The sequence below is a fragment of the Stenotrophomonas bentonitica genome (assembly GCF_002887735.1).
GTDB lineage: Bacteria > Pseudomonadota > Gammaproteobacteria > Xanthomonadales > Xanthomonadaceae > Stenotrophomonas > Stenotrophomonas bentonitica_A.
In genome coordinates this window covers 1-54,957 of sequence record NZ_PKQP01000012.1, presented here as the reverse complement: position 1 = coordinate 54,957, position 54,957 = coordinate 1, and the positions used below count along the sequence as shown (strand labels likewise).

The 54,957-nt window shown below is 68.1% G+C and carries 58 protein-coding genes (1 of these 58 only partly in view); 33 read left to right on the top strand and 25 right to left on the bottom strand.

Translation table 11 applies throughout. From position 1 onward, the window contains the following. Window positions 1–9, top strand: the final stretch of a protein-coding gene (locus tag C0R07_RS17650; RefSeq protein WP_019182404.1) for an NUDIX hydrolase. 543 nt of this gene lie to the left of the window's left edge; the window shows 9 of its 552 coding nt (coding positions 544–552); its start codon lies off the left edge, out of view; the stop codon is at window positions 7–9. Next, window positions 2–811, top strand: a complete 810-nt coding sequence (locus C0R07_RS17645) for an N-formylglutamate amidohydrolase (RefSeq protein ID WP_174704367.1) — start codon at window positions 2–4, stop codon at window positions 809–811. Before C0R07_RS17650 ends, C0R07_RS17645 begins: the two co-directional genes overlap by 8 nt. Before the next feature lie 15 nt (window positions 812–826). Here the strand turns inward: C0R07_RS17645 and C0R07_RS17640 are convergent, their stop codons facing one another. Then, window positions 827–2,272, bottom strand: a complete 1,446-nt coding sequence (locus tag C0R07_RS17640) for an MFS transporter (RefSeq protein ID WP_046271988.1) — start codon at window positions 2,270–2,272, stop codon at window positions 827–829. A gap of 110 nt (window positions 2,273–2,382) precedes the next feature. Here C0R07_RS17640 and C0R07_RS17635 point away from each other — a divergent pair, with 110 nt between their 5' ends. Further along, window positions 2,383–3,270, top strand: a complete 888-nt coding sequence (locus C0R07_RS17635; RefSeq protein WP_070471486.1) for a LysR family transcriptional regulator — start codon at window positions 2,383–2,385, stop codon at window positions 3,268–3,270. A 138-nt stretch (window positions 3,271–3,408) separates the two neighbouring features. Here C0R07_RS17635 and pip read toward each other — a convergent pair whose 3' ends face one another. Together pip and prmC are read right to left on the bottom strand one after the other, a co-directional pair. Continuing rightward, a complete protein-coding gene (pip, locus tag C0R07_RS17630) occupies window positions 3,409–4,353 on the bottom strand; it encodes a prolyl aminopeptidase (protein WP_019182408.1) in 945 nt (314 codons plus the stop codon). Between the two features lie 100 nt (window positions 4,354–4,453). Beyond that, window positions 4,454–5,302 carry a peptide chain release factor N(5)-glutamine methyltransferase gene (gene prmC, locus C0R07_RS17625; RefSeq protein ID WP_102789562.1) on the bottom strand — a complete coding sequence of 283 codons (849 nt, stop codon included), beginning with the start codon at window positions 5,300–5,302 and terminating at the stop codon, window positions 4,454–4,456. Between the two features lie 429 nt (window positions 5,303–5,731). Between prmC and ahpC the strand changes: the two genes are divergently transcribed. The 5 genes from ahpC to C0R07_RS17600 all read left to right on the top strand — a co-directional run bounded on the left by ahpC (window position 5,732) and on the right by C0R07_RS17600 (window position 10,649). Further along, on the top strand, window positions 5,732–6,295 hold the full coding sequence (ahpC, locus tag C0R07_RS17620) for an alkyl hydroperoxide reductase subunit C (protein ID WP_019182410.1): 564 nt from the start codon (window positions 5,732–5,734) through the stop codon (window positions 6,293–6,295). A 151-nt stretch (window positions 6,296–6,446) separates the two neighbouring features. Next, the gene (gene ahpF / locus C0R07_RS17615) at window positions 6,447–8,039 is read left to right on the top strand and encodes an alkyl hydroperoxide reductase subunit F (protein ID WP_102789561.1); all 1,593 of its coding nucleotides are present in this window, start codon (window positions 6,447–6,449) and stop codon (window positions 8,037–8,039) included. Between the two features lie 91 nt (window positions 8,040–8,130). Beyond that, window positions 8,131–9,087: a DNA-binding transcriptional regulator OxyR gene (gene oxyR, locus C0R07_RS17610; protein ID WP_019182412.1), complete on the top strand. Its 957-nt coding sequence runs from the start codon at window positions 8,131–8,133 to the stop codon at window positions 9,085–9,087. Between the two features lie 138 nt (window positions 9,088–9,225). After that, entirely contained in the window at window positions 9,226–9,633 is a 408-nt protein-coding gene (gene rnk, locus C0R07_RS17605) for a nucleoside diphosphate kinase regulator (protein ID WP_019182413.1), read from the top strand. Between the two features lie 53 nt (window positions 9,634–9,686). Then, the gene (locus C0R07_RS17600; protein WP_046271992.1) at window positions 9,687–10,649 is read left to right on the top strand and encodes a transaldolase; all 963 of its coding nucleotides are present in this window, start codon (window positions 9,687–9,689) and stop codon (window positions 10,647–10,649) included. Window positions 10,650–10,885: 236 nt separating this feature from the next. Here the strand turns inward: C0R07_RS17600 and msrA are convergent, their stop codons facing one another. Both msrA and C0R07_RS17590 read right to left on the bottom strand, forming a co-directional pair. Continuing rightward, on the bottom strand, window positions 10,886–11,539 hold the full coding sequence (gene msrA / locus C0R07_RS17595) for a peptide-methionine (S)-S-oxide reductase MsrA (RefSeq protein ID WP_102789578.1): 654 nt from the start codon (window positions 11,537–11,539) through the stop codon (window positions 10,886–10,888). Window positions 11,540–11,569: 30 nt separating this feature from the next. Next, entirely contained in the window at window positions 11,570–11,836 is a 267-nt protein-coding gene (locus C0R07_RS17590; RefSeq protein ID WP_102789560.1) for a DUF2007 domain-containing protein, read from the bottom strand. Window positions 11,837–11,981: 145 nt separating this feature from the next. On the opposite strand from C0R07_RS17590, the gene C0R07_RS17585 reads away from it, so the two are divergent. From C0R07_RS17585 to C0R07_RS17570, 4 genes are all read left to right on the top strand, one after another. After that, window positions 11,982–13,730 carry a glutamine--tRNA ligase/YqeY domain fusion protein gene (locus tag C0R07_RS17585; RefSeq protein ID WP_102789559.1) on the top strand — a complete coding sequence of 583 codons (1,749 nt, stop codon included), beginning with the start codon at window positions 11,982–11,984 and terminating at the stop codon, window positions 13,728–13,730. A gap of 202 nt (window positions 13,731–13,932) precedes the next feature. Further along, window positions 13,933–14,493 (top strand): nucleoside deaminase, encoded by a 561-nt coding sequence (locus C0R07_RS17580; protein WP_019182418.1) that lies wholly within the window; start codon window positions 13,933–13,935, stop codon window positions 14,491–14,493. Between the two features lie 24 nt (window positions 14,494–14,517). Next, window positions 14,518–15,564, top strand: coding sequence for a 23S rRNA (cytidine(2498)-2'-O)-methyltransferase RlmM (gene rlmM, locus C0R07_RS17575; protein WP_102789558.1), 1,047 nt, complete (start codon window positions 14,518–14,520; stop codon window positions 15,562–15,564). A 113-nt stretch (window positions 15,565–15,677) separates the two neighbouring features. Continuing rightward, window positions 15,678–16,073, top strand: coding sequence for a hypothetical protein (locus C0R07_RS17570; protein WP_070426659.1), 396 nt, complete (start codon window positions 15,678–15,680; stop codon window positions 16,071–16,073). 9 nt (window positions 16,074–16,082) lie between these two features. Here the strand turns inward: C0R07_RS17570 and C0R07_RS17565 are convergent, their stop codons facing one another. Together C0R07_RS17565 and ubiH are read right to left on the bottom strand one after the other, a co-directional pair. Beyond that, window positions 16,083–17,258, bottom strand: coding sequence for a UbiH/UbiF family hydroxylase (locus C0R07_RS17565; protein WP_102789557.1), 1,176 nt, complete (start codon window positions 17,256–17,258; stop codon window positions 16,083–16,085). Next, the gene (gene ubiH / locus C0R07_RS17560; protein WP_070471479.1) at window positions 17,255–18,460 is read right to left on the bottom strand and encodes a 2-octaprenyl-6-methoxyphenyl hydroxylase; all 1,206 of its coding nucleotides are present in this window, start codon (window positions 18,458–18,460) and stop codon (window positions 17,255–17,257) included. The genes C0R07_RS17565 and ubiH overlap by 4 nt, the downstream gene beginning before the upstream one ends. Before the next feature lie 94 nt (window positions 18,461–18,554). Between ubiH and C0R07_RS17555 the strand changes: the two genes are divergently transcribed. From C0R07_RS17555 to C0R07_RS17515, 9 genes are all read left to right on the top strand, one after another. Next, window positions 18,555–19,139, top strand: a complete 585-nt coding sequence (locus C0R07_RS17555; protein WP_070426657.1) for a hypothetical protein — start codon at window positions 18,555–18,557, stop codon at window positions 19,137–19,139. An 18-nt stretch (window positions 19,140–19,157) separates the two neighbouring features. Continuing rightward, window positions 19,158–19,712: a cob(I)yrinic acid a,c-diamide adenosyltransferase gene (locus tag C0R07_RS17550; RefSeq protein ID WP_070426656.1), complete on the top strand. Its 555-nt coding sequence runs from the start codon at window positions 19,158–19,160 to the stop codon at window positions 19,710–19,712. Between the two features lie 34 nt (window positions 19,713–19,746). Next, window positions 19,747–20,658 carry a histone deacetylase family protein gene (locus C0R07_RS17545; protein ID WP_070471478.1) on the top strand — a complete coding sequence of 304 codons (912 nt, stop codon included), beginning with the start codon at window positions 19,747–19,749 and terminating at the stop codon, window positions 20,656–20,658. Window positions 20,659–20,774: 116 nt separating this feature from the next. Then, a complete protein-coding gene (gene lptD / locus C0R07_RS17540; RefSeq protein WP_019182426.1) occupies window positions 20,775–23,228 on the top strand; it encodes an LPS-assembly protein LptD in 2,454 nt (817 codons plus the stop codon). Next, window positions 23,225–24,571 (top strand): peptidylprolyl isomerase, encoded by a 1,347-nt coding sequence (locus tag C0R07_RS17535; protein WP_019182427.1) that lies wholly within the window; start codon window positions 23,225–23,227, stop codon window positions 24,569–24,571. The genes lptD and C0R07_RS17535 overlap by 4 nt, the downstream gene beginning before the upstream one ends. A gap of 3 nt (window positions 24,572–24,574) precedes the next feature. Beyond that, the gene (gene pdxA, locus C0R07_RS17530) at window positions 24,575–25,555 is read left to right on the top strand and encodes a 4-hydroxythreonine-4-phosphate dehydrogenase PdxA (protein WP_070471477.1); all 981 of its coding nucleotides are present in this window, start codon (window positions 24,575–24,577) and stop codon (window positions 25,553–25,555) included. Next, the gene (gene rsmA, locus C0R07_RS17525) at window positions 25,552–26,388 is read left to right on the top strand and encodes a 16S rRNA (adenine(1518)-N(6)/adenine(1519)-N(6))-dimethyltransferase RsmA (protein ID WP_019182429.1); all 837 of its coding nucleotides are present in this window, start codon (window positions 25,552–25,554) and stop codon (window positions 26,386–26,388) included. Before pdxA ends, rsmA begins: the two co-directional genes overlap by 4 nt. A 120-nt stretch (window positions 26,389–26,508) precedes the next feature. Then, window positions 26,509–26,892, top strand: coding sequence for a Co2+/Mg2+ efflux protein ApaG (gene apaG, locus C0R07_RS17520; protein WP_046272001.1), 384 nt, complete (start codon window positions 26,509–26,511; stop codon window positions 26,890–26,892). A gap of 13 nt (window positions 26,893–26,905) precedes the next feature. Next, complete coding sequence (locus C0R07_RS17515; protein WP_102789556.1) at window positions 26,906–27,949, top strand: symmetrical bis(5'-nucleosyl)-tetraphosphatase; 1,044 nt, start codon at window positions 26,906–26,908, stop codon at window positions 27,947–27,949. Between the two features lie 43 nt (window positions 27,950–27,992). Here the strand turns inward: C0R07_RS17515 and C0R07_RS17510 are convergent, their stop codons facing one another. The 8 genes from C0R07_RS17510 to C0R07_RS17475 form a co-directional block, all read right to left on the bottom strand. Further along, window positions 27,993–28,484: a dihydrofolate reductase gene (locus C0R07_RS17510; protein ID WP_102789555.1), complete on the bottom strand. Its 492-nt coding sequence runs from the start codon at window positions 28,482–28,484 to the stop codon at window positions 27,993–27,995. 11 nt (window positions 28,485–28,495) lie between these two features. Continuing rightward, window positions 28,496–29,290, bottom strand: coding sequence for a thymidylate synthase (locus tag C0R07_RS17505; RefSeq protein ID WP_102789554.1), 795 nt, complete (start codon window positions 29,288–29,290; stop codon window positions 28,496–28,498). Then, the gene (gene lgt / locus C0R07_RS17500; protein ID WP_019182434.1) at window positions 29,287–30,177 is read right to left on the bottom strand and encodes a prolipoprotein diacylglyceryl transferase; all 891 of its coding nucleotides are present in this window, start codon (window positions 30,175–30,177) and stop codon (window positions 29,287–29,289) included. The genes C0R07_RS17505 and lgt overlap by 4 nt, the downstream gene beginning before the upstream one ends. A gap of 84 nt (window positions 30,178–30,261) precedes the next feature. Continuing rightward, a complete protein-coding gene (locus tag C0R07_RS17495; RefSeq protein ID WP_070426651.1) occupies window positions 30,262–30,750 on the bottom strand; it encodes a TPM domain-containing protein in 489 nt (162 codons plus the stop codon). Continuing rightward, window positions 30,750–31,598, bottom strand: a complete 849-nt coding sequence (locus C0R07_RS17490; RefSeq protein WP_102789553.1) for a TPM domain-containing protein — start codon at window positions 31,596–31,598, stop codon at window positions 30,750–30,752. The genes C0R07_RS17495 and C0R07_RS17490 overlap by 1 nt, the downstream gene beginning before the upstream one ends. Window positions 31,599–31,608: 10 nt before the next feature. After that, complete coding sequence (locus C0R07_RS17485) at window positions 31,609–32,259, bottom strand: LemA family protein (RefSeq protein WP_019182437.1); 651 nt, start codon at window positions 32,257–32,259, stop codon at window positions 31,609–31,611. Between the two features lie 94 nt (window positions 32,260–32,353). Continuing rightward, window positions 32,354–33,103, bottom strand: coding sequence for a TerC family protein (locus tag C0R07_RS17480; protein ID WP_046273668.1), 750 nt, complete (start codon window positions 33,101–33,103; stop codon window positions 32,354–32,356). Between the two features lie 54 nt (window positions 33,104–33,157). After that, the gene (locus tag C0R07_RS17475; protein WP_070471748.1) at window positions 33,158–33,538 is read right to left on the bottom strand and encodes a diacylglycerol kinase; all 381 of its coding nucleotides are present in this window, start codon (window positions 33,536–33,538) and stop codon (window positions 33,158–33,160) included. 231 nt (window positions 33,539–33,769) lie between these two features. Between C0R07_RS17475 and C0R07_RS17470 the strand changes: the two genes are divergently transcribed. Further along, window positions 33,770–34,477 (top strand): SGNH/GDSL hydrolase family protein, encoded by a 708-nt coding sequence (locus C0R07_RS17470; protein ID WP_102789552.1) that lies wholly within the window; start codon window positions 33,770–33,772, stop codon window positions 34,475–34,477. Window positions 34,478–34,508: 31 nt separating this feature from the next. Here the strand turns inward: C0R07_RS17470 and C0R07_RS17465 are convergent, their stop codons facing one another. The 3 genes from C0R07_RS17465 to C0R07_RS17455 all read right to left on the bottom strand — a co-directional run bounded on the left by C0R07_RS17465 (window position 34,509) and on the right by C0R07_RS17455 (window position 37,388). Continuing rightward, a complete protein-coding gene (locus tag C0R07_RS17465; RefSeq protein WP_102789551.1) occupies window positions 34,509–35,780 on the bottom strand; it encodes a sensor histidine kinase in 1,272 nt (423 codons plus the stop codon). 166 nt (window positions 35,781–35,946) lie between these two features. Further along, window positions 35,947–36,660 carry a response regulator transcription factor gene (locus C0R07_RS17460; RefSeq protein WP_019182442.1) on the bottom strand — a complete coding sequence of 238 codons (714 nt, stop codon included), beginning with the start codon at window positions 36,658–36,660 and terminating at the stop codon, window positions 35,947–35,949. A gap of 77 nt (window positions 36,661–36,737) precedes the next feature. Further along, window positions 36,738–37,388 carry an arylesterase gene (locus C0R07_RS17455; protein WP_102789550.1) on the bottom strand — a complete coding sequence of 217 codons (651 nt, stop codon included), beginning with the start codon at window positions 37,386–37,388 and terminating at the stop codon, window positions 36,738–36,740. Window positions 37,389–37,436: 48 nt separating this feature from the next. Between C0R07_RS17455 and C0R07_RS17450 the strand changes: the two genes are divergently transcribed. The 3 genes from C0R07_RS17450 (at window position 37,437) to C0R07_RS17440 (ending at window position 41,021) form a co-directional block, all read left to right on the top strand. After that, complete coding sequence (locus tag C0R07_RS17450; RefSeq protein ID WP_399619003.1) at window positions 37,437–38,111, top strand: ABC transporter ATP-binding protein; 675 nt, start codon at window positions 37,437–37,439, stop codon at window positions 38,109–38,111. After that, window positions 38,108–40,594, top strand: coding sequence for an ABC transporter permease (locus C0R07_RS17445; RefSeq protein ID WP_046273666.1), 2,487 nt, complete (start codon window positions 38,108–38,110; stop codon window positions 40,592–40,594). The genes C0R07_RS17450 and C0R07_RS17445 overlap by 4 nt, the downstream gene beginning before the upstream one ends. A gap of 73 nt (window positions 40,595–40,667) precedes the next feature. Further along, a complete protein-coding gene (locus tag C0R07_RS17440) occupies window positions 40,668–41,021 on the top strand; it encodes a DMT family protein (protein WP_019182446.1) in 354 nt (117 codons plus the stop codon). Between the two features lie 92 nt (window positions 41,022–41,113). On the opposite strand, the gene C0R07_RS17435 is transcribed toward C0R07_RS17440, so the two are convergent. The 3 genes from C0R07_RS17435 to C0R07_RS17425 form a co-directional block, all read right to left on the bottom strand. Next, window positions 41,114–41,704, bottom strand: coding sequence for a hypothetical protein (locus C0R07_RS17435; RefSeq protein WP_019182447.1), 591 nt, complete (start codon window positions 41,702–41,704; stop codon window positions 41,114–41,116). A gap of 172 nt (window positions 41,705–41,876) precedes the next feature. Beyond that, a complete protein-coding gene (hemP, locus tag C0R07_RS17430) occupies window positions 41,877–42,074 on the bottom strand; it encodes a hemin uptake protein HemP (RefSeq protein ID WP_019182448.1) in 198 nt (65 codons plus the stop codon). Between the two features lie 275 nt (window positions 42,075–42,349). Next, window positions 42,350–43,318 carry a potassium channel beta subunit family protein gene (locus C0R07_RS17425; RefSeq protein WP_019182449.1) on the bottom strand — a complete coding sequence of 323 codons (969 nt, stop codon included), beginning with the start codon at window positions 43,316–43,318 and terminating at the stop codon, window positions 42,350–42,352. 248 nt (window positions 43,319–43,566) lie between these two features. On the opposite strand from C0R07_RS17425, the gene C0R07_RS17420 reads away from it, so the two are divergent. Further along, complete coding sequence (locus C0R07_RS17420) at window positions 43,567–44,865, top strand: NupC/NupG family nucleoside CNT transporter (protein ID WP_019182450.1); 1,299 nt, start codon at window positions 43,567–43,569, stop codon at window positions 44,863–44,865. Window positions 44,866–44,891: 26 nt separating this feature from the next. Further along, window positions 44,892–45,857, top strand: coding sequence for a ribokinase (locus C0R07_RS17415; RefSeq protein ID WP_019182451.1), 966 nt, complete (start codon window positions 44,892–44,894; stop codon window positions 45,855–45,857). Window positions 45,858–46,237: 380 nt separating this feature from the next. Here C0R07_RS17415 and C0R07_RS17410 read toward each other — a convergent pair whose 3' ends face one another. Continuing rightward, window positions 46,238–46,822, bottom strand: a complete 585-nt coding sequence (locus tag C0R07_RS17410; RefSeq protein ID WP_102789549.1) for a phosphatase PAP2 family protein — start codon at window positions 46,820–46,822, stop codon at window positions 46,238–46,240. A 145-nt stretch (window positions 46,823–46,967) separates the two neighbouring features. On the opposite strand from C0R07_RS17410, the gene C0R07_RS17405 reads away from it, so the two are divergent. The 6 genes from C0R07_RS17405 to C0R07_RS17380 all read left to right on the top strand — a co-directional run bounded on the left by C0R07_RS17405 (window position 46,968) and on the right by C0R07_RS17380 (window position 52,581). Continuing rightward, complete coding sequence (locus tag C0R07_RS17405) at window positions 46,968–47,825, top strand: hypothetical protein (RefSeq protein ID WP_102789548.1); 858 nt, start codon at window positions 46,968–46,970, stop codon at window positions 47,823–47,825. A 51-nt stretch (window positions 47,826–47,876) separates the two neighbouring features. Next, window positions 47,877–48,455, top strand: a complete 579-nt coding sequence (locus C0R07_RS17400; protein ID WP_102789547.1) for a hypothetical protein — start codon at window positions 47,877–47,879, stop codon at window positions 48,453–48,455. Next, window positions 48,452–49,786, top strand: coding sequence for a YcaO-like family protein (locus tag C0R07_RS17395; RefSeq protein ID WP_102789546.1), 1,335 nt, complete (start codon window positions 48,452–48,454; stop codon window positions 49,784–49,786). Before C0R07_RS17400 ends, C0R07_RS17395 begins: the two co-directional genes overlap by 4 nt. A 14-nt stretch (window positions 49,787–49,800) precedes the next feature. After that, on the top strand, window positions 49,801–50,547 hold the full coding sequence (locus C0R07_RS17390) for a SagB/ThcOx family dehydrogenase (protein ID WP_102789577.1): 747 nt from the start codon (window positions 49,801–49,803) through the stop codon (window positions 50,545–50,547). A 204-nt stretch (window positions 50,548–50,751) separates the two neighbouring features. Continuing rightward, on the top strand, window positions 50,752–51,744 hold the full coding sequence (dusB, locus tag C0R07_RS17385; RefSeq protein WP_102789576.1) for a tRNA dihydrouridine synthase DusB: 993 nt from the start codon (window positions 50,752–50,754) through the stop codon (window positions 51,742–51,744). A 9-nt stretch (window positions 51,745–51,753) separates the two neighbouring features. After that, window positions 51,754–52,581, top strand: coding sequence for a methyltransferase domain-containing protein (locus C0R07_RS17380; protein WP_070471740.1), 828 nt, complete (start codon window positions 51,754–51,756; stop codon window positions 52,579–52,581). 13 nt (window positions 52,582–52,594) lie between these two features. Here the strand turns inward: C0R07_RS17380 and C0R07_RS17375 are convergent, their stop codons facing one another. From C0R07_RS17375 to C0R07_RS17365, 3 genes are read right to left on the bottom strand one after another with little or no spacing between them, the layout of a single operon-like run. Beyond that, window positions 52,595–53,035, bottom strand: coding sequence for a hypothetical protein (locus C0R07_RS17375; RefSeq protein WP_102789545.1), 441 nt, complete (start codon window positions 53,033–53,035; stop codon window positions 52,595–52,597). Then, on the bottom strand, window positions 53,032–54,108 hold the full coding sequence (locus tag C0R07_RS17370; RefSeq protein ID WP_102789544.1) for a metal-dependent hydrolase: 1,077 nt from the start codon (window positions 54,106–54,108) through the stop codon (window positions 53,032–53,034). The genes C0R07_RS17375 and C0R07_RS17370 overlap by 4 nt, the downstream gene beginning before the upstream one ends. A gap of 48 nt (window positions 54,109–54,156) precedes the next feature. Next, window positions 54,157–54,951: a UDP-2,3-diacylglucosamine diphosphatase gene (locus C0R07_RS17365; RefSeq protein ID WP_102789575.1), complete on the bottom strand. Its 795-nt coding sequence runs from the start codon at window positions 54,949–54,951 to the stop codon at window positions 54,157–54,159. Window positions 54,952–54,957 lie beyond the last annotated feature (6 nt).

Below are 54,957 nucleotides of genomic sequence, written 5' to 3'. Positions count from 1 at the left end.
CGTGGCTGATTCGCTGTTCCATCCACATACCGGCGCATCACTGCTCAGGCCGGCCGACCCGGCCGCGTTTACCGTGCATCAGGCGCAGGGCCGTTCGTCCTTCGTGCTGATCGCCGACCACGCCGGCCAGCAGGTGCCGGCCGCATTGGACGATCTCGGCCTGCCGCAGGCCGAGCTGGACCGCCACATCGGCTGGGATATCGGCATCGCCGGGGTCACCGTGGAACTGGCACGGCTGCTGGATGCCTGGGCGATCACGCAGACATATTCGCGGCTGGTGATCGACTGCAACCGGCCGTTGGCTTCGCCCACGCTGATGCCGGCGGTCAGTGACCTTACCGTCGTTCCCGGCAATCAGCGCCTGACAGCGGCGCAGCGACAGCAGCGCATCGACGCGATCCACGCGCCCTACCATGCGCGCATCGATGCCGAGCTCGATACCCGCCACGCGCAGGCCCGGCCGACGGTGCTGGTGATGATGCACAGCTTCACCCCGGTGATGAATGACGCTGCGCGGCCTTGGCATGCCGGCGTGCTGTACCACCGCGACACGCGATTCGCGCTTCCCCTGCTGCAGGCGCTGCGCGATGAAGGCGACCTGGTGGTGGGCGACAACCAGCCCTACGCCGTCAGCAGCACCAGCGACTACGCCGTGCCGGTGCATGGCGAAGGCCGCGGGCTGGTGCACGTGGAGCTGGAGATCCGCCAGGACCTGATTGCCGATGCCGCTGGCCAGCAGGCGTGGGCACAGCGCCTGGCGCGGATCTTCACCGCCCTGCAGCCGCAACTGGACGCACTGCCGCCTGGGTAAGGCTTGGTGATCGATTCACCCTTCGCCCGCGCACACCGGCGTGGGCGCTGCACGGTCCTGCTGCGGCCGCAGCCACAGCGCCACGCCCACGCCCAGCAACGCGAACAGTGCCGCACCGTACTGCGCGTGGATCATGCCCTGCAGGGCCGCGTCGCTGCTGGCACCGGCGCTGCCACGACCGGCGTTGGCCACCATCACCAGCAGCGCCAGGCCCAGCGCACCGCCGATCTGCTGCGCGGTGGCGGCCATGCCCGAGGCCACGCCCTGCTGCGCGGCCGGCACGCCCTGCCCGGCCACGATCCACATCGAGGTCCAGGTGATGCCCTGGCCGAGGCTGAGCACCACGATGCCCGGCAGCAGCGCCCAGTAGGTCGCGCCATACGGCAACGCAACGGCGACCGCGGCGATGCCGATCGCACCGGCCAGCATGCCCACCGCCAGCACCTGGCGCGGCGAACGCTGCGCAAGCATGCGCTCGGCGATGCGGATGCCGAAGGTGCACACCAGGGTGGGTGGCAGAAACGCCAGGCCAGCCTGCAGCGCACTCCAGCCGTAGCCATCCTGGTAATACAGCGCCAGGAAGTAGTACTGCACGCCGTAGCTGCTCATGAACAGCATGGTCAGCAGCATCGCCGCACGCAGGCTGCGCAGGCGCAGCAGCGAGAACTGCATCAGCGGGTCGCGGCTGCGGCGTTCGATCTGCACGAAGGCGGCCAGCATCACCGCCGATACCACCAGACAGATCAGCGTGCGCGGCGCCAGCCAGCCCCACTCCGGGCCCTGCACCAGCGTGGTGACCAGCAGGCTGCCGCCGAGGGTCACCGTGACACAGCCGGCCAGATCGAACGAGCGGCCCGCCAGCGGCGCGGGATCGCGCGGCAGCCACCAGCCGCCCAGCAGCGCGCAGCCACCGGCGAAGGGGACGATCACCAGCAGTACCGAGGCCCACCCGAAGCTCTGGGTGAGCACGCCACCGAGCAGGGTGCCCAAGGCCAGGCCGCCCGCACTGGCCATCGACCAGATCGCCAGCGCGCGGTTGCGCGGCGCGCCTTCGGCGTAGATCGTGTTGATCAGCGCCAGCGTGGCCGGGAACAGCAGCGCCGCGCCGATGCCCTGGACCGCGCGGGCGGCGATCAGCAGCCACGCACTGTTGCTGAACCCACCCACCAGCGAGGCCAGCGCGAACAGCGCCATGCCGAGCCGATAGATACGGCGTCGGCCCAGCAGATCGGCCGCACGGCCGCCAAGCAGCAGGCAGCCGCCGAAGGCCACCGTATAGCCACTGACGATCCACTGCAGCTGCTGGGCATTGATCTGCAGCTGCGTGCCCATCTCGTGCAGGGCGACGAAGATGATCGTGGAATCCAGCGCGATGATCAGCTGGGCCATCGCCAGCAGAGCCAGGGCGAGGCGTGGAAATGCGGGCGCCGGCGCGCCAGCGGGAGACAGGGGGGAGGTCATGCCGACTCGGTACTGCGTAAGAAGGTGGGCAGTCTCATTGATGACGCTTCATAAATAAACCCGGATACTTCGATATCTGTCATGCATATCCGCATGAATCGGAGGACGTCATGGATCTCAACGCCGTGCGCATGCTGGTGCAAGTGGCAGAGGCGCGCAGTTTCACCCTCGCCGCCTGTCAGCTGGGGATCAGTCAATCCGGGTTGTCGCGCGCGATCGGGCGGCTGGAGAGCGCGCTTGGCGTGCGCCTGCTTCACCGCAACACCCGCAACGTCAGCCTGACCCCGGATGGCCGCCAGTTCGTCGAGCACTGCGCGCCGCTGCTGAGCGGGCTGGAGGATGCCGAGCGTCGGCTGGGTGATCGCCCCTCCACGCCGTCGGGCGTGCTGAAACTGACGGCGCCGTCGATGTTCGGGCGCAAGGTGCTGGTGCCGCTGGCCGGGCAGTTGATGGCGGCACACCCGCAACTGCAGTTCGAGCTGGTGCTCAACGACCGGCTGGTCGATCTGGTCGAGGAAGGCTTCGACGCCGCATTGCGCACCGGGCCGATCAGCGATGTGCGCATGGTGGCGCGCCCCCTGCGGCCGTTGAACTGGGTCACCGTCGCCTCCCCCGCCTACCTCGCGCAGCACGGTGAACCGGCCACCGTGGATGCGCTGCACGATCACGCCTGCCTGGCGGTGCGCAATCTGCGCAGCGGGCGGCTGGTGGATTGGCAGTTCCGCGAGGCCGATGGCCAGCTGCGCGAGTTCACCCCGCCGGCGCGGATGGTGTTCGACAGCGGCGACCCGCTGGTCGAGGGCGCCCTGGCCGGGATCGGCATCGTGCAGGTGATGGATTTCGCGGTGGCCGATGCGTTGGCCGACGGCCGGCTGCAGCGGGTGCTGCAGCCCTTCGAAGGCCGCAGCCGGGTGCTGTCGCTGGTCTACCCGCCCTCGCGGCAGGCCTCACCGAAGCTGCAGGTGTTGGCCGAAGCGTTGTTGGGCGGTGATTGGTAACCCGCCGCATCACGACCAACGGTCGTGATCCACCGCATGGTGCACGGGGCGATGGCGATCACGACCAACGGTCGTGATCCACCGCGCGACGTCTGGGGGTGACCCGGTAGGTGCCGACCGTTGGTCGGCACGTCTCCATCAACCCGCGAAGCGATCGGTCGCACGCACCAGCGCGTCGACATTCTCCGCTTCAAACGCGGAATGACCCGAGGCGGGGCTGATCTCCAGCGTCGATTTCGGCCACGCCTTGTGCAGTTCCCACGCGCTTTGCAGTGGGCAGACCACATCGTAGCGGCCGTGCACGATCACGCCCGGAATGTCGGCGATGCGGTGCGCGTCGCGCAGCAGCTGGTCTTCCACCTCGAAGAAACCGCCGTTGACGAAGTAGTGGTTCTCGATGCGGGCGAAGGCCAGCGCGAACTGCGGGTCCTGGTGGCTGTTCACGAAGTCGTCGTCCACGTGCAGGAAGCTGGTTGCCCCTTCCCATACGCTCCACGCCTTGGCCGCCGCCAGGCGGGTGGCCTCGTCATCGCTGGTCAGGCGGCGATGGAAGGCCGAGATCAGGTCGTGGCGCTCCACCGCCGGGATCGGCTTGAGGTAGTGCTCCCACGCATCCGGGAACAGGCGGTTGGCGCCTTCCTGGTAGAACCATTCCAGCTCCCAGCGGCGCAGCATGAAGATGCCGCGCAGGACCAGCTCGGTCACGCGCTGCGGGTGGGTCTGCGCGTAGGCCAGTGCCAGGGTCGAGCCCCAACTGCCGCCGAACACCTGCCAGCGATCCACCTTGAGGTGCTCGCGCAGCGTCTCGATGTCGGCCACCAGATCCCAGGTGGTGTTGTCGACCAGGTCCGCATGCGGCGTGGAACGGCCGGCACCGCGCTGGTCGAACAGGATGATCCGGTACTTGGCCGGGTCGTGGAACTGGCGCATCTTGTCGCTGCAGCCGCCGCCCGGGCCACCGTGCAGCATCACCACCGGCTTGCCATCGGGATTGCCGCACTGCTCGAAATACAGCGTGTGGCGGTCATCGACCTTCAGGGTGCCGACGTCGTAAGGGGTGATGGCGGGATACAGCGTACGCATGACAGGAACTCCATGTGGAATGACAGTCGCCGCATCACGCTGCGCGGCGGCCCGGTGGACAGGTCATTCTAGCCCCGGGGTGGGCGCGGGGCCGGCACGGTCAGGCCGCCAGACAGCCCAGGCTCACCCGGTCGCGCTGCTCCAGGTCGCGCTCGGTGGCGACCGACTGGAAACCGGCCTGCCGCAACAACGCGCGGATCGCCTCACCCTGGTCCCAGCCGTGTTCGATCAGCAGCCAGCCGCCGGGAAGCAGGTGCGCTGCCGCACCGTCGATGATCAGGCGGATGTCGTCCAGCCCATCGGGGCCGGAGGCCAGCGCGGTGGCCGGTTCGAAACGCAGGTCGCCCTGCGCCAGGTGCGGGTCGTCGCTGGCGATGTACGGCGGGTTGGTGGCGATCAGCTCGACGCGCTCGCCCGCCAGGGGCGCGTACCACGCCCCCTGCCGGAAGCTGACATTGTCCAGTGCGTGGCGCTGCGCGTTGCGCGCTGCCACGGCCAGGGCCGCCTCACTGAGGTCGGTCGCGATCACCTGCGCCAACGGCCGCTCGCTGGCCAGGGCCAGCGCGATCGCGCCGCTGCCGGTGCCCAGATCCGCGACCCGCAGCGGGGTATCCGCGGGCAACCGCGCCAGCGCCAGCTCGACCAGCAGTTCGGTCTCCGGGCGCGGGATCAGGGTGGCCGGGCTGACCTCCAGGTCCAGGGTCCAGAAGCCGCGGCGGCCCAGCAGGTAGGCCACCGGTTCGCCGGCGAGGCGCTTGGCGAGCAGGGCCTCGAACGCGGCCACCTGCGCGGGGGCGACCGGATTGGTGGCGTGGGCGAACAACCAGCTGCGCTCACGCTCCAGCACCTGCAGCAGCAGCAGTTCGGCGTCGTGCCTGCCCTCCACACCGGGCAGGCGGGTGGCGGCATCGGCGAGCAGCTGGCGGACGTCTGGCGGGGCGGCAGTCATGGCGGATCGGAGCAACGTCGGGGCGCGCAGTGTAGTGCACCGGCAGCGGTCGGCCAGGCGTGCGCCAGGGGCCTTCGGCGGCAGCAACGCGATTGAAACTACGCATCGCCACTACATATATAGATTCGTAGCCGCTATCGAATTCCGTGGGAAAACCGGGCGTTCCGGCACTGAGGCGCCCCGCGCCGTTCAGGTTCCCACCGCGGCGCATATGCAGAAGCTATTGAAGCGATCACCCGCCACCGCCCGCTGGTCATTGCGCTGCAACGTTTTTGACGGCCATGGCCATCACCATTCATTCGCAGGATCAGACCCTTTTGATAGCCTATGACTATCGCATAGATGCAATCAATGGATTGTCCTTATGGGAACGAAGCCGCTAACCTGTGTTGGTCGCTTCACCCACCCCCTTCACCAAGAGGAACAACGATGTCGCTCATCAACACCCAGATCCAGCCGTTCGAAGCCAACGCCTACCAGAACGGCGAGTTCATCAAGGTCTCCGACAGCACCCTGAAGGGTCACTGGTCCGTGCTGATCTTCATGCCGGCCGCGTTCACCTTCAACTGCCCGACCGAGATTGAAGACGCCGCCGACCATTACGCCGAGTTCCAGAAGGCTGGCGCCGAGGTCTACATCGTCACCACCGACACGCACTTCTCGCACAAGGTGTGGCACGAAACCTCGCCGGCCGTCGGCAAGGCCCAGTTCCCGCTGGTCGGCGATCCGACCCACCAGCTGACCCGCGCCTTCGGCGTGCACATCGAAGAAGAAGGCCTGGCCCTGCGCGGCACCTTCATCATCAACCCGGAAGGCGTGATCAAGACCCTGGAGATCCACTCCAACGAGATCGCCCGTGACGTCTCCGAGACCCTGCGCAAGCTGAAGGCTGCCCAGTTCACCGCCGCCAACCCGAACCAGGTCTGCCCGGCCAAGTGGAAGGAAGGCGAGAAGACCCTGACCCCGTCGCTGGACCTGGTCGGCAAGATCTAAGCCGTATCCCATCCCCATCCCCGCCCGCCGGGGATGGGGGTGAACCCAAGCCGGTGCCCCACGCGCCGGTTTCGGTTCACCCCCATGTCGCGCAGATGCACCCGCGGGGTTCGTCGACGCTGTTCCCTTGCCTGAATCAAGGAGTTTTTCGATGTTGGATGCCAACCTCCAGTCCCAGCTGAAGACCTATCTGGAACGTGTCACCCGTCCGATCCAGATCACGGCGCACGTGGATGACGGCGCCAAGTCGCAGGAGATGCTCGAGCTGCTCAACACGCTGACCACGCTGTCGGCGCAGATCAGCCTGGACGTGCGTCGCGACAGCAGCGAGCGCACGCCCTCTTTCGCGCTGACCACGCCCGGCCAGGACATCCATCTGGTGTTCGCGGGCCTGCCGATGGGCCATGAGTTCACCTCGCTGGTGCTGGCCCTGCTGCAGGTTGGCGGCCACCCGTCCAAGGCCACGGCCGAGCTGATCGAGCAGGTGCGCAACCTGGAAGGCGAGTACCGCTTCGAAACCTACTTCTCGCTGTCCTGCCAGAACTGCCCGGACGTGGTGCAGGCATTGAACCTGGCGGCGGTGCTGAATCCGCGCATCCAGCACGTGGCGATCGATGGCGGCCTGTTCCCGGCCGAGGTGGAAGCGCGCCAGATCATGTCCGTACCGACCGTGTACCTCAACGGCGAAGTGTTCGACCAGGGCCGCATGACGCTGGAACAGATCGTGGCCAAGCTCGATACCGGCGCGGCCAAGCGCGATGCCGAAAAGCTCAGCACCAAGGCACCGTTCGACGTGCTGGTGGTGGGGGGTGGTCCGGCCGGCGCAGCGGCAGCGATCTACGCCGCACGCAAGGGCATCCGCACCGGCGTGGCCGCCGAACGCTTCGGTGGCCAGGTGCTGGACACCATGGCGATCGAGAACTTCATCTCGGTCAAGGAAACTGAAGGTCCAAAGCTGGCCGCCGCGCTGGAACAGCACGTGCGCGAGTACGAGGTGGACATCATGAACCTGCAGCGCGCCACCGCCCTGGTGCCCGCCGGCGATGATGGCCTGGTCGAAATCAAACTGGAAAACGGTGCATCGCTGAAATCGCGTTCGGTGATCCTTTCCACCGGTGCACGGTGGCGCCAGATGAACGTGCCCGGCGAAGATCAGTACCGCAACAAGGGCGTGGCGTACTGCCCGCATTGCGACGGTCCGTTGTTCAAGGGCAAGCACGTGGCGGTGATCGGTGGCGGCAACTCCGGCGTGGAAGCAGCGATCGATCTGGCGGGCCTTGTGACGCATGTGACCCTTCTGGAATTTGATGACAAACTGCGCGCCGATGAAGTACTGCAGAAGAAGCTTCGCAGCCTGGGCAACGTCACCATCATCACCAGCGCCCTCACCCAGGAAGTGCTGGGCGATGGCCAGAAGGTGACGGGCCTGGTCTACCAGGACCGCGTCGGTGGCGATTCGCACCGGGTGGAACTGGAAGGCATCTTCGTGCAGATCGGTCTTCTGCCCAATACCGAATGGTTGAAGGACACGGTGGCGCTGTCACCGCGTGGCGAGATCCTGATCGACGACCGCGGCCAGACCAGCGTGCCGGGTGTCTTCGCCGCAGGCGATTGCACGACCGTTCCGTACAAGCAGATCGTCATCGCGATGGGCGCCGGTTCCACTGCGGCACTGAGCGCCTTTGATCACCTGATCCGCACCTCCGTTCCCAAGAGCAGCGGCGCTGTCGCCGAAGCTGCCTGAAACGTTTCGGTTCCCGGTTCGCCGGGAACCTTGTCTGTCTGCTGGGTAGCCACGCCATCACCCGGTCCATTGCCGCAAGAGGTCCAAGGAAATGAACCTACGTGATTTGAAGTATCTGGTGGCGCTGGCCGACCACCGCCATTTCGGCAAGGCGGCCGCCGCCTGCTTCGTCAGCCAGCCCACCCTGTCCACCCAGATCCGCAAGCTCGAGGATGAGCTGGGGTTGCCGTTGGTGGAACGTGCCCCGCGCAAGGTCATGCTCACCCCCGCCGGGGTGGAAGCGGCCGCGCGCGCGCGCACCATCGTGGCCGAGGTGGAGCAGATGAAGGAAGCCGCGCGGCGCAGCCGCGATCCCGAAGCCGGCACCGTCCGGCTCGGCATCTTCCCGACGCTGGGCCCGTATCTGCTGCCGCATGTGATCCCCAACATCCGCGAGCGTTTCCCGCAGCTGGAACTGCTGCTGGTCGAGGAAAAGAGCGATGAGCTGCTGACCCGGCTGCGCGAGGGCAAGCTCGATGCCGCCCTGCTGGCACTGCCGCTGGACGATGACCAGCTGCACGCCGAGTTCCTGTTCGAAGAGCCCTTCCTGCTGGCGGTTTCCCAGCAGCACCCGCTGGCACGCCGCCAGCATCTGGACGTGCAGGAGCTCTCGTCGCAGAAGCTGCTGCTGCTCGAGGATGGACACTGCCTGCGCGACCAGGCGCTGGCCGTCTGCCGGTTGTTTGGCGCCAACGAGAAATCGGAGTTCCGCGCCACCAGCCTGGAGACGCTGCGGCAGATGGTGGCTGCCGATGTGGGCATCACCCTGCTGCCGACGCTGTCGGTCAAGCCCCCGGTGCCGCGCTCGGACAACATCCGCCTGCTGGACTTCAGCGGCGATGACCGCCCCAGCCGCCGCATCGCGATGGCCTGGCGCCGCAGTTCGGCGATGACCGGGTTCCTGGAACAGCTGGCCCAGCAGTTCAAACGGCTGCCGCAGGGCCTGCTCGCGCTGGAGTCCACCGACGTTCCGGGTGCCACGGCCACGCCGCTGCAACGCGCTGGCTGAGCCTGGCTGAACCGGCCGGCGGGGCCGATACGCCGGACGGGTCGCATCCGTCTACGATTGTCAGCACAATAGGACGAGGCGGTGCCAGCAGGCGCCGCCTTTTTGCATGGGTCTTCCACAAACGCAAGGAGCTACACCATGTCCACTTCCAGCGGACTGCCCCCTTCCATCATTGTTTCAAGCCACGACATGGACCGCCTGGACGCCATGCTCGAGTCTCCCGCTGTCAGCCAGACCCCCGCCGGGATCGCCCTGGCCGAAGAACTCAACCGGGCGACCGTTGTGGCGCCGGACCAGGTTCCCGAGGGCACCGTCATGATGCATTCGCGCGTGGAGTGCGAAGATGAGCTGCAGAACGAAAAACACGTTCTGACGCTGGTCTATCCGCGCGAGGCCGATGTTGAACAGGGCAAGGTATCGATCCTCGCACCGGTGGGCACCGCGCTGCTGGGCCTGTCGATCGGCCAGACCATGGACTGGGTGGCACCGGGCGGCCGCAAGCTGCGCCTGCGGGTGACCGCCGTCCACCACCAGCCCCACGCCTGACCCCGCCTGCTGCGTCGTCGCGCAGGTTCCACCGTTTCGTCCCAGGAGTTGCAATGAGCACCGTTTCGCTGTCCAAACTCTCCCAGCTGCGTGATCTGTCCGTGGTGGTTGCCGATACCGGCGATTACGAGGCGATCAAGCGCTTGAAGCCGGTCGACTGCACGACCAATCCCACCCTGGTGAAGAAAGCGCTGGACCTGCCGGTGTACGCCGATCTCATCGAGAGCGCGCTGGCCTGGGGCCGCGAGCAGGGTGGCGAGCGCGAGGCGGTTGTCCACGCGGTGGCCGATCGCCTGACCGTGGGCGTGGGCACCCTGCTCAGCACCCTGGTGCCGGGCCGGGTCTCGACCGAGGTCGATGCCGACCAGGCGCACGACACCGCAGCGACGGTCGCCAAGGCGCGCCAGTTCATCGCCATGTACGAGGCAGCCGGCGTGCCGCGCAGCAAGGTGCTGATCAAGATCGCAGCCACCTGGGCAGGCGTGGAAGCGGCACGTCAGCTGCAGGCCGAAGGGATCGACTGCAACCTGACGTTGATCTTCAATCCCACCCAGGCGCTGGCCTGCAGTGAGGCCGGTGCATTCCTGATTTCGCCGTTCGTGGGCCGCATCCTGGATTGGTATGTGGCCAACGGGCAGGCGCCGGCAAGCATCGATGAAGACCCGGGCGTGGTGTTCGTGCGCGGCGTGTATGCCGAGTTCAAGCGCCGTGGTTCGCCGACGGTGGTGATGGGTGCCTCGTTCCGTTCGACGGCGCAGATCGAGGCGCTGGCCGGCTGCGATCGCCTGACGATTTCGCCGGACCTGCTGGAGAAGCTGGACGCCGATCATGGCGAGCTGCCGCGCAAGCTGGTGGCCGGTGCGGCGGAGCCGGTGCAGGTGACGCCGATCGATGCGGCGCGCTTCGCGGCGGATCTGGCGGCCGACCCGATGGCGACGGAGAAGCTGGCAAGCGGTATCGATGCGTTCGCCAAGGATCTGGAGGCGTTGCGCCAGACGATCCGCGAGCGCCTGTAAGCGCTGGCGGTTGGCTCGCTATACAAAAGGCCCCGCACTGCGGGGCCTTTCGTTTTTGGCGCTTGCGGCAACCGCAACCGCAACCGCTCACTTTCGTCGGGGTTGGCCCGATGTGGGCGCGATTGCTGGACGCGCCGTCGACACATGGCGGGTGCGTCCGGGTGCGCAGTACAGCAGTGAACCCAAGGCCGTCTATTGGACCGGGTAGAGCCGACCGTTGGTCGGCTCCCACGTGATCAGGCACCCACACCGATCGGGCAACTGACGCCGGTGCCACCGATGCCGCAGTAGCCGTTCGGGTTCTTGGCGAGGTACTGCTGGTGGTAATCCTCGGCGTAGTAGTACTCGGGCGCCGGAAAAACGATATCGGTGGTGATCGCGCCGTAGCCGCTGTCGTTCAGGCGCTGCTGGTAGGCATCACGGCTGGCCAGGGCGGCGTCGAGCTGGGCCTGGGTGGTGGCGTGGAGCGCGGAGCGGTACTGGGTGCCGGTATCGTTGCCCTGGCGCATGCCCTGGGTGGGATCGTGACTTTCCCAGAAGACCTGAAGGAGGCGCTCGAGCGGGACGATGGCCGGGTCGTAGACGACCTCGACGATTTCGGTGTGCCCGGTAAGGCCGGAGCAGACTTCTTCGTAGGTGGGGTTAGGGGTGACGCCGCCGGCGTAGCCGACCGAGGTCGAGTAGACGCCGGGGATCGTCCAGAATTTGCGTTCAGCGCCCCAGAAGCAGCCCATGGCGAAGCGGATACGCTCCAGGCCGGTGAAGCTGTCTTTCAGCGGGTGGCTGTTGACGTAATGCTGGTTGTGCAGCAGCGGCAGGGGCTGGTCGCGGCCCGGCAACGCTTCTTCCGGGCGCGGCAGGCGCTGCTTGAAGGCGCCGATGCCCAACAGACCGTTTCCAATACCCAACATGGCGTTCTCCTAGGCCGGCAACAGGCCGGCGCTTTCGTCTCCGTCGAATATGGGGTCGTCCGGGGCCGCGCCCAAGTCCAGTTGGGCAACGATGTCTTCCGCTTCGGGACGGGCCAGATCGGGGACGCACACGCGCAGGACGCCGAACAGCGGGAGCTCGCCCATGCCCCCCAGCAGCGATTCACCGAAGACGAAGGCGGGGATGCCGGCGTCCTCCAGGGCGTGTTTGACCAGATGGGCGTCGAACAGGTTGTCGGCCTGGTAGATCACGTGCATGGGCGGGCTCCGGAGGGCATGGGGCCAGCATACGCCCAGGGGCTGAAGGCGTGCCGACCTACGGTCGGCACCTACCCGTTTAGCCTGTCGCCTTACGACAGGCTAAACTGTTGGTCTTTCTACCTTTTAACTGCGACCGCGCATCATGTCCGAGTCTACCGCCGCCCCCACCGACGCCCTTCCGGAAACCCAGGAAAAACGGGATTTCATCCGTCAGATCGTCCGCGAGGACCTGGCCGGCGGCAAGCATGCCGCGATCAAGACGCGCTTCCCGCCCGAGCCCAACGGCTACCTGCACATCGGCCACGCCAAGTCGATCTGCCTGAACTTCGGCATCGCCGGCGAGTTCAACGGCGTGTGCAACCTGCGCTTCGACGATACCAACCCGGCCAAGGAAGACCCGGAGTACGTGGCCGCGATCCAGGACGATGTGCGCTGGCTGGGCTTTGAGTGGAACGAGCTGCGCCATGCCTCGGATTATTTCGATGCGTACTACCTGGCCGCCGAAAAGCTGATCACCGATGGCAAGGCGTATGTGTGCGACCTCTCGGCCGAGGAAGTGCGTGCCTACCGCGGCACCCTGACCGAGCCGGGTCGCCCGTCGCCGTTCCGCGACCGCAGCGTCGAGGAAAACCTGGACCTGTTCCGCCGCATGCGCGCGGGCGAGTTCCCGGATGGTGCGCGCACCGTACGGGCCAAGATCGACATGGCCAGCGGCAACATCAACCTGCGCGACCCGGCCCTGTACCGGATCAAGCACGTTGAACATCAGAACACTGGCAATGCATGGCCGATCTACCCGATGTACGACTTCGCGCATGCACTGGGCGATTCCATCGAGGGCATCACCCACTCGCTGTGCACGCTGGAGTTCGAAGACCACCGCCCGCTGTACGACTGGTGCGTGGACAACGTCGATTTCGCCCACAACGACGCGCTGACCCAGCCGCTGGTCGATCGCGGCCTGCCGCGTGAGGCGGCCAAGCCGCGCCAGATCGAGTTCTCGCGGTTGAACATCAACTACACGGTGATGAGCAAGCGCAAGCTGATGGCGCTGGTCACCGAGCAGCTGGTGGATGGCTGGGAAGACCCGCGCATGCCGACCCTGCAGGGCCTGCGTCGCCGTGGCTACACCCCGGCGGCGATGCGCCTGTTCGCCGAGCGCGTGGGCATCAGCAAGCAGAACTCGCTGATCGATTTCAGCGTGCTCGAAGGCGCGCTGCGCGAAGACCTCGACAGCGCCGCCGCGCGCCGCATGGCGGTGGTCGATCCGGTCAAGCTGGTGCTGACCAACCTGCCCGATGGCCACGAAGAAACCCTGACCTTCTCCAACCATCCCAAGGATGAGGCCTTCGGTACCCGCGAGGTGCCGTTCGCCCGCGAGCTGTGGATCGAGCGCGAGGATTTCGCCGAGGTTCCGCCCAAGGGATGGAAGCGCCTGGTGCCGGGCGGCGAAGTGCGCCTGCGCGGTGCCGGCATCATCCGCTGCGATGAGGTGATCAAGGACGCCGACGGCACCATCACCGAACTGCGCGGCTGGCTGGATCCGGAATCGCGCCCGGGCATGGAAGGCGCCAACCGCAAGGTCAAGGGCACCATCCATTGGGTCAGCGCCGTGCATGCGGTGCCGGCCGAGATCCGCCTGTACGACCGTCTGTTCTCGGTGCCGAACCCGGACGACGAAACCGACGGCAGGACCTACCGCGATTACCTCAATCCGGACTCGCGCCGCACCGTCACCGGCTATGTCGAGCCGGCCGCGGCCAGCGCCGCGCCGGAACAGTCGTTCCAGTTCGAGCGTACCGGCTACTTCGTGGCCGACCGCCGCGACCACACCGCCGCCAAGCCGGTGTTCAACCGCAGCGTGACCCTGCGCGATACCTGGTCGGCGTAAGCTGCACCCGGCCGGTGCCAGGCACCGGCCACCGCGTGACCCCGGCGCGGCCCTGCATCGGCAGGGCCTGCGCTCCAGATTCCCTGCGACCGGCGCAGCCCTGCGCCGGCGTGCGCGTGGCCGCGTTCAGCGCGGGCACGGCATCCCCGGGCGCGGCCCGATACACTGCCGCTGCTCCATCTTTGAAGAGGTTCATGTCCCGATGCTGTACGCGCAAGTCCATCTCACCCTGCCCGCCTGGATCCACGACCAGATCGATCTGGGCCGTGTCTATCCCGAGGACGCCGACAAGGTCGCGCTGGCGATTGAACTGTCGCGCCTGAATGTCGAGGCACAGAGCGGCGGCCCGTTCGGCGCCGTGGTGTTTGGGCCGGATCACCGCGTGATCGCCGCCGGCGTGAACCGCGTGGTGCCGCATACCACCTCGCTGGCGCATGCCGAAAACATGGCCTACATGCTGGCCCAGCAGCGCCTGCAGACCCCGCGCCTGAACGATGTGCTGTCACCGATCACCCTGGCCACCTCCTCGCAGCCGTGCTGCCAGTGCTACGGCGCCACCATCTGGGCCGGCATCGATCGGCTGCTGATCGGTGCCAGCGCACAGGACGTGGAAGAACTGACCCCCTTCGATGAAGGCCCGCTGCCGGCGGACTGGATCGGCGAACTCAACAAGCGTGGCATCGAGGTCGTGCGCGACATCGAGCGCGACGCCGCGCGCGCGGTGCTGCGCCAGTACGGAGAGATCAACGGTGCCCATTACTGATATCCGCGCTTCGGGCGCGATGCGATGAGCGGCCTGCTGTGTCTGTGCCGCCAGGGGTTTGAACCGGAACTGGCCGCCGAGCTGTCCGAGCGTGCGGCCTATGCCAACGTGGCCGGCTATGCGCGCACCCAGCGCAATGACGGTTACGTGGTGTTCGTCACCGACGAAGGTGCGGCGCTGTCCAAGGCCCTGTCCTGGCGCTCGCTGATCTTCGCCCGGCAGAAGCTGCAGGTGCTGGCCGAACTGCCGCAGCTGGATGCTGCCGACCGCATCACCCCGATCCTCGCCGCCCTGCAGGGGCAGCAACGCTTCGGCGACATGTGGGTCGAACATCCGGACTCGGACGAAGGCAAGCCGCTGGCCGGCCTGGCCCGCGCGTTCGGCAATGCGCTGCGCCCGGCGCTGCGCAAGGCCGGCCTGCTGACCGACAAGCCTAACACCGGCCTGCCGCGCCTGCACATCGTGTTCGTGGATGGCCGTCATGCCTTCGTGTGCGTGGCCGACACCCGCGACAGCGCGCCCTGGCCGCTGGGCATTCCACGCCTGAAGCTGCTGCCCGACGCGCCCTCGCGCTCGGCGCTGAAGCTCGATGAAGCCCTGCTCACCCTGATGACACCGGAAGAGCGCGAACTGCTGGTCAAGCCGGGCATGCGCGCGGCCGACCTGGGCGCTGCACCGGGCGGCTGGACCTGGGTATTGACCCGCCAGCACCTGAAGGTGATCAGCGTGGACAACGGCCCGCTGCGCGAGCACGTGCTGGAAACCGGGCTGGTTGAGCATCTGCGCGCCGATGGCTTCCATTGGCAGCCGGAGACCCCGCTGGACTGGATGGTCTGCGACATGGTCGAACAGCCCCGCCGCGTGGCCGAACGCATGGCCACCTGGTTCCGCGAGGGCTGGTGCAAGCATGCGATCTTCAACCTCAAGCTGCCGATGAAAAAGCGCTGGGATGAAACCCGCATGTGCCTGGAGCTGTTCCAGGAACAGGCCGGCAGGCCGCTGCATCTACGCGCCAAGCAGCTGTACCACGACCGCGAAGAAATCACGGTGCTGGCCTCGCCGCTGCGCTGACCCACGCGCACCGCCGGTAGAGCCGGGACATGCCCGGCTGGCCGCGCACCGCGCGGCAATGATCGAAGCACGCGCCGGCCCCCCGGCGTCCCCACGTCACGAACGGAGATTCCATGCGACGCCGATCAAACCTCATCCTGCTGCTGACGCTGCTGCCCACGCTCGCCCTGGCCCAGGTCCGCCCGCCGTCACCGGCGGTCAGCGAACCGCTGCGCGAGGTCCCCGCGAGCGTGCGCGCACAGCCGCTCTCGCAGGGCGAGGTGACCCATCAGGTGACGCTGGCCGCGCCGGCTGGAGAAGCTGCGGTAACGGTGCGTTCGGTGCAGCCGGTGAGCGTGGTCGGTCAGTACCGGATCGCGTTCGCGGCGCTGGATGTCGACGGCGACGGCTTCATCAGCCGCGCCGAAGCGCAGGCCAACCCGACCCTGGCCGATGAGTTCAACGCGCTGGACGTGAAGCGGCGCGGCAAGCTGGACCGCGCCGACCTGGCCGGCTGGCTGATCGACTGAGCGCGCGGGTCACAGCCCCGCGGCGCGCTTCCAGAACATCGACACCAGCGGCGGCAGCTTGCCGGCGCAGCCCAGCGCGCGCCCGCGCGCCAGGGTCAGGTGCATTTCATCGTTGGAGAACACCGTATTGATGGCATCGAAGCTGTACGCAGCGACGGTGTTCTCGCTGCGGCGCTCGCGCGCCCAGCGCTGCAGGCGGTGCGGTGACATCCAGTCCTGGCGGCGCTGCTGTGCGGCCAGCACCATTGCCCGCAACGCAGCCACATCACGCAGGCCGAGATTGACGCCCTGCCCGGCCAGCGGATGCACCACGTGGGCCGCATCCCCCAGCGCGAGCACGCGGCCGGCCACGTAACCGGTCGCCAGCTGTCGGCGCAGCGGGAAGGCCGCGCGCCTGGAGGCCAGCGTCATCGCGCCCAGGCGGCCGGCAAAGGCGTTGGTCAGCTCGCGACCGAACGCCGCATCATCCAGCGCCAGCAAGCGCTCGGCCTCGGCGTCGGGCAGGGTCCACACGATCGAGCTGCGGTGCGTGCCGATCGGCAGCACCGCCAGCGGGCCGGTCACCAGGAAGCGCTGCCACGCCGTGGCTTCGTTGGCTTTTTCGGTATCCACATAAGCCACCACGCCACGCTGGCCGTACTCCTGGCGCGTGACCTCCAGCCCGGCCAGCCGGCGCAGGGTGGATTCGGCCCCGTCGGCGGCAATCGCCAGCGACGCGTCGAGCCTGCGGCCGTCATCCAGGCGCAGGCGCACCCCGTTGGCGTCCTGCTCCAGGGCTTCCACCCGCGCCGGGCAGCACAGCTGCACGCCGGCCGCCGGCAGCGCCGCCCACAGGCGGTCCACCAGCAGATCGTTTTCCACGATCCAGCCCAATTGTTCGCGGCCGAGCGTGTCCGCATCGAAGCGCAGTTCATCGCCGCCGGCCGCATCCCAGACCCGCATCCGGCGGTAGGCACACGCCCGCGCCGTGCTCACCGCCGGCCACACGCCGAGCGCAGTCAGCAGCTGCGCATTGTCCGGCGCGAACGCATACACGCGCAGGTCCGGCTGCTGCGGCTGCCACGCGGCGGGCTCGCGGCCTTCGACCAGCGTCACCGTCAATCCGGCATCGGCCAAGGCCAGGGCGCAGGCCGCACCGACCACGCCGCCGCCGACCACCACCACGTCCTGCGGGCGCCGGCTCACAGGCCGGCTCCGCGGCACAGCGCCGGCACCTGACCGCGGAAGCCCATCGCGCCACCCACCAGCATCGACTGCATCGGCGTCGCCTGTGCCGCCAGCAGGCCGAGCGACCGCAGCGGCCGCATCAGCGGCGCCGGGTTGCTGGTCAGGCGCGCCAGCCCACCGGAGAAGGCGATGGTCTGCTCGCGGTCTTCAAGACGTCGTGCCACGTGTTCGCGCAGCAGCGCATCGCTGCCGGCATCGTCGGCGTCGGCCACGAGTTCGGCCAGGGTCAGCGCATCGCGCAGGCCCAGGTTGAAGCCCTGCGCGCCCAGCGGATGGATGGTCTGCGCGGCATTGCCCAGCAGGACCGTGCGCTCGCCGACCAGCGCGCGCGACAGCACCTGGATCAAGGGGTACGCGCTGCGCGGCCCACTTTCCAGCAACCGGCCGGCACGCCAGCCGATGGCCCCCTGCAGCCGGCTCACCCAGGCCGCATCGTCCAGCGCCATCACCGCATCGGCCTGCTCGCGGGCAACGCCGTGCACCGCACCGAAGTGGCGGTCGCCACGCGGCAACAGCGCGGTCGGGCCGGTGTCGGTGAAGCGCTCGTACGCGGTGCCGTCCGGCGCACGTGCGGCGCGCACCCGCGAGACGAACAGGGTCTGCTCGAAATCATGCTCGTCCACCTCGATCCCCAGCGCCTCGCGCACGCCGCTGCGGGTGCCGTCGGCCCCCACCACCAGGCGCGCCAGCAGGCAGCGCTCACCGCTGTCATCGGCGATGAAGACCTGGCGATACCCGTCCACCGTGGCGCCCAGGCGCACGAACCGGGCCGGGCGATAGCGGGTCAGGTGGGCCAGCGTGTCCAGCCGCGCCTCCAGCGCCTGGCCGAAATCGCGGGCGACCACGACCTGGCCGAACCACGGGCGCTGGTACTGCGCGGCCGCCATCTGCACCCGGCCGAAGTCGCCTGCGCGGCTGACATGGATGCGGGTGATCGGGCCGGGCGCAGTGGCCAGCTTCTGCATCACGCCCAGTGCGGTCAGCGCGTTGACCGTGGCGGCCGCGAAGCTGAGGTTGCGCTGGTCGAACACTGCCGGCAGCGTGCCCAGCGGCGAAGCCTCGACCAGGCCGACATCACGGCCGGCACGGTCCAGGGCGATGGCCAGGCTGGCACCGACCAGCCCGCCGCCTACGATCACTACATCATGTCGTTCACTCATGCCCGCCATGATAAGGGTTCGCCCGTTCGGGCGGCGTGCGGCGGGGTGCCGCGGCAGGCGCTAGAATGAATGCCTGCCCCCACCCGTCACCGCCATGACCTCCACTGCCCACCGCGCCTTCGTCCTGTCCGTGCTCGTGCTGCTGATGGCGGCCACGCGGGTCAACCATTTCGCGGCGATTCCGGATGCGTCCTGGGCGGTGTTCTTCATCGGCGGCTTCTACCTGCGCGCGTGGACCCGCGGGGCGTTTCCGCTGCTGATGGCGGTGGCGGTGCTGGTGGACTGGATCGTCATCCGCCGCAGCGGCCTGGACTTCTGGCAGCACTACTGCGTGTCACCGGGCTACTGGATGCTGCTGCCGGCCTATTTTGCCATGTGGGGCGGCGGCATGCTCCTGCGCGCCGGCTATCACGGCGCCAGCTGGGCCGCACTGGGCAAGGGCGCGCTGCTGCTGGTCGCAGCAGTAGCGGTCTGCCACCTGTTCGCCCAGGGCGGTTTCTACTGGACCAGCGACAACGTCGCCACGCCCACCTTCAGCGGCTGGGCGAAGAACTACGGCGACTGGTTCCTGCCCTACCTGCGTACCGCTGCGGTCTACGTCGGTCTGGCCGCCGCCCTGCAGCTGGCGACCGAACAGGTCGGCAAGCTGCTGCAGGCGCGCCGCGACGTTCTGCGCTGACCGCGGCCGGAGGCGACCGTGGGCAACCGCTTGTCCCGCATCTATACGCGCACCGGTGACGACGGCAGCACCGGCCTGGGCGATGGCAGCCGCGTGGCCAAGGACGACGCGCGGGTGGCCGCCTACGGCACCGTCGATGAAGCCAACTCGGCGCTGGGCGTGCTGCTTGCGGTGCCGCTGCCGGCCGATGTGCGCACCCTGCTGACGGTGATCCAGCACCAGTTGTTCGATCTGGGCGGCGAGCTGTGCATCCCCGGCCATGCCGCCATCCACGCGGCCGATATCCAGGCGCTGGAGCAGCAGCTGGATCACTACAACGCCGATCTGCCGGTGCTCAAGGAGTTCATCCTGCCCGCCGGTGGCGAAGCCGCTGCGCGCTGCCACCTGGCCCGCACCATCGTGCGCCGCGCCGAGCGCGAGACCGTCACCCTGGCGCGCCGGGAGACGGTCCGCCCGGAAGCGCTGCATTACCTCAACCGCCTGTCGGACCTGCTGTTCGTGCTCGCGCGCGTACTGGCCCGTGCCGACGGCCACGGCGAGGTGCTCTGGCGCCACGAGCGCCGCCACGCCTGAGCGGCCCCGCCGCCCCACCGGATATCCTGCCCGCATGCTGGTTTTCACCCACCCCGCCTGTCTGCAACACGATCCCGGCCGCGGCCATCCCGAATGCCCGGCGCGCCTGCAGGGGGTACTCGATGCGCTGAAGGCGGCCTATCCGAACCAGTTGGACTGGCGCGAAGCACCGCCCGCCAAGCTCGGCGAGCTGGCCCGGGTCCACGACAGCGAACTGATCGACCTGGTGCTCAAGCCGCAGACCGAGCCGTTGCGCCTGATCGACATGGACACCATGACCTCGCCCGGCTCGGCCAGCGCGGCCCTGCATGCAGCCGGTGCCGGCGTGGCCGCGGTGGATGCGGTGATGCTCGGCGACGACCCGGTCGCCTTCTGCGCGGTGCGCCCGCCCGGCCACCACGCCAGCGCCAGCACCGCCATGGGCTTCTGCCTGTTCAACAACATCGCCATCGCCGCGGCCTACGCGCGCGACCGCTATGGGCTGGAGCGGATCGCCATCGTCGATTTCGACGTGCACCACGGCAACGGCACCCAGGACATCTTCATCGCCGATCCCGGCGTGGCCTACTACAGCACCCACCAGGCCGGGTTGTTCCCCAACTCCGGCCTGCGCCGCGACCGCGGGGCCGGCAACCTGATGAACATCCTGCTGCCGCCGGGCAGCGGCGGCTTCCGGTTCCGCAACACCTGGGCCGATGAGATGCTGCCGGCCATCGATGATTTCCGCCCGCAACTGCTGCTGATCTCGGCCGGCTTCGATGCGCACATGCGCGATCCGCAGGCCGACCTGATGCTGGAAACCGAGGATTTCGCCTGGATCACCACCGAGCTGCGCGGCCTGGCCCGGCGCCACGGGGCCGGCCGGATCGTCTCCATGCTCGAGGGCGGTTACGACCTGCAGGCCCTGGCCGAGTGCAGCGTGGCCCACGTCGGCCAGCTGCGCTGAGCCGCGCGGGGCCGCCCGGCGAATGAACCCGGCCCCCTGCCTGGGCCGGACCTTCATTGCCCCTATGCAAGGGATGGGGCAAGCTACGATCCGTTTTCGTCCGAATCCGATACCGCGTGCGCCGAGCCCTCCGCCTGCTGCCCCTCCCCCTCAGTATCGCCATCTGCCTGCCGGCCCTGGCCGACGACAAGCCGGTGAACTGGGGCCTGTGCCCGGTGACCGACGTGCTGCCCGTGTTCGACGACGCGCCCAAGGCCGACAAAGCCGCGGCCGCGACGCGTGACCAGCAGCCGACGGACATCGAAGGCGACCAACTGACCGGTACCTCCGTGGTGCCCAACTACCAGGGCAATGTCGCGCTCAAGCGCGGCGACCAGTTCCTGGGCACCGACAACCTGAGCTTCGATACCGAAAGCGGCAACTACATCGCCGAGGGCAATGTCCGTTACCAGGACTCCTCGATCCGGATGAAGGCCCGTCGCGCCGAGGGCAACCAGGAAAGCGACACCCACAAGATCAGCGATATCCAGTATCAGCTGGTGTCCCGCCGCGGCAATGGTGGCGCCGAGTCGATCGACCTGCAGGGTGCGGTCGGCCAGATGCACCGGTCCACCTACACCACCTGCGATCCCTCGCAGCCGGTATGGAAGCTGTCGGCACCGCAGATCGAGGTCGATAACGACGCCGGTTTCGGCACCGCACGCAACGCGGTGCTGCGGATCGGCAAGGTGCCGATCCTGTGGGCGCCCTACTTCAAGTTCCCGATCGATGATCGCCGCCAGACCGGCCTCCTCTATCCGCAGGTGGGCCTGTCCGGGCGCAACGGCTTCGATTACACCCAGCCGATCTATCTGAACCTGGCGCCGAACTTCGACGACACCCTGATGCCGCGCTACATGAGCAAGCGCGGCTTCATGCTCGACAACGAATTCCGCTACCTCTACGACGGTGGCCGCGGCGAACTGCTGACCGCCTACCTGCCCAACGACAAGCTGCGCGACAAGGATCGCGGCCGCGTGGAGTTCAGCGGGTACCACAACATCAACGCCAACTGGCAGGCCCGTGCCAGCCTGGCCTGGGTCAGCGATGAGCGCTATCTGGAGGATTTCTCCAACCGGCTGCTCGGCGTGACCACCTCCAACCTGCAGAGCCAGATCGGCATCTACGGCACCGGCGAGAACTGGACCGGCGGCCTGATGGCCGATTACTGGCAGCTCACCGATTACACCCTGACCGAAGCGTCCCTGCCCTACGCCCGCCAGCCGCGCCTGTTCGTCAACTGGGACAAGCCGCTGCTGCCCTGGCTGGAAACCGGCGTGTACGCCGAAGCCGTCAACTTCACGCACCTGGATGTGCATGAGAAGTTCGGCGCCGACCAGGAGTACGAGCGCACCGGCGTGTCACGCAGCATGGACGGCGGTTCGCGCCTGGACGTGAAGCCATATGTCTCCATGCCCTTCAGTGGCGCGGCCTGGTACGTCACCCCGACCCTGGCCTACCGCTACACCGGGTACGACCTGGAGCGCGGCCTGGCCGACGACATCCGCCGGCAGAACCTGATCGCCGCCGGTATCGATCCGGCCACCGCGACCCCCGACCAGCTGCGCGGCAATACTTCGCCAAGCCGCAGCCTGCCGATCGGCACCATCGACGCTGGCCTGTTCTTCGATCGCGAGACCAAAATCGGCGATACCCGCTTCCTGCATACCCTGGAACCGCGCCTGTTCTACCTGCGCACGCCGTACCGCGACCAGAGCGATCTGCCGGTGTTCGATACGCGTGACTTCACCTTCAGCTGGGGCCAGCTGTTCCGCGATTCGCGCTATTCCGGCGCCGATCGGCAGAACGATGCCAACCAGCTGACCATGGCGGTGAGCACCCGTTTCATCGACCAGGACACCGGTAAGGAGCGCTTCTCGGGCAGCATCGGCCAGATCCTGTACTTCGATGATTCGCGGGTCACGCTCAACAGCAGTGAAACCCCGGTCGAGCAGGGCAAGTCGGCCTGGATCGCCGATACGAACTACATGATCAACGACCGCTGGACGCTGGGCGCCACCTACCAGTGGGACCCCAAGTACAAGCGTGAGGACCTGGCCAGCGTGCGCGCGCGCTACCTGATGTCCAACGACGGCATCGTCAATCTGACCTACCGCAGCCGTCTGAATCCGCAGGCCTCGACCACGGCGACCCGCCGTGACCGGACCCTGCTGGAGCAGGCCGACCTGTCCTTCCTGTACCCGCTCAATGAGCGCTGGAGCCTGGTCGGCCGCTATTACTACTCCATCCAGGACCGCGCTCCGCTGGAAATCATCGGCGGTGTGCAGTGGGACAGCTGCTGCCTCGCCGTTCGCGCCATTGCCCGCCGCTACGTGCGCAACCGCGAGGGTGAACTCAACAACTCCTTCCAGATCGAGTTCGTGCTCAAGGGCCTGAGCTCCATCGGCCAGAACACGGACCGCACCTTGCGCCGTGCTATTCTCGGGTACTACCGAGACGACCTCTATCTGGTGCCGCCCAGCAACACCGGTGCAGCCCGCGACGACTACGATCCGAATCAGATCCCATGACCAAGACCCTTCCCGTACTCCTCGCCTCCCTGCTGGCGGTCTCCTCCGCGACGGCCCCGTTGCAGGTGCTGGCCCAGCAGAGTCAGCCGCTGGACCGCATCGCGGCGATCGTCGATGAGGACGTCGTGCTGCAGAGCGAACTGGACCGTGCCGTCCAGAACATCAAGGCGCAGTACGCTGGTCGCGAAAACCAGCTGCCGCCCGATGATGTGCTCAGCCGCCAGGTGCTGGAGCGTCTGGTCCTGGTCAAGCTGCAGGTGGCGCGTGCCGAGAGCAGCGGCATCAAGGTCAGCGACCAGGAACTGAACCAGGCCATCAACGCCATCGCCCAGCAGAACGGCTCCACCCTGGATGCCCTGCGCCAGCGTCTGGCCAGCGACGGTCTGGATTTCAACGATTTCCGCAATTCGGTGCGTGACGAGATCACCGTCCAGCGCCTGCGCCAGAGCTTCGCGCAGAGCCGCATCACCGTCAGCGAGGGCGAAGTGGACGGCGCGCTCAAGCAGCAGGCCACCGTGGGCACCCAGTACCACCTGGCCCACATCCTGATCGGCCTGCCCGAAGGTGCCACCGCCGAGCAGATCACCACCGGCCAGAAGAAGGCCGATGGCGTCAAGGCACTGCTGGACAAGGGTGAGATCGACTTCAACGCCGCGGCTGTCCGTTATTCGGACAGCCCGAACGCGCTGGAAGGCGGCGACCTGGGCTGGCGTTCGCTGGATGAGATCCCCAATGCCTTCGCGCAGATGATGAAGGAAATGAAGACCGGCGACGTGGTCGGTCCGCTGCGTGGCCCCAGCGGCTTCCAGCTGCTGAAGCTGGTGGAGGTGCGTGATGCCAGCGCGGCTGCCGCCGGCGGTCACACCATCACCGAGTACCACGCCCGTCACATCCTGGTCCGCATCACCGACCAGCAGGACAACGCCGCGGCCAAGGCCAAGATCGACACGCTGCGCGCCCGCATCGCCGGTGGCGCCGAGTTCGACGCGGTCGCCAAGGAATCCTCGGAAGACAACAACAGCAAGGGTCAGGGCGGCGATCTGGGCTGGTTCCCGGTCGATGCATTCGGCCCGGACTTCGGCAAGCAGGTCGAAGGCGTGGCCGACGGCGGCGTGAGCCAGCCGTTCCGCACCGATGCCGGCTGGCATATCGTCCAGCGCGTTGCCACGCGCCAGACCGATGCCACCACCGACAACCAGCGTGCCCAGATCCGTGAAACGATCGGCCGCCGCAAGCTGGAGGAAGAGTACAACCGCTTCCTGCAGGAACTGCGTGGCGAAGCCTACGTGGACATGCGCGGCTATGCGCCGGGTGCCGCGGCGACCACGCCGCCGCAGTCCTGATCCATGTTCCCGCAGCTCGCGCTGGTACCGGGCGAGCCGGCGGGGATCGGCCCGGAGCTCTGCCTCCGCCTGATCCAGCAGCCGCGCGCCGATTGCCGGCTGCTGGCCTTCGCCGACCCGGATACCCTGCACGCCGCCGCCGCGGCGCTGTCGCTGCCGCTGCAGCTCCTGCCTGAAGACGCGATCGCCCGCCAGCCGGGCGATCTGCCGTTGCGGGTGGTGCCCAATGCGGTGCCATCCCGTTTCGGCACCCCCGACCCGGCCAATGCCGGCGCGGTGATCGGCGCCCTGCGCCAGGCCGGCCAGGCCTGCCTGACCGGTGAACTGGCCGGCGTGGTCACCGGCCCGGTGCACAAGGCGGTCATCAATGAAGGCGGCATCGCCTACAGCGGCACCACCGAACTGCTGGCCGACCAGGCCCGCACCCCGGTGGTGATGATGCTGGCCAACGAGATCGTGCGGGTCGCCCTGGCGACCACCCACCTGCCGCTGCGCTCGGTCGCCGATGCGATCACTGCCGAGAGCCTGGCCCTGACCCTGCAGATCGTGCACGACGCCCTGCAGCGCGATTTCGGCCTGGCCTCGCCGCGCATCGCCGTGCTCGGGCTCAACCCGCATGCCGGCGAAGACGGCCATCTGGGCCGCGAAGAGCTGGACCTGATCATCCCGCTGCTGGAGCGCCTGCGCGCCCGGGGCATGGACCTGGTCGGCCCGCTGCCGGCCGATACCGCGTTCCTGCCGGCCAAGCTGGCCGGTTTCGACACGGTGCTGGCCATGTACCACGACCAGGGCCTGCCGGTGCTCAAGTACAGCGGCTTCGAGCAGGCCGTCAACATCACCCTGGGCCTGCCCTACCCGCGCGTCGCGGTCGACCACGGCACCGCTCTGGACCTGGCCGGCCGCGGCATCGCCGACCCCTCCAGCCTCCTCGCTGCCACCGCGCTGTGTGCCCGGCTGGCGCGCCAACGTACACTGGTGCCATGACTTCTTCGTATTCCTCCTCCGGCGCGCCCGGTTTCTCCGGCCCCGCCAAGAAGCAGCTCGGCCAGCACTTCCTCGCCGACCGCAGCTATATCGACAAGATCGTCCTGGCGGTCAACCCGAAAGACGGCGACCGCCTGGTCGAAATCGGCCCGGGCCAGGGCGCCATCACCCTGCCGCTGCTGCGCCGCCACCCGAAACTGACCGTGATCGAGTTCGATCGTGACCTGGTCGGGCCGCTGGCCGCCGCCGCCGAACCGCTGGGCGAGATGACCATCATCCACCGCGACGTGCTGCAGGTGGATTTCACCGAACTGGCCGCCGGCAGCCCGATCCGCCTGGTCGGCAACCTGCCCTACAACATCTCCTCGCCGATCCTGTTCCATGCGCTGGACCACGCGGCGGTGATCACCGACATGCACTTCATGCTGCAGAAGGAAGTGGTCGACCGCATGGCCGCCGATCCGGGCAGCAAGGTCTACGGCCGGCTCAGCGTGATGCTGCAGGCGTTCTGCAAGGTCACCTCGCTGTTCGTGGTGCCGCCGGGTGCGTTCCGGCCGCCGCCGAAGGTCGATTCGGCCGTGGTACGGCTGGTCCCGCGCGATCCGGCCACGGTCGGCATCCTGGACCGCAAGCGCTTTGCCCATGTGGTCAAGGCCGCCTTCGGCCAGCGCCGCAAGACCCTGCGCAACGCGCTGCAGAACGTGTGCACGCCCGAACAGTTCGAAGCAGCCGGGGTGCGCAGCGATGCCCGTGCCGAGCAGCTGGACGTGGCGCAGTTCATCGCGCTGGCGAACGTGCCGTACACCGACGGTGACGACGCCGCGCAGGGATGAGCGCCTCGCCCGCGGCCCCCGGGCGCCGCGCGCACGTGGAACCGCCTGACCTTCATGACGGGGCGCTGCCAGCCGGGCAGCACTCATCTCATCGTGCACAACTTTTACTACACTGCCTGCATGAACGACGCTGCAAATTACGCGATCTCCGTCGAGGTCGCCCCCCGCTTCCTCGATGACCAGTCCACGCCGGAGGACGGGCGCTACGCGTTCGCCTACACGATCCGCATCCTCAACCAGGGGCGCGTCGCCGCACGCCTGGTGGCCCGCCACTGGCGGATCACCGATGCCAATGGCCGCACCGAGCGGGTCGACGGCGACGGGGTGATCGGCGAGCAGCCGCGGCTGCGCCCCGGTGAAGACTTCCGTTACACCTCCGGTGTCATGCTGGAGACCGAGCACGGCACGATGCAGGGGCACTACGACATGGTGGCCGATGACGGCACCGAGTTCGCCGCCCCCATCGCACCGTTCGTCCTGACCGTTCCGCGCACACTGCACTGATGGAGGCGCACGCATGAGTGTCTGGGCCATCGGCGACCTGCAGGGCTGCTACGACGTCACCCAGCGGTTGCTGGAAAAGATCAACTTCGACCCCGCGGTCGACAAACTGTGGTTCTGCGGTGACCTGGTCAACCGCGGTGGGCAGTCGCTGGAAACCCTGCGCCTGGTCCATTCGCTGCGCGAGAGCAGCGTGATCGTGCTGGGCAACCATGACCTGTCGCTGCTCGCGGTCGGTGCACGCACCGAGGAAGAGCAGCGCAAGGTCAACCCGGACCTGCTGCGCATCGTGCAGGCCGAGGACCGCGACGAGCTGCTGGAATGGCTGCGCATGCAGAAGCTGGCCCATGTGGACCGTGAGCTGGGCTGGATGATGATCCACGCCGGCCTGGCCCCGAAATGGACCACCCAGCTGGCCGAGAAGCACGCCCGCGAGGTCGAGCAGCAGCTGCATGGCAGCGGCTACCGCAAGCTGTTCCGCAACATGTACGGCGACAAGCCGAGCTGGTCGCCCGGCCTGGCCGGCTACGACCGCTCCCGCGCGATCATCAATCTGTTCACCCGCATGCGCTACTGCACGCCGCGTGGCCGGATCGGGATCGAGGACAAAGGCACGCCGGGTACGCAGGAACAGGGGCTGTATCCCTGGTTCGAAGTGCCGGGCCGCGCCGAGCGCGATCTGAAGATCGTCTGCGGGCACTGGTCCGCCCTGGGCCTGACCATCACCCAGGGCGTGCACGCCATCGATACCGGCGCGGTGTGGGGCGGCAAGCTCACCGCCCTTCAGCTGGATACCGACGAGCTGCGCGTGGTGCAGGTGCCGGGCCGCGACGTGCCCAAGCCGGTCTCCGCGCCGCGTCCGCCGGCACGCCGGCCGGCCGCCGAAGGCACGCCGCCGAACGGGCGCCCTCCGCGCCAGGGCCAAGGCCAGGGGCGCGACCGTGGCCGGGGCGGCCAAGGCCGCCAAGGCGGCGGCGCCAAGCCCGCACAAAGCACACAGCCGCAATCGCAGCCGCAGCCGCAGCCGCAGCACAGCGACGTCACAAGCGACGCGGAGTGATCCGCAGGCCGGTCAACACGACCGGCCTGCCTGCACCGCCGGCTCAGGCGCGGCGGTAATCCACGAAATCGAACGCGAACGCGTGCCGCTCATCGGCCGCGTGGTGCTCGCGCGCCACTTCCACCCATAGCGCCGGATCGACCGGCGGGAAGTGGGTATCGGCCGGGACGGTGGTGTGCACCCAGGTCAGGTGCAGATCGGTGGCCTGGTCCATGGTCAGGCGATAGATTTCGCCGCCACCAATGACGCACAGCTCTTGTGCCCCGGCATCGCCTGCAGCCTGCAGCGCCTGCTCGATCGAAGCCACCGCCTGCATGCCCTCGAACGGCACCTGGCCACTGCGGGTCAGCACCAGGTTCAGGCGGCCCGGCAGGGCGCGACCGAGCGACTGCGCGGTCCTGCGCCCCATCAGGATCGGCTTGCCGACGGTCAGCGCCTTGAAGCGCTTGAGATCGTCCGGCAGCTTCCACGGCAGGTCGTTGTCACGACCGATACCGTGCTCGGTGTCGAGCGCAGCGATCAACGAGAGCTTCATGCGCGGGCCACTCACACGGCCACCGGAGCCTTGATCGCCGGGTGCGGGTCGTAACCGTCGATGCGGATGTCCTCGAACTGGAACCCGAACAGATCGCTCACCTCGGGGTTCAGCCAGAGCGTCGGCAGCGCGCGCGGCTCGCGGGCGAGCTGTTCGCGGGCCTGCTCGACATGGTTCGAGTACAGGTGCGCATCGCCCAGGGTGTGCACGAAATCGCCAACGCCCAGCCCGGTGGCCTGCGCCACCATGTGGGTCAGCAGCGCGTAGCTGGCGATGTTGAACGGCACGCCCAGGAAGATGTCGCCGCTGCGCTGGTAGAGCTGGCAGCTGAGCTTGCCGTCCACCACGTAGAACTGGAACAGGTTGTGGCACGGCATCAACGCCATCTGCGACAGCTCGCCCACGTTCCAGGCACTGACCACCAGCCGGCGCGAATCGGGGTTGCGCTTGATCTCGTCCACCAGCCACTGCATCTGGTCGATCGCGCCGCCATCGGCAGTGCCCCAGCTGCGCCACTGCTTGCCGTAGATCGGGCCGAGGTCGCCGTTGGCATCGGCCCATTCGTCCCAGATCCGCACCTGGTGGTCCTTCAGGTACCCGATGTTGGTATCGCCCTTCAGGAACCACAGCAGCTCATGGATGATCGAGCGCAGGTGCAGTTTCTTGGTGGTGACAAGCGGAAAGCCGTCATTGAGGTTGAAGCGCATCTGCCAGCCGAACACGCTGCGCGTGCCGGTGCCGGTGCGGTCGGATTTTTCCGTGCCGTGCTCCAGCACGTGCTCGAGCAGCGCCAGGTAGGCCTTCATGCCTTGGCTCCTGCCGGGGCGACCGGCAGCACCGGCTGCAGCACCGGCGCGCGACGCGACAGCGCCAGCAGGACCAGGCCGAAGGCCACTAGCGGCAGGCTGAGCAGCTGGCCACGGGTGAACCAGTCGAAGGCGAGGTAGACGCCGTTGTCGGGCATGCGCACGAACTCCACTGCGAAGCGGAAGATGCCGTACATCAGCGCGAACAGGCCGGCGATCACATAGCGGTGGCGCGGCTTGGCGGAGACCGCCCACAGCACCACGAACATCACCAGGCCTTCCAGCAGCGCTTCATACAGCTGCGAAGGATGGCGCGCGTACTGGTTGAGCGCGCCGGTGGCGAACTCGGCCTTGAGCGTGGCCAGGTCCAGACCGTTCAACGGCGCCGGCAGGCCGCTCGGGAACACCACGCCCCAGGTGCCGTCGGTGTACTTGCCCCACAGCTCGGCGCCGATGAAGTTGCCGATGCGGCCGAAGCCCAGGCCCAGCGGCACCAGCGGGGACATGAAATCGAGGGTGTCGAACAGGTGCAGGCGGTGCTTGCGCGACCACCACCACGAGGCGAACAGCACGCCGAGCAGGCCGCCATGGAAGCTCATGCCGCCGTCCCACACTTTGAACAACAGCAGCGGGTTGTGCAGGAATTCGGCGGTCGCGTAGAACAGCATGTAGCCCACGCGGCCACCGACAACCACGCCGAGCATCGCGTAGAACAGCAGGTCGGAGAAGCCGTTGGCATCGACCCCGGGCAGGCGACCGGCGGCGATCCGCTTGCGCCCCAGCCACCAGGCAGCGGTGAAGCCGAGCAGGTACATGATGCCGTACCAATGCACCTTGATCGGCCCGAGCGAGATGGCGATGGGGTCGATGTCGTGGAAATAGATCATGAAGGGCGCCTTGCAGGGATGCCGATATTCTAGCGCCGCCCGGGAGCGGCCTCGCGGCGGCCCCGACCGTGTGATTGCCAGGCTTCAGCCCAGGATCTGCGGCGTGTCCGGCAGGCCGTCATCCTGTGACCCCGGAAGGGGCGGATAGTGCCCGGCCAGCAGGTCCGACACCTCTTCGATCGCCAGCAGCACGCCCGCCTGCAGGGCCCCCTCACGCAGCCGCTGCTGCATGTGCGCGCAGATCGCCTGCCACTGCGCCTCGCCGATGCGCCCGCGCAGGCCGCGGTCAGCGACCAGCTCGATGGCATGGTCGGCCAGCAGCAGGTAGATCAGTACACCGTTGTTGTGTTCGGTATCCCAGGTGCGCAGTTGGGCGAAGGCATGTTCGGCGCGCTGTTGGGGCGTGACGCCCTGCCACAACGCGGCCAGCGGCAGATCCGCTTCCACCGCGAACATCACCTGGCCACCGTGGCGCCGCTCGCCGGCGCTGATCGCATCGGTGATCGCCTGCAGATGTGCCGGTGGGAAGGCGCGCCGCACCGAAGGAGAAAACACGTGCCGGAGCCAGCGCATCACCAGCCTCCCGAGGCGCCACCGCCTCCCGAACGCCCACCACCACCGAACCCGCCGCCACCGCCCCAGCCACCGCCACCCCAGCCGCCACTGCGCGCGAACACGCCGCCGCGACCGGCCGACGTCAGGCCGACCAGCAGGCCCACCACGGCGGCCGCGCCACTGGCGACCACCAGCGAGGTGAACAGGAACGCGGCCACCCCGGCCCCGGCACCGCTGGCCAGCGCGCGCAGCGGTCGCGGCAGCCAGCCCAGGATGCCGCGCAGGAACAGGCCGGCAAACAGGCCGATGCCCAGCGCCATCGTCCAGTTGCCCCCCGCCGGGGCGTCTTGGGCGCGATGCGTGCTGACCGGCGCGGGCAAGGCCTCGCCGTCGATCAGTTTGACCAGTGCAGCGCTGGCATCGGTGAGGCCACCGGCGTAGTCGTTGCTGCGGAACCGCGGGGCCAGGTATTCCTGGATCACCCGGTTGGCGATCGCATCCGGGATCGCGCCTTCCAGGCCGTAGCCCGGCTCGATGCGGACCCGGCGGTCGTCCTTGGCCACCACCAGCAGCACGCCGTCGTCCACGCCCTTGCGGCCGATGGACCACTGCTCGAACACACGCTGGGTGTACTGCTCGATGGTTTCCGGCGCGGTGGTCGGGACCATCAGGATCTGCAGCTGGCTGCCCTTGCGCTGCTGCAACGCCAGCGCCTGCGCCTCCAGCGCCTGGATCTGCGCCGCATCCAATGTGCCGGTGGTATCCACCACCGGCGAGGACATCGCCGGGATCGCCGCCTGGGTCTGCGCCCAGGCAGGCAGCGCCAGCGCCAGGCAGAGCAGCAACAGGCAGCGCAGCAGGCGCATGGTCACGGGCTCAGTTCGCCGGCTGTGGCTGCTGCTGCGGGGCCTGCGGCTGCGGCGCAGGCGCCGGGGCCGGTTGTTGCGAACCGAACTTGACTGCCGGCGGCTGCGAGATCTGCGCTTCGTTCTCCACCGTGAAGTTCGGCTTGGTCGCATAGCCGAACAGCTTGGCAGTGATCACCTGCGGGAACTGGCGGATGTAGGTGTTGTAGTCCTGCACCATCTGGATATAGCGGCCGCGCGCCACGGTGATCCGGTTCTCGGTGCCTTCCAGCTGCGCCTGCAGATCGCGGAAACCCTGGTCGGACTTCAGGTTCGGGTAATTCTCGGTGACCACCAGCAGGCGTGACAGCGCGCCGCTCAGTTCGCCCTGGGCCTGCTGGAACTGCTTGAGGGAGTCGGCATCGTCGGCGTTGACGTTGACCTGCCCCACGCGTGCACGGGCGTTGGTGACGTCGGTCAGGACCTGGCGTTCCTGGTTGGCATAGCCTTCCACGGTCTGCACCAGGTTGGGGATCAGATCGGCGCGGCGCTTGTACTGGTTGAGCACCTCGGCCCAGCCCGCCTTGACCTGCTCATCCTTCTGCTGGATGGCGTTGTAGCCGCAACCGGACAACAGGGAGGCCAGCACGGCCAGGCACAACAAACGGGAGAACGATCGCATGGCCGGCTCCGGATCTCGATGAACGGGATCCGGAGCATGCCATGTTCCGGGTAAAGCGGATGTGGGTATCGACCAAAGGTCGGCACCTACCCCCTTACCAGTTGCCGGCACCCGGCACGTTGTGGGCCACGGCGCGGCGGCGCATCAGCAGGTTCAGCCATTCCACCAGCACCGAGAAGCCCATCGCGGCATAGATGTAGGGCTTGGGCACGTGCACGCCCAGGCCGTCCAGGATCAGCACCACGCCGATCAGCAGGATGAAGGCCAGGGCCAGCATCTTCACGGTCGGGTTGGCGTCGATGAAGCGGCCCAGCGGGTTGGCGGCCAGCAGCATGACGGCCACCGACAGCAGGATCGCGGCGACCATCACCGGGATGTGGTCGGCGATGCCGACGGCGGTGATCACCGAGTCCAGCGAGAACACGATGTCGATCACGGCGATCTGCGCGATCACCATGCCGAACACGGCCGAGGCCTTGGTGGTGGTCGGGTCTTCGTCTTCGCCGCCGGTGATCAGCTCGCGGATCTCCATGGTGCCCTTGATGATCAGGAACAGGCCACCGAGGATCAGCACCAGATCGCGGATGGAGATGCCCATGCCGGCGATGGTGAACAGGTTGGCTTCCATGTGGGCCAGGTAGGCCAGCGAGACCAGCAGCAGGATGCGGGTGATGCAGGCCACCGCGATGCCGAGTTTGCGCGCGAACGGGCGGCGCGCTTCGGGCAGCTTGCTCACCGCGATCGAGATGAAGACCAGGTTGTCGATGCCCAGCACGATTTCCAGCGCGCTCAGCGTGAACAGGGTCAACCAGACATTGGGGTCGGACAACAACTCAAGGAACATGGACTTCCATCCTTACAGGGGGGATGACGCGCGTAACGCGTCAGAGGTGTTACGTCAGAGGATCTGCGGCAGCAGGATCAGGACCCAGCACACCAGTACGTTCATCATCAGCACGAAGACCGCGGCCGAGCCCATGTCCTTGGCGCGACCGGCGAGCTCGTGGAACTCCGCGCCGTAGCGCTCGATCACCGCCTCGATCGCCGAATTGGCCAGTTCCATGGCCAGCACCAGCAGCACCGAGCCGATCATCAGCGCGCGTTCCACCGGGGTCTGGCCGAGCCAGAGTGCCAGCGGCGCGAGCACGATCAGCAGGTAGACCTCCAGCCGGAACGAGGACTCGTGCAGCCAGGCTGCACGCAACCCCTGCCAGGACCACACCGCGGCCTTGAAGATGCGCTTGGGGCCGCGCGGCAGGTGGCCGATTTCATCGGCCATGGGCAGGCACCCCGGTCGGCAACGCACGCCGGAACGGCAGGAACAGCACACGGCAGACAGTCATGGGCATCGCTGAATGGGGCAGGCAATCCCTCATTTTGCCATAAGCGGGTCGGGGCATTGTCGAAGGCGGCCAACGCCCGTCCGTGGTAAAGCGCGGCCGGGCCGCAACTTCTATGATGAACGTCTACCCGTCCGGGCGCCCCAGGCGCCCCACCACAGGAGTTGTCCATGCTGCACCGTCGTGCCCGCCCCCTTCTGCTCGCTCTTGCCCTGGGGGCCGCCCTGCCCGCGCTGGCGCGCTCCCCCGCCCCTGCCGCACCGCAGGTGCCGACCCAGGTCTCCAACGTGGCGTGGGCCGGCGACATGGCGCAGTTCGCGGCGCAGGACGCGGCCAGCCCACCGCCGCGCGGCGGCATCGAGTTCATCGGCAGCTCCTCGGTACGCATGTGGGAGAGCCTGGCCACCGATTTCCCGGGCCAGCCGGTGTTCAACCGCGGCTTCGGCGGCTCGGAAGTGCGCGACAGCACCTGGTATGCCGACCGCATCGTGATCCCGTATGCGCCGTGCAAGGTGTTCTTCTACGCCGGCGACAACGACCTCAACAGCGGCCGCAGCCCGGCCCAGGTCCGCGATGACGTGGTGGCCTTCGTGCAGCGCGTGCACCGCGACCTGCCCAAGACGACGGTGGAGATCATCTCGATCAAGCCCAGCCCGTCGCGCGCGAACCTGCTACCCGCGGTGGTGGAAGCCAACGGCTTGATCCAGAAGGCCCTGGCCTCGCTGCCCAACACCGGCTACACCGATGTCTACACGCCGATGCTCGGTGTCGATGGCCAGCCACGCGCCGCGCTGTTCCGCGAGGACATGCTGCACATGACCCCGGAAGGCTATGCGATCTGGCGCAAGGCGCTGGCGCCCAAGGTGCAGTGCGACTGAACCAGGCGGGGAGGCGCCGCGCCTCCCCGATTCAACGGTAGTGGATCGTGGCCTGGGTGCCCTGCCCGGGCGCACTGCTCAGGCCGATCTTCCAGCCGAAGCGGTCGCACAGCCGGCGCACGATCGACAGCCCCAGCCCGGTGCCCTGCGGGCGGCTGGGTTCAGCACGGTAGAACGGCTCGAACGCGCGGCTGAGCGCTTCGGGCGACATACCGATGCCGGTATCGCGCACGACCACCCGGTCGTCTTCGACATCGACATCGATCCGGCCTTCGTCGGTGTAACTGCAGGCATTGCGCAGCAGGTTGCTGACCACCACCTGCAGTACCCGCGGCGGGGCGTGCAGCATCACCGGGCCGTGGCTGTGCAGGTGGATCTCGACCGGTCGCCCGGCGATCAGCTCGCGGGCGTTGTCGACCTCGTAGCGGACGATCTCATTGACGTCGAACAGTTCGACCTGCGGCTCGACATCGGCCTCGCGGGCCAGGATCAGGAAGGCATCGATCACCGCTTCCATGTCACGCCCGGCGCGCTGGATGCGCTGCAGGCCACGGCGCAGGCGTGGCGTCATGTCCTGGTCGCCCAGTGCCATGTCGCTGGCCACGCGGATCACGGTGAGCGGGGTGCGCAGCTCGTGGCTGGCATCGCGGGTGAAGTTGCGTTCGCGCGCGACGTGCGCGGTGACCTTGGTCGCCAACGAGTGCAGCGCGGCGGCCAGCTGGCGGGTCTCGCCCTGCATGTCGGCCGGCAGTTTGGCCGGCGCCAGATCGGCCGCCTCCGGGTGCCCGGGATCCCAGCGCGACACGCGCCTGGCCAGCCAGTTGACCGGCGAGACCAGCCGTTTGGAGGCGCGGTAGGTGATCCAGGAGGCGCCATAGACGGCCAGCAGGGTCAGCAGCACCGGCACCACGCCGAACCAGAACGCCAGCATCTCCGCGCGCGAGCGCAGGAACACCAGGTACAGGCGGCCTTCCGGACGCACATCGACCAGCACCAGTTGGTCGTCGTCCTTGAGCTCGTGGAAGCCAGGAGGGAGCGTGCGAAGGTTGGCTGGCAGGCTCAGCGGCGACTGCCCGGTCTCGAGCAGATACCCGCGGATGTTCTGGGTGTTGGGCGGCGGCTGCACCGGCGAGGCCTCGTGCAATTGCCAGTAATAGCTGGCCTCTTCCTGCAGCGCGCTGCTGACCAGGCTGTGCTTGATCACCAACGACACCAGCCATGCGCCCAGCAGGATGCCCAGGCTGGCGAGCACGGCTTGGAGGATGAAGACGATGCGGATCTTGCGCGGCAGACCGTGCGGCATTACGGGGTCCAGGGCGGTTCGCGGCGATTATAGGAAAGCTTGCCGTGATTCCATCGTGCAAACCATGACAACGGCCCGGCAAGCGCCGGGCCGTCATGCTCCAGAGGGTGCCGGAGGGTCGCCGCCCAGCTCACCGGCAGGTGGCCGAGCGGCGATGGATCCCCTGTCAGCTCATCGGCTGGGCGATATCGGCAATGCGGTAACCGGCACTCTGCACCGTGTGCAGCAGCGGGCGGTCGAACGGCTTGTCGATGATCTTGCGCAGGTTGTACAGATGGCTGCGCAGGGTGTCCGAGTCGGGCAGGCCATTGCCCCAGATCTCGCGTTCGATTTCCTGGCGGGTCACCACACGCGGCGATTCGCGCATGAGGATCGTCAGCAGGCGCAGGCCGATCGGCGAGAGCTGCAGTTCGGTCCCGGCACGGGTGGCGCGCATGCTGACCGGATCGAGCACGAGGTCGGCGACCTTGAGCACTTCCGAGCCGACCTGGCGACGCTCGCGGCGGATCAGCGCGCGCAGGCGGGCTTCCAGTTCCTGGATCGCGAACGGCTTGGTCAGGTAGTCATCGGCGCCGAACCCCAGGCCGGTGAGCTTGTCGTCCAGCGTGTCGCGCGCGGTCAGCATCAGCACCGGCGTCGACTTGCGGGCGTCGTTGCGCAGGCGGCGACAGACCTCGATGCCGTCCAGACGCGGCAGCATCAGGTCCAGCACGACCACGTCGTAGCTGTTCTCGGCCGCCAGACGATAACCGTCCAGCCCATCCTGGGCGTAGTCGACTTCAAAGCCGCGCCCTTCCAGGTACTCGCCGATCATCTCGGAAATATTACGGTTGTCTTCGACCACCAGCACCAGGCCGGAGGTCTCCTTTGTCTGACGCATGGGATTCCCTCTTTCTTCAGCTTTGTGAAACATGCCGCATCGCCAGTGGACGCGGCGTGAAGTTCCTCACACACCGATCAAAGCAGGGGTTTGAGCAGCGGCCAGACGTTGTCCAGCACCTGCGGCTGCGCAGCTGCGGTGGGGTGCAGCCCGTCGGCCTGCATCAGGTTGGGCTTCAGCGCCACGCCTTCCAGCAGGAACGGCAGCAGCGGTACGTCGTACTGCCGGGCCAGCTCCGCATAGGTCTTGCGCAGGCGCTGGCGGTAGGCCGGGCCGTAGTTGGGCGGCACGTCGATGCCCAGCAGCAGCACCTTGGCGCCGGCCTTCTGGCTGGCCACGATCATCTTTTCCAGGTTGCCGCGCAGCTGGGCCGGAGTGAGCCCGCGCAGCGCATCGTTTCCACCCAGCTCGATCACCACCACCGAAGGGCGGTGCTTCTCCAGCAGGCCCGGCAGGCGGGTCAGCGCGCCGGCGGTGGTTTCGCCACTGATGCTGGCATTGATGATCGCCGGCGGCGGCTTGATCTGTTGTTTGACCCGCTGCTGAAGCAGGTTTACCCAGCCCGACGCGGCCGGGATATTGTGGGCGGCACTGAGGCTGTCGCCGACCACCAGCACCGCTGCACGGGTGTCCGGACCCTTGGCACAGGCCAGCATCGGCATCAGCAGCAACCATGCCAGCAGCCAGCCCATCGGGGCCGCACGGCCCTTTCCACTTGCTTGGTTCATTGGAGAATCCTCATCGACAGCCTGTCCCCCCGCAGCGCGCCCGTCGCCATCGCCGCCCACAACGTGGGCAAGTCCGCACGTGGCCCGGAGGGTGAAGTCCACATACTGGACAACATTGACATGACCGTCCATGAAGGCGAGAGCGTGGCCATCGTCGGCGCTTCAGGTTCGGGCAAGACCACCCTGCTCGGCCTGCTCGCCGGGCTGGACCTGCCGAGCCACGGCAGCATCGCGCTGGCCGGTGCCGATCTCAACACGCTCGATGAGGAAGCCCGCGCGCAGCTGCGCGCGCGCGAAGTGGGTTTCGTCTTCCAGAGTTTCCATCTGCTGCCGGCCCTGACCGCCGAAGAGAACATCGCGCTGCCGCTGGAGCTGGCCGGCCGCGAGGATGCCGCGCGGGTGCGCGAGGTGCTGGAGCAGGTCGGCCTGGGCCACCGTGCGCGTCACTACCCGCGCCAGCTTTCCGGTGGCGAGCAGCAGCGTGTGGCGCTCGCCCGCGCCTTCGTGGCACGGCCGCGCATCCTGTTCGCCGATGAGCCCACCGGCAGCCTGGACCAGGCCACCGGGCAGCAGATCAGCGACCTGCTGTTCGCGCTCAATGCCACCAGTGATACCACCCTGGTGCTGGTCACCCATGACCTGCGCCTGGCCCAGCGCTGCGAGCGCATCTACCAGCTCGACGGTGGCCGCCTGGCCGATACCGTTGCTGGCGTGGGCGCATGAACGTCGTGCGCCACGCGGCGCGTGCGCTGCGCCGCGAGTTCCTGGCGGGGGATCTGCTGACCGTGTTCGCCGCGCTGGTGCTGGGCGTGGCGGTGATGACCGCGGTGGGCACGCTGGTCAACCGGGTGACGCTGGCACTGACCAGCAGCGCGGCGGAAATGCTTGGCGGTGATCTGGGCCTGAGCGGACGCGAGGATGTGCCGCAGAATTTCGCCGAGGCAGCGCGCGAACGCGGCCTGGCCCATACGCGCATGGTCAGTTTCCCAAGCGTGCTGTTCCATGGCGATGACAGCCAGATGGCCAACATCAAGGCAGTTGCCGACGGCTATCCGCTGCGCGGCGAACTGCGGGTCAGCCGCACCCTGCATGACACCGCCAGCGAGACCGCGGGCACGCCGCCGCCCGGCCAGGCCTATGCCGATCCGCGGCTGATGCAGGCGCTTGGCCTGCAGGTGGGCGATGCCCTGGAATTCGGCGCAGGCACGTTGACCGTGACGCGGGTGCTGCAGGCCGAGCCGGATACCTCCGGTGAGCTGATGCAGCTGTCGCCGCCGCTGCTGGTCAATCGCATGGATGTGGACCGTGCCGGCCTGCTCGGCCCGGGCAGCCGCGCCTCGTACCGGATGATGTTCGCCGGCGAGCCGGCGCAGATCGCCGCCTTCCGCGAGTGGCTGACGCCGCAGGCCAAGGGCTATCGGATCGTCGGCATCGACGATACCCAGCGCGGGGTGCGCGGCGCATTCGATCTGGCCGGCCGTTTCCTGTCGCTGGCCGCGTTGCTGGCGGTGCTGCTGGCGGGGGTCGCCACGGCGCTGGCCGCCAACCGCTTCGCGATGCGGCGCATCGACCAGGTCGCGATCCTGCGCTGCCTGGGCGCGCGCCAGCGCGACATTCTCGCGGCGATGGCCCTGCAGCTGGTCATGCTGGCCGTACCCGCCTGCCTGGTCGGCATCGGCCTGGGCATGGCCGCGCAGGCCGGGCTGGTGCAGGCGCTGGGTGGATTGATTCCGAACCGCCTGCCCCTGCCGCAGGCCACGCCGGCGCTGAGTGGTGCCGGCATCGGCCTGGTGCTGCTGCTCGGCTTCGGCCTGCCGCCGCTGCTGCGCCTGCGCAGCGTGCCGCCGATGCGCGTGCTCAACCGCAGCTTCGCGGCGTTGCCGCCGAGTTCCATGCTGGTCTATGCGGCCGCGCTGGCGGCCACCGTCGCGCTCACGGTGCAGGCCACCGGCGACGTCAAGCTGGCTGCGTGGGTGCTGGGCGGGCTGGCCGCGCTGGCGGCACTGGCCGGTGCGCTCGGTGCGCTGCTGCTGTGGCTGCTGCGTGGCGTGCAACCGCGCCTGCGCGGGCGCTGGAAACTGGGCCTGGCCTCGCTGACGCGGCGGCGCGGCCTGGCGGTGATGCAGCTGGTCGGCCTGTCGCTGTCGCTGTGTTCGCTGCTGCTGCTGTCGGTGATCGGCCCGGGGTTGTTGGCGCAGTGGCGCGACCGCCTGCCGACCGATACGCCGAACTACTTCCTGATGAACATCCAGCCGGAGCAGCGCGATGCGGTGCTCTCGACCCTGGCCGGGCTGGGCGTCGTCTCGCCGGGCATCGAGCCGTTCAGTACCGGTCGCCTGCTGGCGGTCAACGCGCGTCCGCCGCAGCGGCAGGCGCGCGAGGACAACAGCAACGAGGACGACGATGCCAACCGCCCGGTCAACTTCTCGTGGCGGCATGATTTCCCGCCGGCCAACACGCTGCTCGGCGGAACCTTCTGGAAGGCCGGCAGTACCGCGGCGGAAGCCTCGATCGAACAGGGCTGGGCCGAGCGTTACGGGATGAAGCTGGGCGACACGGTCACGCTGCAGATGGGCGATCAGGAGCGCAGCTTCACGGTCACCAGCATCCGCAAGGCGGACTGGGATTCGTTCCGGGTCAATTTCTTCCTGCTGCTCAACGAAGGCGCGGTGGCCGATGCCCCCTACAACCTGATCACCGCTTTCCACCTGCCGCGCGCGCAGGCACCGGCGCTGGCCGGGCTGACCCGGGCGTACCCCAATATTTCGCTGCTGGACATCGACGGTATCCTCGAGCGCGTGCGCGAGGTGATCAACCGGGTGACGCAGGCGGTGCAGCTGGTCATGGGCTTCAGTCTGCTGGCCGGCCTACTGGTGCTGCTGGCGGCATTGCAGGCCACGGCCGGCGAGCGCCGCTATGACAGTGCGGTGCTGCGCACGCTGGGGGCCACGCGCCGCCAGCTGCGGGGCGCGGTGCTGGTCGAGTTCGGGGCGCTGGGCCTGTTGTCGGCGTTGCTCGCGGTGGGCACGGCGGCGCTGCTGGGCAGCGTGGTGGCGCGGCAGGTGTTCGAGTTGACGCTGAGTCCGCCCTGGGGGCCGTTGCTGCTTGGCGGTGGGCTGGGCGTGCTGTTGAGCATGCTGGCCGGCTGGTGGGGCACGCGGCGGATCCTGCATACCCCGCCGGCGCTGGCCCTGCGGGAGGCATGAGCACGCGGCGATGACACGGGCACGGGGCGTGCCTCGGTATGCTGCACGCCCCTGCCCCCCTGAGATCGCCCGGATGCCCGGCACCCCGTTCACTGCCTATCTGTATCCCGTACTGCTGCTGCTGGGCAGCAACATTTTCATGACCTTCGCCTGGTACGGGCATCTGAAGTACAAGAGTGCGCCGTTGATGACGGTGATCCTGGTCAGCTGGGGCATCGCGTTTTTCGAGTACTGCCTGCAGGTACCGGGCAACCGCCTGGGCAGTGCGGTGTATTCGGCGCCGCAGCTGAAGGGCATGCAGGAGGTGATCACCCTGGTGGTGTTCGCGGCCTTCTCGGCGTTCTACCTGGATCAGCCGCTGAAGTGGAACCACTGGGCCGCGTTCGGGCTGATCCTGGTAGCGGCATTCCTGATGTTCAAGGAATGAGGGCGACGCCCGCATTCGGGTCGCCACCGGCTGCGCGTCGGTCACAGCTGCGATGCCGCGGCATCGTCGCCGGGCCGGCCCGTCGTTTCAGATTACAGCTGGATCACCGGCATGCCGTCGGCTGCCCACGCACCGCCGCGGCGAGCGGCGGTGGCGCAGCAGCAGTCGTCGACCCAGAGCTCACCTTCGGCCCCTTCGACGTGCCCGATCCGGCGTGCGGTGGTCGCCCCCAGGGCCGACAACGAGGCCAGGCTGGCGGCGAGTTCGCGGCCTTCGCCGACCTGAAGGCGCAGTGCGCACATGCGCCAGGCGTCGTTGCCCAGGCGCACGGCCAGGCGCCGCCACAGGCGCTCGGCGACGCCGGCGTCGTTGACCGGCTCGGGGCGTGCGGGGAAGGCGGAAACCAGGCGGTCCCAGGCGAGGAAATCGCTGTCCGGCAGCAGGTACAGCCGCCAGCAGCAGCGGCCGCGGGCATCGACGAAGCACAGGCTTTCGCGGATGCCTTCGCTGTCCATGCCCTGGCAGGCGTGGGCAGACACGGCGTGCTTCCAACCGCCGAGTTCACTGCTGTCCGGGCGGTACAGGCACAGCACGGTGCCCAGTGAGGCCAGCTGTGCGGCCGATGGCAGGCCGGCGATGGGATGGCGGCCCGGTGGGCGGCCGACGGAAAGGGCGCGGCTCATGGGATCTACCTGCAATCGGCGGTTGCGGGGGAGACCCTCGACCCACGCCGCGGGCCGGAGCCGACGGCGGGGTGTCGAGGGGGAGAGAGCTGGGATAACGGCCTGCCCAGGGAAGGCACGGATCGCGTAGCCACGCGGTCATCGGTGCCTCCCCGCGGGGGAGGCAGCGCCGTTACTTGGTCAGGATCAACTTGTCGTTGCTGGTATGGCGCAAGCGATAGAAGCGGTCGCCGTGCTGGATCAGGATTTCACGGCGGCCCTTGAGCAGGGCTTCGCTGTCGATCACTTCTTCGGGCGGGACCACGCGGACCGGACGGTCGCGGAGGGTCAGCGTTTCGGGGCGCAGCAGTACAGCAGCTTGAGTGTTCATCGTCTGGACTCGTTGCGAGGGGCGAGTCAAATGATAATGATTCTCAGTTGACAATCAACAACCATTCTCAATTTGATAGATGGCATTAATGATCGAAATTCATCTATCAATAGATTTTGTCAATGGCACAGCGGAGAAGTGTGCCGCTCAACGGGATTGCGGAGCCGGCCAGCGGCCGGCACGAGCTTCCACCGGTCGGGTAGCTCTAAGTCCCTGTCGAACAGGGATCGATAGTGCCGGCCGCTGGCCGGCGCCCCTGCTTCCCAACCGATCGATCAACCAAAGACCGCGTCCACCTGCTGCCAGACGCTTTCATCGAGCTGCTCGAACAGCGCCAGTGCGCCCAGGTTCTCTTCCAGCTGGCTGACCCGGCTCGCGCCGAGGATCACGCTGGACACGTTGGGATTGCGCAGGCACCAGGCGATCGCCAGTTGCGCCGGGGAGACCCCCAGCTGCGCGGCCAGCGCGGTATAGCGGCGGACCCGCTCCAGGCGGTCGCTGCCATCCTCGAGCACCTGCGCCTTCAACCAGCCCAGCTGTTCCTGGCCCAGCCGCGACTGCGGGTCGACGCCGGCGTTGTACTTGCCAGTGAGCAGGCCCGAGGCCAGCGGCGACCAGATCGTGGTGCCCAGCCCCGCCTCGGCATACAGCGGCGCGTACTCGCGCTCGACCCGCTCGCGGTGCAGCAGGTTGTACTGCGGCTGCTCCATCGACGGGGCATGCAGATGGCGTGCACGGGCGATATCGACCGCTTCCTGGATCTGCGCGGCCGACCATTCCGACGTGCCCCAATACAGCACCTTGCCCTGGCGGATCAGGGTATCCATGGCCTGTACGGTCTCGGCGATCGGGGTGTCCGGATCCGGACGATGGCAGTAGTACAGGTCCAGATAGTCCACCCGCAGGCGCTTGAGCGCGGCGTGGCAGGCGTCGGTGACGTGTTTGCGCGACAGGCCCTGCTGGGTCGGGCGCGGGTCGTCGACCGCCCCGAAGAACACCTTGCTGGAGACACAGAAGCCATCACGGGGCAGGCGCAGGTCGGCGATCACATCTCCCATCACCTGCTCGGCGCGGCCGCGGGCATAGCCCTCGGCGTTGTCGAAGAAGTTGACCCCGGCATCCCAGGCGGTGGCGATCAGCTTGCGGGCCTCATCGCGGCCGATCTGGTCGCCGAAGGTCACCCAGGCCCCGAAGGACAGGGCCGAAAGCTTCAGGCCGGTGGAGCCAAGACGGCGATAGAGCATGTGATTCTCCTGCTGCGGGCCCGCAACCGGGCCGGATCGATGCCGGTAAGTGTAGAGGGTGGCGCGCAGCGCGCGCAGGCCGGCCGCGGCGATCTCACGGCCCGTGACACACCACGCGCCAAGCCAGCCATGCCTTGTCGATACAGGCCCGATCACGACCGATCGGCTCGCAGACGCTGCTTTTCCTTGCCCCGCCCTTGCCGCTGCTCTAGGCTTCCCGTTTTTCGCGGCGCCCCAAGGGAAGTCTCATGGTCGAAGGTTTGGGCAGGATTGGCTTCGGCCTGTTCGGGTTGGCAGTGCTGATCGGCATTGCCTGGTTGTTCTCGAACAACAAGCGGGCCGTCGACTGGCGCCTGGTAGTCACCGGTATCGCACTGCAGATCGCCTTCGCGGCGGTGGTGCTGCTGGTGCCGGGTGGCCGTGATGTGTTCGATGCGCTGGGCAAGGGCTTCGTCAAGATCCTGAGCTTCGTCAACGAGGGCTCGGGCTTCATCTTCGGCAGCCTGATGAACACCGAGCAGTTCGGTTTCATCTTCGCCTTCCAGGTGTTGCCGACCATCATCTTCTTCTCGGCGCTGATGGGGGTCATGTACCACCTCAACGTGATGCAGACGATCGTGCGTGCGATGGCCTGGGCGATCACCAAGATCATGCGCGTGTCCGGTGCGGAAACCACCAGCGTCTGCGCCAGCGTCTTCATCGGCCAGACCGAAGCACCGCTGACGGTGCGCCCGTACATCGCCAAGATGACCCAGTCCGAGCTGATCACGATGATGATCGGCGGCATGGCGCACATCGCCGGCGGCGTGCTGGCCGCCTACGTGGGCATGCTCGGCGGCAGCGATCCGGCCCAGCAGGCCTTCTACGCCAAGCATCTGCTGGCGGCGAGCATCATGGCCGCCCCGGCGACCCTGGTGGTGGCCAAGCTGCTGGTGCCCGAAACCGGCACCCCGCTGACCCGCGGCACGGTCAAGATGGAAGTGGAGAAGACCTCCAGCAACATCATCGACGCCGCCGCGGCCGGTGCCGGCGACGGCCTGAAGCTGGCGCTGAACATCGGTGCGATGCTGCTGGCCTTCATCGCGCTGATCGCGCTGCTGAACGCCCCGCTGACCTGGCTGGGTGACGTGACCGGCCTGGCCGCGATCATCGGCCGCCCGACCGACCTGTCCACCCTGTTCGGCTACCTGCTGGCCCCGATCGCCTGGGTGATCGGTACCCCGTGGGCCGATGCCACCACGGTCGGCTCGCTGATCGGCCAGAAGGTCGTGATCAACGAGTTCGTGGCGTACTCGGAGCTGTCCAAGATCGTCAACGGCCAGGTGCCGGGCATGGTGCTCTCCGACGAGGGCCGCCTGATCGCCACCTACGCGCTGTGCGGTTTTGCCAACTTCAGCTCCATCGCGATCCAGATCGGTGGTATTGGTGGTCTGGCACCGGAGCGCCGCCACGATCTGGCCAAGTTCGGCCTGCGTGCGGTGCTGGGCGGTACCATTGCCACCTTCATGACGGCGACCATCGCCGGCGTGCTGACGCATTTCAGCTGATATCCGTTCCCTGAGAAACAGTCTTTATGAGTAGCAGTGTCGTCGTAATCGGTTCCTTCAATGTGGATCATGTCTGGCGTTGTGAGTCGCTCCCGGCCCCGGGTGCGACCATTGCCGGCCGCTACAGCACCGGTCCCGGCGGCAAGGGCTTCAACCAGGCCGTGGCCGCCCGCCGTGCCGGCGCGCCGACCACGTTCCTGTGCGCGCTGGGCGATGACGCCGGCGGTGCGATGGCCCGCGGGCTGGCCGAGCAGGACGGTTTCGCGCTGACCGCCGAGGCCAGCAGCGAGCCGACCGGCACCGGCGGCATCTATGTCGACAGCCGCGGCCGCAACACCATCGTGATCGGCCCGGGCGCCAACGCCGCGTTGAGCCTGGGTTTCGTTGACCAGCAGCGTGCGCTGCTGGCCGGTGCCAAGGTGGTGCTGGCGCAGCTGGAATCGCCGGTGGAAACGATCGAGGCGGCCCTGGCCATCGCACGCGAGGCCGGTGCCACCACCGTGCTCAACGTCGCGCCTGCCGATGCGCCGTCCAGCATCGGCCTGCTCAAGCTGGCCGATGTGCTGACCCCGAACGAGACCGAGTTCGCCGCCCTGCTCGGCCGTCATGTCGGCGAGCGCGTGGATGCCAACGATGTCGCCGCGCTGGATGGCGCCAGCCTGCATGCGCTGTGCCGCAAGCTGGTCGGCAACGGCACCGTGGTGGTGACGCTGGGTTCGGTGGGTGTGTTCGTGTCGCACGCCGAAGAGAACCTGCGTGGCGATACCCAGCCGTACTACCGCGTGGGCGCCGAGCAGGTGCAGGTGCTGGACACCACCGGTGCCGGCGATGCGTTCAACGGTGCGCTGGTGGCCTCGATCGCGCAGGACCCGGAGGCGGCCTTCGCCCGTCACGTGCGGTTCGCCAACCAGTTCGCCGGTCGTTCGACCGAGAAGGAAGGCGCCGCTGCGGCGATGCCGCACTTCACCCCGGGTGATGCCGAGAACAAGTAAGCGTCACCGGTGTGGATATCGGAAGGCCAGCGTTCGCGCTGGCCTTTTTTGTTCTGCTCCATCTGGGTGAAATCAAGAAGCGTCCTCTGAGCCTTTCCGGGCGAGGCGTCGAGTAGGTCGAGCGCTGGGGCGCGATGCCCTTGCCGGCGAATGTCCCCCGGCGTCGGCCTGCGGCCGCCCCCTCCTCCTTTATTTCGCCCACAAGGGCATCGCGCCCCACGTGTCCAGACCACTGGCGCTGCATGGAAAGCACGGCTTCTCTTCTGCCTACCGCGAGCCGGAGCGCCGTAGCGGCCGGTAGGCCCCTGGGCAAAATCAAGGAGGAGGTCGTCGCTGTGAGGCGGCGGCCGGGGGACATTTGCCGAGGGGCCTACCGGTCGCTACGGGGCCCTTGAGCTCGCGGTGATCCACAGCGCCAGCGCGCCCACCACGAGGCCGGCAAGCACGTCCAGCAGATCGTGCTGCCAGGTGGTGAGCGTCGAGAGCAGAATCAGCCCACAGGCGCCGTGCCACAGCCAGCGCAGTGCCGTCGCATCGGCCTGCAGCCACTGCCGCCATGCCTGCCAGACCACCACCAATACCGCGGCGTGCAGCGACGGCGCCATGTTGAACGGCGCCTCGAACGCGCGCAGCTGTGCGAACAACAGCCCGCTCACGCCATCCGGCTGGGGCAAAACACGCACGTTGCCGGTCGGCCAACACACGAAGGCGAGCATGCAGGCGGCCTGCACCAGCGCGATGGCCATCGCATGACGGCGCAGCGCCGATCGGGTCGGACAGAGGAAGAACGTCAGCGGGTACAGCAGGTTCAGCGCCAGGTACGGCCAGATCGTCCATGGCCAGAAGGGGATCGCCTCGTCCCAGCGACCGTGCAGGCTGTAGGTATGGACCTGGCTGGCGGCCCATTGATTGGTCCAGCTGTAGCCATGGATGAACATCGCGCCGAGCAGCAGCATCCACAGCATGGCCTCGCGCCAGGGCGGATGCGGGAGCGGAGTGTTGGCATGAGGTGGGGTGGGCACGCGCGCACCGTAGCAGAACGTGGCAAGCGTGTTTGCCGCTATCCTTGCGCTTTCGCGGATACCGGGACTGTACGCAGTGGCAGTGGCAGTGGCAGCAGCAGGCCGTCAGCAACACGCACGTACGCACGCGGACACACCGCGCTGGACGCGCAATCCGGCCTGGGCCCTGTTTTCGCAGACCCATGCGCAGCGCCCGCTGCTGCTGGTGTCCGGTGGCGCCGACGAATTGTATGTGGTCGACGAGGCCGATACCCCGACGGTCATCGAACGCATCCTCGGCCATTGGCAGGACGACACACTGACGCTTCTGCAGGACGATGCCGACTGTGGCCCGGCGGTCCGCCAGTTGATGCGCCTCGGCGTACTGGTGCCGTCGCAGGCGGCGCGCCCTGTGCGCCGCTATGCACTGGATTGGCTCGGGGAACCGCTGCCTGGGCTGGCCGAAGCCTTCGACCAGCATGCTGGTGCGGACCTGCAGCGCGTCGATGCCGCCGCCGATGCCGATCTCCTCGTGCTGGTCCGCCACGGGCTCGGCTGGGAACAGGCCTTGGCCCGCTACGTGTCACATATGCCGGTACAGCCGCATCTGCTGCTGGACCTCAGCTATCACCACACCCTCGCGCTTGGACCCTATGTGGCGCCCGGCCAGACTGCCTGTGTGTATTGCCTGGGCAACCGCGTACTGCGCCGCTGGGGCGAAGCGGTGGTGCCGGCGCTGCCGGAAGTCGCAGCGCAACCGGCACGGATCGCGGCGCTGGTCGCGCCGTTGCTGGATCAGCCGCACCTGTTGCTGGGCTATCTCGAACGCAGCGTCTGGCTCGACCTGCATCGCCTGCATGGGGAACGCGACCGGGTGCTGCGGCTGCCGTGGTGCCCCGCCTGCCAGGGCGGTGAGATGTCGATGCCTGCACCGCTGCCGCTGCCTTGGGACACCGGGCGCCCGTGATAATGTGGGGCGTGCGCCGGGCGTTTCCGCCTCGGTCAACGGAGTGACCCCATGTATCGCCTGCCGACCCAGTTCGATGCCAGTGCCTCGCGCCAGGACCTTGCCGCGGCAGGTGGCGGCTCGACATCGACTACCTGCAGTTCCTGCGTCGTCACCCTGCTCGGCACCTCGGTACTGTCGGCAGTGGTGCTGGGCAAGCTGGAACCCGTCGCGCCCGCCGCCATCAGCAGCGCCGCAGACATCCCCCCCGTCACCGTCGATACCCCCACCGAGCGCCACGGCCAGCCACCTGCGTTGCCGCAGGAACCGCCCAGTGCCGTCACTCCCGATCACCCGGCGGCACCGGCACCGGTGATGCCGGCAACCGGCCTGAGCCGCACCAGCCGGATACTGCTGGGGCTGTTCGCCTTGCCGCTGGCCGCGATCGGCGGCGGCATTTTCATCAGCACCTCCAACCCGATATTCGGGCTGTTCGTCGCCGTCGGGCTGTATCTCGGCATTTATGCCTTGGTCTATGAGCGCGCGGGGCGCTCGCTCGGGCGCGGCATCGGTATCGCCATCGGGCTGCTGCTGGGCCTGTTCGCCGTCGGCGCGCTCGAGATGATGCTCTGGCTGAGCGTGTTGAAATGAGCCGCGCCGCCGTGCAGGCGGCGCTGGAAACGCCCACGCTGTCGTCGCACCTGCTGCATGGCGCGGCGCGTCCGCGCTGCGGTCTGGTGCGCCCGGCCCAACCGATCGAGGCCAACCCCTGCGATGCCACCGGGCCCTTGTTCGAGGGACGGCGCGTACACAATGCCGCCACCCCGGCCGATCCGGCCAATCCCTGGCAGGGCGTCTCTGGCGCGGTCGCGCTGGAGGCCGATGCGGCCGCCGATGGCGCGGTTGCCGAGGCGCTGGAGCGACTGGCGGCGGCGCAGGCGGGCCTGGAGGTGCGTCGCCGCGATGCGCTGACGCCCGCACAACGCCTGGACGAATCGGCCTTCGCGCTGTTCTCGGCCCGACAACGCGCAACGCCGGGTTTTCCATGGCCGATGCCCGAACGCGACGACGATCTGTTCGCCGCGGTGCATGCACTGGATGACAACCGGGTGGCCTGGGTGCCGCAGGAACTGGTCGGACTGGGGCCGCGCAGCGGCCAGGCGCGATTGCCGTCGACGTCCAGTGGTCTGGCGGCCTGGCGGGATGGCCGCGATGGGGCCTGGCTGGCGCTGCTGCGCGCGGCCCAGGAGCTGCTGGAGCGCGATGCGCTGGCGGTGACCTGGCTCAATGGCGTGGCCGGCCGGCGGATCGCCCTGCCGACCCAATGGCAGGCATTCGCGGACGCGCGCGGGGGCGAACTGCAGGCGTTCGACCTGACCCAGCACTGGAACCCGCACCCGGTGATCGCGGTCGCCGGCGGCATTCCGTTCGAAGGCCGCCCCCGCTACGTCCTCGGCATCGCCTGCCGCGCCGATCCGGGCGAGGCGCTGCACAAGGCGCTGCTGGAATGGCAGCAGGCACTGACCTTCGCCGCGCATCTGTGTGGCCGCGAAAGCGCCCGGCTGCCGCGCGATCCCGCCGCCCTGCGCAGCTTCGACGAACATGCCGCCTTCTACACCCTGCGCCCGGCGCTGTGGCCGCAGCTGCCGCTGCTGCGGGCGGCGGAGGACAGCACCTTGACGCTGCCCCCGCCGGGCGCCGCGGTCCTCCCCGCCGCGCCGCGCGCGATTGCCGAGCTGGACATGCTGCGGCGTCGGCTCGGCCGTGCCGGCATCGCGCTGTACTACCGCGAGTTGACCACCACCGATGTGGCCGCGGCCGGCCTGCGGGTGATGCGCGTGCTGTCGCCGCAGCTCAGTGGCCTGCATGCCGACGAGCGTGCACCGTTCCTTGGTGGCCGCTGCCAGGACGTGGCGTGGCGGTATCCCGGCGTGCCGCACGGCGGCGCGTTTCCCAATCCCTTCCCGCATCCATTGGGCTGATGCACGAGGACCGCATGCCGTCACCGCCCTCCCCCTGGCACGATGCCCCGCTGTTCCATCTGTTCTGGCACAACGGCGAGCTCAATCCCGCGCGCGCCGAGGTGATGCGCACGCGTATCGCCGAAGATGCCGCACGCCCCGGGTCGCCACCCCGCCCGGTGCATGCGGCCGCCGGCATCGCCCTGCCGGACCCGGTACAGCCGGGTGACGCCCTGGCGCAGCGCCACAGTGGCCGCCGCTTCGGTGACGCACGCTGGGGCGCGCAGGAACTGGGGCGCGTGCTGGCCCCGCTGCGGGCCCGGCCCGGCGACAGTGACACGCGGCGCCTGCCGTCCGGCGGTGCCAAATACCCGATCCAGGCGTATGCCGCGCTGTACGGCACCGATGACGCGATCGCCGCAGAGCCGGGCATCCATTGGTACGACCCGATCGGGCATGCACTGGTGCCGGTGGGGCCCTGCCCCGCATGGCCGGCGCTGTCCAGGCTGCTCGGCGTGGATTGGCCCGAGCGCCCGGCGGCCGTGCTGTTCCTGATCGCCGAACCGGCCGGCACGCTGGCCAAGTACGGCGAGCGCGGTGGCCGCTTCGTATTGATCGAGGCCGGGGTCTGGCTGGGCGCACTGGGGGAGCAAGTGGCGGCGATGAACGCCGCCGGCTGCGCGATCGGCGCGTTCGAGGACGCCGCCGTGCTGGCCCTGCTCGGGCTCGACCCGCAGCGGCATCTGGCGGTGCTGGCCTATGCGTGTGGTCCGGCGCCCTGAGCGCAACCGTTGGTCGGCACCTATTCGCGCGTAACCGGTAACCGGTAACCGGTAACCCGCCAGCATCAGCCGCCGCTGGGGGCGGCGGAAGCAATCGTCAAGCATATGCTCATGACCGGAGCGCATCAGGCCCTTCCGGATCGGCCTGAACAGGTACCGGTCCCTGCGTGGTTGCCGGCCAGCGGCCGGCACTACAATGCGCACATGCAGATTGGCCCCTACAACATCCAGCCCAACGTGGTGCTGGCGCCGATGGCCGGTGTCACCGACAAGCCCTTCCGCCTGCTGTGCAAACAGCTGGGTGCGGGCTTGGCTGCCTCGGAGATGACCATCTCCGATCCGCGCTTCTGGAACACCCGCAAATCGCTCCACCGCATGGACCATGCCGGCGAGCCGGACCCGATCAGCGTGCAGATCGCCGGGACCGAGCCGCAGCAGCTGGCCGAGGCGGCGCGCTACAACGTGGACCACGGTGCGCAGATCATCGACATCAACATGGGCTGCCCGGCCAAGAAGGTGTGCAACGCCTGGGCCGGTTCGGCGCTGATGCGCGATGAGGATCTGGTCGCGCGCATCCTGACCGCAGTGGTCAACGCGGTGGACGTGCCGGTCACCCTGAAAATCCGCACCGGCTGGGATTGCGACCATCGCAATGGCCCGCTGATCGCGCGCATCGCCGAAGACAGCGGCATCGCCGCGCTGGCCGTGCACGGGCGTACCCGCGACCAGCACTACACCGGCACCGCCGAGTACGAGACCATCGCCGCGATCAAGGCCGCGCTGCGCATTCCGGTGATCGCCAACGGCGACATCGATTCACCGCAGAAGGCCGCGCAGGTGCTCAAGCAGACCGGCGTGGACGCGGTGATGATCGGTCGCGCCGCCCAGGGCCGCCCGTGGATCTTCCGCGAGGTGGCGCATTACCTGGCCACCGGCGCGCTGCTGGCGCCGCCGTCGGTCGCCGAGGTACGCGACCTGCTGCTGGGCCACCTGCATGCGCTGCATGATTTCTATGGCGAGCAGCAGGGCGTGCGCATCGCGCGCAAGCACCTGGGCTGGTACGCCAAGGACCGGCCGGAAAACGCCGCCTTCCGTGCGGTGGTCAACCGCGCCGAGGATGCCGCCAGCCAGGTCGCCCTGACCACCGACTATTTCGACGCCCTCGCCGCCGGCGAGTCGTTGTCGTCCGCTGCCTGAGCCTTCGCCATGACCCCGCCCATCACTGCACCGACCTATCTCCACGGCTTCTCCGATACCGAGCAGCACCGCCTGGTCACCCAGTCGCGCCTGTTCGAATCGAGCATCTTCAGCGGCATCGATTACGGCGGCGCCACGCGCCTGCTGGAAGTCGGCAGCGGCGTCGGGGCACAGACGGACATCCTGCTGCGGCGGTTCCCGGAACTGCATGTCACCGGCGTGGACCTGAGCGAAGCGCAGCTGGCCACTGCCGCCACCAACCTGGCCAAGACCCCATGGTGCCGCGAGCGCTACACCCTGCTGCAGGCCGACGCCGGCAATCTGCCGTTCGGTGCGCGCGAGTTCGATTCGGCCTTCCTGTGCTGGGTGCTGGAGCATGTGCCTTCGCCGGCGCGGGTGCTCAACGAAGTGCGCCGCGTGCTGGTCCCGGGTTCGCCGGTGTATGTCACCGAAGTGATGAACGCCTCGTTCCTGCTCGATCCTTACTCGCCGCACATCTGGCGCTACTGGATGGCGTTCAACGATTTCCAGTACGACCACGGCGGCGATCCGTTCGTCGGTGCCAAGCTCGGCAACCTGCTGCTGGCCGGCGGCTTCCGCGACGTGCACACCGAGATCAAGACCATCCACCTGGACAACCGCGAGCCGGCGCGTCGCAAGACGATGATCGCGTTCTGGGAGCAGCTGCTGTTGTCGGCGGCCGATCCGCTGCTGGAAGCCGGCCTGGTCGACCAGGAGACGGTGGACGGGATGCGCCGCGAGTTCAGCCTGGTCCAGAACGACCCCAACGCGGTGTTCTTCTTCTCCTTCGTGCAGGCGCGCGCGACGGTGTACTGACCGGGGGGCGGCGCTAGCGCGTCGCCCAGGCGATCACGGTCACCACCACCGCTGCGGCCAGCAGCAACCACAGGCCCAGTCCGCCCCGATCACCCGGGGCGACCGTCGCACTGCCGGCGGTGAGGCGGGCACCTTCGCGCGGACGCGCGGTGGGCGTGTGGCCTACTTCCAGAGTGCCGGTGGCCGGCCGCTGGTTACGCTCGGTGAGCTTGTTCTGCATGCGCCGCGCCCGCTCCGGGTCGACCTTGTGCAGTTCCTCCAGCAGCACCTGCTGCTGACGCGCGCGGTCCGGCTGTGCCCTGGCCTTGTGCAGGATCTCGCGCAACGGCACCGCCGGCTGCTCGGCGGAGCGGCCCGGGGTCACATCCAGCAACAGCGCGCGGTACTCCGGCGGTACATCGGCCAGCCGGGTGTAGCGCGTGCCATTGATCTCCATTTCAAACCGTTCGGTCACGGTGCCTCCGTCCAACCTGCCTTGGGTGCGATCACCTCGGTGCTCGCCGGTGCATGCCAGATGCGTTGCCACATCGCCGAGAACCGGCGCTTCACCATCGCCCTGCCCTGCTCCCCTTCATACGCCGGGCGCAGCTGCCGCGGCGTGATCGCGGCCCAGCCCCCGCCCTCGGCCCGGGCCACCGCGAAGGTGAAGGTGTAGTCCGGTTCCAGGCCCATGCGCAGATCGCTCAGCCGCAGCTCGCCATCGACCACCTGCGCGCGCATGAAGCCGCGGTTGAACCAGTTCAGGCGCTGCACGGCCGGCAGCATGGCCGCCTGGCGCAGGGCCTGCACGTTGGAGGGATGGCCTTCAAAGGTCATCGGGCCGCGGTCGGCGATCAGCGAGCGCTCGCCAATCACATACCCGTTGGGCGTCATCGCGACGACCTGCCAGAGCAGCGTGTTGAACGGCATCGCCACCGAGAAGCGCGGCGCATCGCCCAGCCCCATCGCGGCCAGGGCGCGGTCGGCCTCGCGGTCGACACTGTGCTTGGCCAGCAGCGACCAGACCAGGTAGCCACTGCTGAGCACCAAGCCGGCCACCAGCGCCTTCTGCGCCAACGGCCGCGCCCGCGCGAACCACGCCACTGCACAGGCGAGCAGCAGCCACACGGTGTAAAGCGGGTCGATGATGAAAACGCTGGCCCACATCGTCGGGTGCGGGGTGAACGGCCACCACAGCTGGGTACCGTAGACGGTGAAGGCATCCAGCAGCGGATGGGTGATCAGCGCCAGCGCGATCGCCCAGAACCAGCGGCCCGGCGCCTGCGCCACCCGGCCGTGACCAAAGCGTTTGAACAGCCACCAGATCAGCGCGGCCACCCACGGCAGCACCAGCAGCGAGTGGCTGTAGCTGCGGTGCTCGACCATCAGCGCCACCGGATCGGCGGCGGTGAACGCCAGCAGCAGCGCGTCCAGGTCCGGCAGGGTGCCGAGCGCGGCACCGGCCAACAGGGCGGCGCGGCGATGGCCGGCCGGTGCGATGGCGGCGGCGACCGCGCCGCCGAGTACGATCTGGGTGAGGGAGTCCATCGGCCGATGCTAGCAGCCGGGCCTGGCGCTGCGTTGATGCCATTCTGCTCAGGCCGCTCTGGCCAGTGCAGCGTTGCCGGGCAGTGCCGCCAGGGTCTGCCCGGTGTGATCGAGCAGCCGCAGGCTGCCATCCGGCTCCTCGGCCAGCGCAGTCAGGCTCTCGACCCAGTCGCCGTCGTTGGCATAGATCAGCCCGTCGCGCTCCACCAGTGCGGCGCGGTGGATGTGCCCGCAGACGATCCCGTCCAGCCCACGCCGACGCACATCCTCGAGCCCGGCCTGGACGAAGCGTTCGATGTAGCGTTCGGCCGCGCCGCTGCGCTTCTTGAGGAATTCAGAGAGAGACCAGTAGCGCTGACCCAGCCGCCGTCGGACCGCGTTGAGCAGGTGATTGCCGGTCAGGATGCGGTAGTACAGCCAGTCACCGAAGCGCTCCTGCAGGCCACCGAAATGAGTGATGCCGTCGTAGTCGTCATCATGCACGACCAGCAGCCGCCGTCCGTCGGCGGTCACGTGGATCGCCCGCCGGCGTACCTGCATGGCCGGCAGCATCAGCCCGCAGACCTTGCGCAGCGAAGCATCGTGGTTGCCCGGGATATAGATGATCCGGGTGCCGGCCCGCTGCAGCGCGTGCAGGGCCTGGATCACCTCGCTGTGCGCCGGCCGCCAACTGGTCCGGCGGTGCGCCATCCACCACAGGTCGATGATGTCGCCCACCAGATACAGGCGCTCGCAGCGCAGCCCGGCCAGGAACCTGGCCAGTTCGGCGGCGTGGCAGTGGCGTGAGCCAAGGTGGACGTCGGAAAGGAAGACGGCCCGCCGATGGGGCGCCAGGGTCGTCACGGGCCG

Bases quoted from the DNA above. Each gene is read 5' to 3' on its own strand.
- C0R07_RS17370 (WP_102789544.1), bottom strand. From the start codon at position 54,108: ATGGACTCCCTCACCCAGATCGTACTCGGCGGCGCGGTCGCCGCCGCC.
- lgt (WP_019182434.1), bottom strand. From the start codon at position 30,177: ATGATCTATTTCCACGACATCGACCCCATCGCCATCTCGCTCGGGCCG.
- C0R07_RS17445 (WP_046273666.1), top strand. From the start codon at position 38,108: ATGAACGTCGTGCGCCACGCGGCGCGTGCGCTGCGCCGCGAGTTCCTG.
- C0R07_RS17545 (WP_070471478.1), top strand. From the start codon at position 19,747: ATGCTGGTTTTCACCCACCCCGCCTGTCTGCAACACGATCCCGGCCGC.
- hemP (WP_019182448.1), bottom strand. From the start codon at position 42,074: ATGAACACTCAAGCTGCTGTACTGCTGCGCCCCGAAACGCTGACCCTC.
- C0R07_RS17440 (WP_019182446.1), top strand. From the start codon at position 40,668: ATGCCCGGCACCCCGTTCACTGCCTATCTGTATCCCGTACTGCTGCTG.
- pdxA (WP_070471477.1), top strand. From the start codon at position 24,575: ATGTTCCCGCAGCTCGCGCTGGTACCGGGCGAGCCGGCGGGGATCGGC.
- C0R07_RS17460 (WP_019182442.1), bottom strand. From the start codon at position 36,660: ATGCGTCAGACAAAGGAGACCTCCGGCCTGGTGCTGGTGGTCGAAGAC.
- C0R07_RS17420 (WP_019182450.1), top strand. From the start codon at position 43,567: ATGGTCGAAGGTTTGGGCAGGATTGGCTTCGGCCTGTTCGGGTTGGCA.
- C0R07_RS17455 (WP_102789550.1), bottom strand. From the start codon at position 37,388: ATGAACCAAGCAAGTGGAAAGGGCCGTGCGGCCCCGATGGGCTGGCTG.
- C0R07_RS17465 (WP_102789551.1), bottom strand. From the start codon at position 35,780: ATGCCGCACGGTCTGCCGCGCAAGATCCGCATCGTCTTCATCCTCCAA.
- C0R07_RS17395 (WP_102789546.1), top strand. From the start codon at position 48,452: ATGAGCCGCGCCGCCGTGCAGGCGGCGCTGGAAACGCCCACGCTGTCG.
- C0R07_RS17470 (WP_102789552.1), top strand. From the start codon at position 33,770: ATGCTGCACCGTCGTGCCCGCCCCCTTCTGCTCGCTCTTGCCCTGGGG.
- C0R07_RS17495 (WP_070426651.1), bottom strand. From the start codon at position 30,750: ATGCGCTGGCTCCGGCACGTGTTTTCTCCTTCGGTGCGGCGCGCCTTC.
- C0R07_RS17415 (WP_019182451.1), top strand. From the start codon at position 44,892: ATGAGTAGCAGTGTCGTCGTAATCGGTTCCTTCAATGTGGATCATGTC.
- C0R07_RS17635 (WP_070471486.1), top strand. From the start codon at position 2,383: ATGGATCTCAACGCCGTGCGCATGCTGGTGCAAGTGGCAGAGGCGCGC.
- apaG (WP_046272001.1), top strand. From the start codon at position 26,509: ATGAACGACGCTGCAAATTACGCGATCTCCGTCGAGGTCGCCCCCCGC.
- C0R07_RS17505 (WP_102789554.1), bottom strand. From the start codon at position 29,290: ATGAAGGCCTACCTGGCGCTGCTCGAGCACGTGCTGGAGCACGGCACG.
- C0R07_RS17475 (WP_070471748.1), bottom strand. From the start codon at position 33,538: ATGGCCGATGAAATCGGCCACCTGCCGCGCGGCCCCAAGCGCATCTTC.
- rnk (WP_019182413.1), top strand. From the start codon at position 9,226: ATGTCCACTTCCAGCGGACTGCCCCCTTCCATCATTGTTTCAAGCCAC.
- oxyR (WP_019182412.1), top strand. From the start codon at position 8,131: ATGAACCTACGTGATTTGAAGTATCTGGTGGCGCTGGCCGACCACCGC.
- C0R07_RS17490 (WP_102789553.1), bottom strand. From the start codon at position 31,598: ATGCGCCTGCTGCGCTGCCTGTTGCTGCTCTGCCTGGCGCTGGCGCTG.
- C0R07_RS17515 (WP_102789556.1), top strand. From the start codon at position 26,906: ATGAGTGTCTGGGCCATCGGCGACCTGCAGGGCTGCTACGACGTCACC.
- C0R07_RS17390 (WP_102789577.1), top strand. From the start codon at position 49,801: ATGCCGTCACCGCCCTCCCCCTGGCACGATGCCCCGCTGTTCCATCTG.
- pip (WP_019182408.1), bottom strand. From the start codon at position 4,353: ATGCGTACGCTGTATCCCGCCATCACCCCTTACGACGTCGGCACCCTG.
- C0R07_RS17570 (WP_070426659.1), top strand. From the start codon at position 15,678: ATGCGACGCCGATCAAACCTCATCCTGCTGCTGACGCTGCTGCCCACG.
- C0R07_RS17555 (WP_070426657.1), top strand. From the start codon at position 18,555: ATGACCTCCACTGCCCACCGCGCCTTCGTCCTGTCCGTGCTCGTGCTG.
- dusB (WP_102789576.1), top strand. From the start codon at position 50,752: ATGCAGATTGGCCCCTACAACATCCAGCCCAACGTGGTGCTGGCGCCG.
- C0R07_RS17480 (WP_046273668.1), bottom strand. From the start codon at position 33,103: ATGTTCCTTGAGTTGTTGTCCGACCCCAATGTCTGGTTGACCCTGTTC.
- C0R07_RS17410 (WP_102789549.1), bottom strand. From the start codon at position 46,822: ATGCTGTGGATGCTGCTGCTCGGCGCGATGTTCATCCATGGCTACAGC.
- C0R07_RS17435 (WP_019182447.1), bottom strand. From the start codon at position 41,704: ATGAGCCGCGCCCTTTCCGTCGGCCGCCCACCGGGCCGCCATCCCATC.
- ahpF (WP_102789561.1), top strand. From the start codon at position 6,447: ATGTTGGATGCCAACCTCCAGTCCCAGCTGAAGACCTATCTGGAACGT.
- ubiH (WP_070471479.1), bottom strand. From the start codon at position 18,460: ATGAGTGAACGACATGATGTAGTGATCGTAGGCGGCGGGCTGGTCGGT.
- rlmM (WP_102789558.1), top strand. From the start codon at position 14,518: ATGAGCGGCCTGCTGTGTCTGTGCCGCCAGGGGTTTGAACCGGAACTG.
- C0R07_RS17600 (WP_046271992.1), top strand. From the start codon at position 9,687: ATGAGCACCGTTTCGCTGTCCAAACTCTCCCAGCTGCGTGATCTGTCC.
- C0R07_RS17425 (WP_019182449.1), bottom strand. From the start codon at position 43,318: ATGCTCTATCGCCGTCTTGGCTCCACCGGCCTGAAGCTTTCGGCCCTG.
- C0R07_RS17380 (WP_070471740.1), top strand. From the start codon at position 51,754: ATGACCCCGCCCATCACTGCACCGACCTATCTCCACGGCTTCTCCGAT.
- C0R07_RS17400 (WP_102789547.1), top strand. From the start codon at position 47,877: ATGTATCGCCTGCCGACCCAGTTCGATGCCAGTGCCTCGCGCCAGGAC.
- C0R07_RS17590 (WP_102789560.1), bottom strand. From the start codon at position 11,836: ATGCACGTGATCTACCAGGCCGACAACCTGTTCGACGCCCATCTGGTC.
- C0R07_RS17580 (WP_019182418.1), top strand. From the start codon at position 13,933: ATGCTGTACGCGCAAGTCCATCTCACCCTGCCCGCCTGGATCCACGAC.
- prmC (WP_102789562.1), bottom strand. From the start codon at position 5,302: ATGACTGCCGCCCCGCCAGACGTCCGCCAGCTGCTCGCCGATGCCGCC.
- ahpC (WP_019182410.1), top strand. From the start codon at position 5,732: ATGTCGCTCATCAACACCCAGATCCAGCCGTTCGAAGCCAACGCCTAC.
- C0R07_RS17485 (WP_019182437.1), bottom strand. From the start codon at position 32,259: ATGCGATCGTTCTCCCGTTTGTTGTGCCTGGCCGTGCTGGCCTCCCTG.
- rsmA (WP_019182429.1), top strand. From the start codon at position 25,552: ATGACTTCTTCGTATTCCTCCTCCGGCGCGCCCGGTTTCTCCGGCCCC.
- C0R07_RS17585 (WP_102789559.1), top strand. From the start codon at position 11,982: ATGTCCGAGTCTACCGCCGCCCCCACCGACGCCCTTCCGGAAACCCAG.
- C0R07_RS17510 (WP_102789555.1), bottom strand. From the start codon at position 28,484: ATGAAGCTCTCGTTGATCGCTGCGCTCGACACCGAGCACGGTATCGGT.
- C0R07_RS17640 (WP_046271988.1), bottom strand. From the start codon at position 2,272: ATGACCTCCCCCCTGTCTCCCGCTGGCGCGCCGGCGCCCGCATTTCCA.
- C0R07_RS17535 (WP_019182427.1), top strand. From the start codon at position 23,225: ATGACCAAGACCCTTCCCGTACTCCTCGCCTCCCTGCTGGCGGTCTCC.